This window comes from Lederbergia sp. B243.17 (genome assembly GCF_057657925.1).
Map to the genome: position 1 here is coordinate 1 of NZ_JBWBKF010000091.1, position 47,930 is coordinate 47,930.

At 47.2% G+C, this 47,930-nt stretch carries 52 protein-coding genes, 1 pseudogene and 1 riboswitch; of the genes and pseudogenes, 44 read left to right on the plus strand and 9 right to left on the minus strand.

The window, feature by feature from the left end:
- A pseudogene (locus AC0TWI_RS18975) lies at nt 1–303 on the minus strand (hypothetical protein); the annotation flags it as partial.
- 22 nt (nt 304–325) lie between these two features.
- Nucleotides 326–778 (minus strand): MarR family winged helix-turn-helix transcriptional regulator, encoded by a 453-nt coding sequence (locus tag AC0TWI_RS18980; protein ID WP_488127909.1) that lies wholly within the window; start codon nt 776–778, stop codon nt 326–328.
- Between the two features lie 146 nt (nt 779–924).
- Here AC0TWI_RS18980 and spoIIM point away from each other — a divergent pair, with 146 nt between their 5' ends.
- From spoIIM to AC0TWI_RS19060, 16 genes are all read left to right on the plus strand, one after another.
- Nucleotides 925–1,572 carry a stage II sporulation protein M gene (gene spoIIM / locus AC0TWI_RS18985; RefSeq protein ID WP_488127910.1) on the plus strand — a complete coding sequence of 216 codons (648 nt, stop codon included), beginning with the start codon at nt 925–927 and terminating at the stop codon, nt 1,570–1,572.
- Nucleotides 1,573–1,678: 106 nt separating this feature from the next.
- Nucleotides 1,679–2,155 carry a ferric iron uptake transcriptional regulator gene (gene fur / locus AC0TWI_RS18990; RefSeq protein ID WP_488127911.1) on the plus strand — a complete coding sequence of 159 codons (477 nt, stop codon included), beginning with the start codon at nt 1,679–1,681 and terminating at the stop codon, nt 2,153–2,155.
- Nucleotides 2,156–2,284: 129 nt separating this feature from the next.
- A complete protein-coding gene (locus tag AC0TWI_RS18995) occupies nt 2,285–2,521 on the plus strand; it encodes a YqzK family protein (RefSeq protein WP_488127912.1) in 237 nt (78 codons plus the stop codon).
- Nucleotides 2,522–2,527: 6 nt separating this feature from the next.
- Nucleotides 2,528–3,421, plus strand: a complete 894-nt coding sequence (gene xerD / locus AC0TWI_RS19000; protein WP_488127913.1) for a site-specific tyrosine recombinase XerD — start codon at nt 2,528–2,530, stop codon at nt 3,419–3,421.
- A gap of 95 nt (nt 3,422–3,516) precedes the next feature.
- Nucleotides 3,517–4,710 carry a phosphopentomutase gene (deoB, locus tag AC0TWI_RS19005; protein WP_488127914.1) on the plus strand — a complete coding sequence of 398 codons (1,194 nt, stop codon included), beginning with the start codon at nt 3,517–3,519 and terminating at the stop codon, nt 4,708–4,710.
- 6 nt (nt 4,711–4,716) lie between these two features.
- A complete protein-coding gene (locus tag AC0TWI_RS19010; RefSeq protein WP_488127915.1) occupies nt 4,717–5,529 on the plus strand; it encodes a purine-nucleoside phosphorylase in 813 nt (270 codons plus the stop codon).
- Nucleotides 5,530–5,655: 126 nt separating this feature from the next.
- Nucleotides 5,656–6,819 (plus strand): D-alanyl-D-alanine carboxypeptidase family protein, encoded by a 1,164-nt coding sequence (locus AC0TWI_RS19015; protein ID WP_488127916.1) that lies wholly within the window; start codon nt 5,656–5,658, stop codon nt 6,817–6,819.
- 131 nt (nt 6,820–6,950) lie between these two features.
- Nucleotides 6,951–7,301 carry an anti-sigma F factor antagonist gene (gene spoIIAA / locus AC0TWI_RS19020; protein ID WP_488127917.1) on the plus strand — a complete coding sequence of 117 codons (351 nt, stop codon included), beginning with the start codon at nt 6,951–6,953 and terminating at the stop codon, nt 7,299–7,301.
- A 1-nt stretch (nt 7,302) separates the two neighbouring features.
- Complete coding sequence (gene spoIIAB, locus AC0TWI_RS19025) at nt 7,303–7,743, plus strand: anti-sigma F factor (RefSeq protein WP_488127918.1); 441 nt, start codon at nt 7,303–7,305, stop codon at nt 7,741–7,743.
- Between the two features lie 12 nt (nt 7,744–7,755).
- On the plus strand, nt 7,756–8,514 hold the full coding sequence (sigF, locus tag AC0TWI_RS19030; RefSeq protein WP_488127919.1) for an RNA polymerase sporulation sigma factor SigF: 759 nt from the start codon (nt 7,756–7,758) through the stop codon (nt 8,512–8,514).
- Between the two features lie 1,725 nt (nt 8,515–10,239).
- On the plus strand, nt 10,240–10,818 hold the full coding sequence (locus tag AC0TWI_RS19035; RefSeq protein ID WP_488127920.1) for a histidine phosphatase family protein: 579 nt from the start codon (nt 10,240–10,242) through the stop codon (nt 10,816–10,818).
- Between the two features lie 118 nt (nt 10,819–10,936).
- Entirely contained in the window at nt 10,937–11,551 is a 615-nt protein-coding gene (locus tag AC0TWI_RS19040; protein WP_488127921.1) for a stage V sporulation protein AA, read from the plus strand.
- Complete coding sequence (locus AC0TWI_RS19045; protein ID WP_488127922.1) at nt 11,544–11,969, plus strand: stage V sporulation protein AB; 426 nt, start codon at nt 11,544–11,546, stop codon at nt 11,967–11,969. Before AC0TWI_RS19040 ends, AC0TWI_RS19045 begins: the two co-directional genes overlap by 8 nt.
- A gap of 15 nt (nt 11,970–11,984) precedes the next feature.
- Complete coding sequence (locus AC0TWI_RS19050) at nt 11,985–13,466, plus strand: spore germination protein (RefSeq protein WP_488127923.1); 1,482 nt, start codon at nt 11,985–11,987, stop codon at nt 13,464–13,466.
- Between the two features lie 132 nt (nt 13,467–13,598).
- Nucleotides 13,599–14,927, plus strand: coding sequence for a diaminopimelate decarboxylase (gene lysA, locus AC0TWI_RS19055; protein WP_488127924.1), 1,329 nt, complete (start codon nt 13,599–13,601; stop codon nt 14,925–14,927).
- 287 nt (nt 14,928–15,214) lie between these two features.
- A complete protein-coding gene (locus tag AC0TWI_RS19060; RefSeq protein ID WP_488127925.1) occupies nt 15,215–15,568 on the plus strand; it encodes a GNAT family N-acetyltransferase in 354 nt (117 codons plus the stop codon).
- Nucleotides 15,569–15,722: 154 nt separating this feature from the next.
- On the opposite strand, the gene AC0TWI_RS19065 is transcribed toward AC0TWI_RS19060, so the two are convergent.
- Nucleotides 15,723–17,077, minus strand: a protein-coding gene (locus AC0TWI_RS19065) for an IS3 family transposase (protein WP_488127926.1) whose coding sequence is annotated in 2 segments (ribosomal slippage) — nt 15,723–16,624 and nt 16,624–17,077 — 1,356 coding nt in all. Because the reading frame shifts where the segments join, the coding sequence is not laid out codon by codon here.
- Nucleotides 17,078–17,162: 85 nt separating this feature from the next.
- Nucleotides 17,163–17,714 (minus strand): DUF309 domain-containing protein, encoded by a 552-nt coding sequence (locus AC0TWI_RS19070; RefSeq protein ID WP_488127927.1) that lies wholly within the window; start codon nt 17,712–17,714, stop codon nt 17,163–17,165.
- 163 nt (nt 17,715–17,877) lie between these two features.
- On the opposite strand from AC0TWI_RS19070, the gene AC0TWI_RS19075 reads away from it, so the two are divergent.
- The 4 genes from AC0TWI_RS19075 (at nt 17,878) to AC0TWI_RS19090 (ending at nt 21,424) form a co-directional block, all read left to right on the plus strand.
- Nucleotides 17,878–18,636 (plus strand): segregation/condensation protein A, encoded by a 759-nt coding sequence (locus tag AC0TWI_RS19075; protein ID WP_488127928.1) that lies wholly within the window; start codon nt 17,878–17,880, stop codon nt 18,634–18,636.
- Entirely contained in the window at nt 18,620–19,201 is a 582-nt protein-coding gene (gene scpB, locus AC0TWI_RS19080) for an SMC-Scp complex subunit ScpB (protein WP_488127929.1), read from the plus strand. Before AC0TWI_RS19075 ends, scpB begins: the two co-directional genes overlap by 17 nt.
- Before the next feature lie 174 nt (nt 19,202–19,375).
- Nucleotides 19,376–20,746: a HAMP domain-containing sensor histidine kinase gene (locus AC0TWI_RS19085; RefSeq protein ID WP_488127930.1), complete on the plus strand. Its 1,371-nt coding sequence runs from the start codon at nt 19,376–19,378 to the stop codon at nt 20,744–20,746.
- On the plus strand, nt 20,747–21,424 hold the full coding sequence (locus AC0TWI_RS19090; RefSeq protein ID WP_488127931.1) for a response regulator transcription factor: 678 nt from the start codon (nt 20,747–20,749) through the stop codon (nt 21,422–21,424).
- Nucleotides 21,425–21,474: 50 nt separating this feature from the next.
- On the opposite strand, the gene AC0TWI_RS19095 is transcribed toward AC0TWI_RS19090, so the two are convergent.
- On the minus strand, nt 21,475–22,068 hold the full coding sequence (locus AC0TWI_RS19095) for a YdhK family protein (RefSeq protein ID WP_488127932.1): 594 nt from the start codon (nt 22,066–22,068) through the stop codon (nt 21,475–21,477).
- A gap of 236 nt (nt 22,069–22,304) precedes the next feature.
- On the opposite strand from AC0TWI_RS19095, the gene AC0TWI_RS19100 reads away from it, so the two are divergent.
- Nucleotides 22,305–22,634 carry a four-helix bundle copper-binding protein gene (locus tag AC0TWI_RS19100; protein ID WP_488127933.1) on the plus strand — a complete coding sequence of 110 codons (330 nt, stop codon included), beginning with the start codon at nt 22,305–22,307 and terminating at the stop codon, nt 22,632–22,634.
- A gap of 46 nt (nt 22,635–22,680) precedes the next feature.
- On the opposite strand, the gene AC0TWI_RS19105 is transcribed toward AC0TWI_RS19100, so the two are convergent.
- Nucleotides 22,681–23,361, minus strand: a complete 681-nt coding sequence (locus tag AC0TWI_RS19105) for a cytochrome c biogenesis CcdA family protein (RefSeq protein ID WP_488127934.1) — start codon at nt 23,359–23,361, stop codon at nt 22,681–22,683.
- A 229-nt stretch (nt 23,362–23,590) separates the two neighbouring features.
- On the opposite strand from AC0TWI_RS19105, the gene AC0TWI_RS19110 reads away from it, so the two are divergent.
- The 13 genes from AC0TWI_RS19110 to AC0TWI_RS19170 all read left to right on the plus strand — a co-directional run bounded on the left by AC0TWI_RS19110 (nt 23,591) and on the right by AC0TWI_RS19170 (nt 37,375).
- The gene (locus tag AC0TWI_RS19110; RefSeq protein ID WP_488127935.1) at nt 23,591–24,709 is read left to right on the plus strand and encodes a D-alanyl-D-alanine carboxypeptidase family protein; all 1,119 of its coding nucleotides are present in this window, start codon (nt 23,591–23,593) and stop codon (nt 24,707–24,709) included.
- Nucleotides 24,706–25,299 carry a nucleoside recognition domain-containing protein gene (locus AC0TWI_RS19115; protein WP_488127936.1) on the plus strand — a complete coding sequence of 198 codons (594 nt, stop codon included), beginning with the start codon at nt 24,706–24,708 and terminating at the stop codon, nt 25,297–25,299. Before AC0TWI_RS19110 ends, AC0TWI_RS19115 begins: the two co-directional genes overlap by 4 nt.
- A 2-nt stretch (nt 25,300–25,301) precedes the next feature.
- A complete protein-coding gene (locus AC0TWI_RS19120; protein WP_488127937.1) occupies nt 25,302–25,835 on the plus strand; it encodes a spore maturation protein in 534 nt (177 codons plus the stop codon).
- Nucleotides 25,836–25,931: 96 nt separating this feature from the next.
- On the plus strand, nt 25,932–26,663 hold the full coding sequence (locus AC0TWI_RS19125; protein WP_488127938.1) for a pseudouridine synthase: 732 nt from the start codon (nt 25,932–25,934) through the stop codon (nt 26,661–26,663).
- A gap of 117 nt (nt 26,664–26,780) precedes the next feature.
- On the plus strand, nt 26,781–27,317 hold the full coding sequence (resA, locus tag AC0TWI_RS19130; protein ID WP_488127939.1) for a thiol-disulfide oxidoreductase ResA: 537 nt from the start codon (nt 26,781–26,783) through the stop codon (nt 27,315–27,317).
- 12 nt (nt 27,318–27,329) lie between these two features.
- Nucleotides 27,330–29,003, plus strand: a complete 1,674-nt coding sequence (resB, locus tag AC0TWI_RS19135) for a cytochrome c biogenesis protein ResB (protein WP_488127940.1) — start codon at nt 27,330–27,332, stop codon at nt 29,001–29,003.
- Nucleotides 28,987–30,177: a c-type cytochrome biogenesis protein CcsB gene (gene ccsB / locus AC0TWI_RS19140; RefSeq protein ID WP_488127941.1), complete on the plus strand. Its 1,191-nt coding sequence runs from the start codon at nt 28,987–28,989 to the stop codon at nt 30,175–30,177. The genes resB and ccsB overlap by 17 nt, the downstream gene beginning before the upstream one ends.
- A gap of 112 nt (nt 30,178–30,289) precedes the next feature.
- Nucleotides 30,290–31,006: a response regulator gene (locus AC0TWI_RS19145; protein WP_488127942.1), complete on the plus strand. Its 717-nt coding sequence runs from the start codon at nt 30,290–30,292 to the stop codon at nt 31,004–31,006.
- The gene (locus AC0TWI_RS19150; RefSeq protein WP_488127943.1) at nt 31,003–32,775 is read left to right on the plus strand and encodes an ATP-binding protein; all 1,773 of its coding nucleotides are present in this window, start codon (nt 31,003–31,005) and stop codon (nt 32,773–32,775) included. The genes AC0TWI_RS19145 and AC0TWI_RS19150 overlap by 4 nt, the downstream gene beginning before the upstream one ends.
- A gap of 976 nt (nt 32,776–33,751) precedes the next feature.
- The gene (gene sigX / locus AC0TWI_RS19155; RefSeq protein ID WP_488127944.1) at nt 33,752–34,291 is read left to right on the plus strand and encodes an RNA polymerase sigma factor SigX; all 540 of its coding nucleotides are present in this window, start codon (nt 33,752–33,754) and stop codon (nt 34,289–34,291) included.
- Complete coding sequence (locus tag AC0TWI_RS19160; protein ID WP_488127945.1) at nt 34,269–35,459, plus strand: hypothetical protein; 1,191 nt, start codon at nt 34,269–34,271, stop codon at nt 35,457–35,459. The genes sigX and AC0TWI_RS19160 overlap by 23 nt, the downstream gene beginning before the upstream one ends.
- Nucleotides 35,460–35,627: 168 nt before the next feature.
- The gene (locus tag AC0TWI_RS19165) at nt 35,628–36,446 is read left to right on the plus strand and encodes a peptidoglycan DD-metalloendopeptidase family protein (RefSeq protein ID WP_488127946.1); all 819 of its coding nucleotides are present in this window, start codon (nt 35,628–35,630) and stop codon (nt 36,444–36,446) included.
- Nucleotides 36,447–36,500: 54 nt separating this feature from the next.
- A riboswitch (FMN riboswitch) is annotated at nt 36,501–36,637 on the plus strand.
- Nucleotides 36,638–36,793: 156 nt separating this feature from the next.
- Nucleotides 36,794–37,375, plus strand: coding sequence for an ECF transporter S component (locus tag AC0TWI_RS19170; protein WP_488127947.1), 582 nt, complete (start codon nt 36,794–36,796; stop codon nt 37,373–37,375).
- A 135-nt stretch (nt 37,376–37,510) separates the two neighbouring features.
- On the opposite strand, the gene AC0TWI_RS19175 is transcribed toward AC0TWI_RS19170, so the two are convergent.
- Complete coding sequence (locus AC0TWI_RS19175) at nt 37,511–37,759, minus strand: ferredoxin (RefSeq protein WP_488127948.1); 249 nt, start codon at nt 37,757–37,759, stop codon at nt 37,511–37,513.
- A 253-nt stretch (nt 37,760–38,012) separates the two neighbouring features.
- Here AC0TWI_RS19175 and AC0TWI_RS19180 point away from each other — a divergent pair, with 253 nt between their 5' ends.
- From AC0TWI_RS19180 to AC0TWI_RS19215, 8 genes are all read left to right on the plus strand, one after another.
- Complete coding sequence (locus AC0TWI_RS19180) at nt 38,013–39,092, plus strand: YpbB family protein (RefSeq protein ID WP_488127949.1); 1,080 nt, start codon at nt 38,013–38,015, stop codon at nt 39,090–39,092.
- Nucleotides 39,089–40,552 carry a RecQ family ATP-dependent DNA helicase gene (locus AC0TWI_RS19185; RefSeq protein ID WP_488127950.1) on the plus strand — a complete coding sequence of 488 codons (1,464 nt, stop codon included), beginning with the start codon at nt 39,089–39,091 and terminating at the stop codon, nt 40,550–40,552. Before AC0TWI_RS19180 ends, AC0TWI_RS19185 begins: the two co-directional genes overlap by 4 nt.
- Nucleotides 40,549–41,169 (plus strand): CPBP family intramembrane glutamic endopeptidase, encoded by a 621-nt coding sequence (locus tag AC0TWI_RS19190; protein WP_488127951.1) that lies wholly within the window; start codon nt 40,549–40,551, stop codon nt 41,167–41,169. Before AC0TWI_RS19185 ends, AC0TWI_RS19190 begins: the two co-directional genes overlap by 4 nt.
- On the plus strand, nt 41,145–41,813 hold the full coding sequence (locus tag AC0TWI_RS19195; RefSeq protein ID WP_488127952.1) for a LysM peptidoglycan-binding domain-containing protein: 669 nt from the start codon (nt 41,145–41,147) through the stop codon (nt 41,811–41,813). The genes AC0TWI_RS19190 and AC0TWI_RS19195 overlap by 25 nt, the downstream gene beginning before the upstream one ends.
- A 62-nt stretch (nt 41,814–41,875) precedes the next feature.
- Complete coding sequence (locus AC0TWI_RS19200; RefSeq protein ID WP_488127953.1) at nt 41,876–42,331, plus strand: DUF2663 family protein; 456 nt, start codon at nt 41,876–41,878, stop codon at nt 42,329–42,331.
- A gap of 153 nt (nt 42,332–42,484) precedes the next feature.
- Nucleotides 42,485–43,255 (plus strand): metallophosphoesterase, encoded by a 771-nt coding sequence (locus AC0TWI_RS19205; RefSeq protein ID WP_488127954.1) that lies wholly within the window; start codon nt 42,485–42,487, stop codon nt 43,253–43,255.
- A gap of 58 nt (nt 43,256–43,313) precedes the next feature.
- A complete protein-coding gene (locus tag AC0TWI_RS19210) occupies nt 43,314–43,877 on the plus strand; it encodes an adaptor protein MecA (RefSeq protein ID WP_488127955.1) in 564 nt (187 codons plus the stop codon).
- Nucleotides 43,878–43,962: 85 nt separating this feature from the next.
- The gene (locus tag AC0TWI_RS19215; RefSeq protein WP_488127956.1) at nt 43,963–44,934 is read left to right on the plus strand and encodes a YpdA family putative bacillithiol disulfide reductase; all 972 of its coding nucleotides are present in this window, start codon (nt 43,963–43,965) and stop codon (nt 44,932–44,934) included.
- Between the two features lie 93 nt (nt 44,935–45,027).
- Here the strand turns inward: AC0TWI_RS19215 and AC0TWI_RS19220 are convergent, their stop codons facing one another.
- Nucleotides 45,028–45,999 carry an asparaginase gene (locus tag AC0TWI_RS19220; protein WP_488127957.1) on the minus strand — a complete coding sequence of 324 codons (972 nt, stop codon included), beginning with the start codon at nt 45,997–45,999 and terminating at the stop codon, nt 45,028–45,030.
- Nucleotides 46,000–46,108: 109 nt separating this feature from the next.
- On the opposite strand from AC0TWI_RS19220, the gene prsW reads away from it, so the two are divergent.
- Both prsW and AC0TWI_RS19230 read left to right on the plus strand, forming a co-directional pair.
- Nucleotides 46,109–46,807, plus strand: a complete 699-nt coding sequence (gene prsW, locus AC0TWI_RS19225) for a glutamic-type intramembrane protease PrsW (RefSeq protein ID WP_488127958.1) — start codon at nt 46,109–46,111, stop codon at nt 46,805–46,807.
- A 358-nt stretch (nt 46,808–47,165) separates the two neighbouring features.
- Complete coding sequence (locus AC0TWI_RS19230) at nt 47,166–47,723, plus strand: DUF1697 domain-containing protein (protein ID WP_488127959.1); 558 nt, start codon at nt 47,166–47,168, stop codon at nt 47,721–47,723.
- A gap of 108 nt (nt 47,724–47,831) precedes the next feature.
- On the opposite strand, the gene AC0TWI_RS19235 is transcribed toward AC0TWI_RS19230, so the two are convergent.
- On the minus strand, nt 47,832–47,930 hold a 99-nt coding region (locus AC0TWI_RS19235; protein ID WP_488124311.1), incomplete at its 5' end, for an IS3 family transposase.

Sequence of the window (47,930 nt, forward strand, 5' to 3'; positions counted from 1 at the left end):
TGCACTTACCTGTTCGGACGAAAAAGTTACTTTGCTCATGTTATCCCCTAATCCCATATTCTTAATTTCAAGTATATAAAAAGCACCTGCAGGTTGAACACTCTTTTTTTCGAGTGTCCTACCTACAGGTACCACTTTAGACAATTCCTTTTCTAATTTTTTCACGTCATAGGCGGTCTTTAAATGGGCATCCATGTTTTTGGGAGAGTTTTGTTCATGGAACGTCTCGTAGAATGTTTCCTGGCTAATTTTTTGAAGTTCAAGCACGTATTCGTTTGTACACTTTTTGATTTCTTTCAACATTGGGCGACCGCTCCTGTTCAGATTAATAGTTTCGTTTGTTGCCTTTTTTTACAAATTCCCAGTCTTTCTCCACATTCTTTCTGATTCTCTGGACAAACTCAAAAGCAAGTGCTGCTTCTTTTTCGGAAAAGCCCTCTAAAGCGGTAAGGTTGGAATGATCATGCTCCCTTTGTACAAAAGGGTAAACCTGTCTCCCTTTTTCCGTCGGATAGAGCCTTTTGATTTTTTTGTTCTGTTCATCATTCTTTTTCTCGATAAAGCCATTGATTTCGAGCTGCTTGATCGCACGCGCTGCCGTGGTCCGGTCCACTTTTATCATTTCGGCTGCCTTTTCCTGGATGATACCCGGGTGTTCAACGATCCGGACCAAATATAAATACTGGCCTTTTGTCAGCCCGTGCTCTTTGAATTCAATATTGCTGATCGAGTCCAAAGCCCTGGCAATCATTCCAATTTCACGCAGAATTTCCTTCATTGTTTGTCTCCTTAGAAATGATACTGTAAGTTTACGTGGATTTTGTTGCATTTGCAACATATTTTAAAATCGATTTTCTCCGGGAAGGACATACTTCCGGCTTGTCCCTCATAGACTGTATCAATTGCAGGACAGGAGGGCCAAGTATGCGGAACCGATTTTCGACCGGCGTCGTTTCACGTCATTTGCAGCAATATTCACCAATTTATTCTTTTATCATGGTCCTGTTCATCATGGGTATCGTGTTCGGGGCCATTCTCGTCAACAGCCTCGGAGTCTCGCAGAAAGAGGATCTCTTCTATTACTTGACCCAATTTTTTCAACAGGCGGGGCAGGGGAAGATGAGCCCAGCGGAAGATTTATTGAAGATCAGTTTTTGGCATAACGTCAAATTCATCGCCTTTATGTGGATTTTGGGGATTTCAATTATCGGCTTCCCGCTCGTGTTTGTCCTCGTATTTTTGAAGGGGGTCGCAATCGGGTTTTCCGTCGGTTTTCTCGTTAATCAGATGGGCTGGAATGGACTGCTGCTCTCTTTCCTTTCCTTGCTTCCGCAAAATCTGTTTTTTATTCCGGTATATATTTTTATCGCAGCAAGCTCGATTGGCTTGTCCATCAAGCTGATCCGGAAAATACTGATGCGCCAAGGCGTGCCGTTTCAATTTGTCCCGAACTTTGCTGCTTATTCGCTGGGGCTGGTGGCGGCGATTGCGGTCATTACGGTCGGCTCAAGTGTAGAGGCGTATATCTCGCCGGCACTCATGAAATCAATCCTTGCCTCGATCGGCAAGTGATGGAGGATTCTGGATGATTCGAGTACCAAATTATAATCATTTTAGTTTGATTATCTTCCGCCGTCTGCTATAATAAAATGGATAGTGGCGAGGGAGGATACATAGTATGGAGAGTCGCATCGATCGAATCAAGAAACAACTGCATTCCGCAAGCTATAAGCTCACTCCCCAGCGTGAGGCCACAGTTAGGGTGCTGCTCGAGCATGAGGAAGATCATCTGAGTGCAGAGGATGTCTACTTGCTCGTGAAGGAAAAAGCACCTGAAATCGGACTTGCGACCGTGTATCGCACATTAGAGCTTTTGACCGAACTGAAGGTCGTCGACAAGATTAACTTCGGCGATGGAGTTTCCCGATATGATCTGAGACGAGAAGGGGCAGCGCATTTTCATCATCATTTGGTTTGCCTCGAATGCGGAGCTGTGGATGAGATACAAGAGGATCTGCTTGAAGATGTCGAGAAGATCGTTGAGCGTGACTGGAATTTTCAAATAAAAGATCATCGCCTGACCTTTCATGGGATTTGCTGGCGGTGCAAAGATAAAAAAGACGAGAATGATGAAGAAGAAAACGAAAAGGAGTAAACCCGTCCGGTGCAGGGCGGGTTTTCCGCATATTCAGGGCAGATTTTAGGCAAATGGTGAATAATCAAGGACGAGCTGGGCATATGATGGTAGTAAAAAGGCGACGGCCTCAGCCGTGTGCCCAGAAGGATGATCGAAGTGAAAGGTTCTTTCCGCTTGTTATTGAAAATGTTCCGAGTGTTTCTCCTGTTCCTGGGATGCACAATTCTTTTCTATTATGGTATCATGTGGGTAAATCAGGAATACGAAGATTACCGGCGCTACAAAGAGCCGGAAGGGACGGCGATCAAGGCTTTCCGGCCGATTGAGCCGAACGGCGATGGCTGGTTTGACCGTCTGTTGCTTTTTTACCGGAATGGAGAGTAAATATACATGGAAGACAGGCTTGAAGATTTTATCCGCTTTATGACAGCTGAGAAAGGCCTGGCGCGGAATACGGTCATTTCGTACCGGAGGGATCTGCAGCATTATATCCGCTACTTGCGGGAAGTGGAGATGCTTCAGTCGTTCGGACAGGTCGGCCGCATACAGATCATCCAGTTTCTGGGCTATTTGAAGGCGCAGGGGAAATCGGCGAAAACGCTTGCCCGCCATATCGCGTCGATCCGTTCCTTCCATCAGTTTCTGCTGCGGGAACGGGCGGTTGAGCATGACCCAACGGTACATATAGAATCACCAAAGATGGAGAAGACGCTTCCGAAGGTGCTCAGTATGAAAGAAGTGGAATTGCTGCTGGAAGCGCCGGACACCACAACGCCGATCGGGATGCGTGACCGTGCCATGCTCGAGCTTTTGTATGCGACGGGAATGCGTGTGAGTGAAATGACCGCGCTCGATCTCGACCAGGTGCATTTGACGATGGGATTTGTCCGCTGCACAGGAAAAGGGAATAAGGAGCGGATCATCCCGCTTGGCAAATTCGCTGAACAGAGAATCGAAGAGTATTTGCGGGAAGCAAGGCCAAAGCTGAGGAACAGCAAAAGCCGGACAGATGCGCTGTTTGTCAATCATCATGGCAACCGGCTGACAAGGCAGGGGTTCTGGAAGATTCTAAAACGGCTTGCAGCCGAGGCGAAGATTGAAAAGGAACTGACGCCGCATACGCTGCGCCATTCATTCGCGACTCATCTCTTGGAAAACGGTGCTGATCTCCGCGCTGTGCAGGAGCTGCTCGGCCATTCGGACATTTCTACTACCCAGATTTATACGCATGTGACAAAGACGAGATTGAAGGAAGTCTACAGCAAATATCACCCCCGTGCCTAGTTTGCCGCGCATAGCGGTTTTTTTGCTTGGTCGAAATGGGTATGATAAGGTAGGATAGCAATTTTTAATACTCATTGATAAGGGGAGGAAGCGACATGGAGGAAACACAATACAACCGCGTACATCTGATCGTGATGGATTCTGTCGGAATCGGCGAGGCGCCGGATGCAGAAAGATTCGGCGATAAAGGAGCCGATACGCTTGGCCATATTGCGGTGTCGATTGGCGGTTTAAACATGCCGAACCTCGGCAGAATGGGCCTTTCCAACATTAAAGAAATCAAAGGAATTGAAAAAACGGAAACACCAGATGCTTATTACACGAAGATGCAGGAAGCATCGAACGGCAAGGATACGATGACCGGCCACTGGGAACTGATGGGCCTTGTCACAAGCCATCCGTTCCGTGTCTTCCCGAACGGCTTCCCGGAACTGCTCATCACGCAGCTGGAACGGGCCTCAGGCCGCAGTATCATCGGCAATGTGCCGGCAAGCGGAACCGAAATCATTGAAAGGCTCGGCGAGGAGCATATGAAAACGGGTGCTTTGATCGTTTACACGTCTGCGGATTCCGTTCTTCAAATTGCCGCCCATGAAGAGGTCGTCCCGCTTGAGGAATTGTATGAAATCTGTGAAAAGGCGAGAGAATTGACGCTTGCCGAAGAATTCAAAGTCGGTCGCGTAATTGCACGCCCATTCGTCGGTGAGCCGGGCAGTTTCAAGCGGACGCCGAACCGCCACGACTATGCTTTAAAGCCGTTTGACCGGACGATCATGAATGAAATGAAGGATAGCGGTCTTGATGTTATTGCCATTGGCAAGATCAATGATATTTACGACGGTGAGGGGATCACAAGAGCGGAACGTACCGTTTCCAATATGGATGGCGTGGACAAGCTCGTCAAGGTGATTGGTGAAGATTTCCGCGGCTTGAGCTTTGTCAATCTCGTCGATTTTGATGCGGTATACGGGCATCGGCGCGACCCTGAAGGATACGGCAAGGCGCTTGAAGAATTCGATGCGCGCATACCGGAGATCGTAGGGGCGATGAGAGAGGATGACCTGCTGATCATCACGGCGGACCATGGAAATGACCCGACATTCACCGGGACGGACCATACGAGAGAGTTTGTGCCGCTGCTCGTTTTCTCCAAGCGGTTCAACGGCGGCGGAGAGCTGCCGGTCAGACGGACATTCGCTGATCTCGGCGCGACCGTTGCAGATATTTTCAAAGTAAAATGGACAGGCCAGGGCGACAGTTTTTTGGAACAGCTGGCTGTAAAGGAGTAAAGGGGCATGTTTGAGAAAATACAGGGCGCTGCTGCCTTGATCAAAGAGAAATATTCCGGAAATCCGGAAATTGGGCTGATTCTTGGCTCAGGGCTTGGCGTATTGGCCGATGAAATAGAAAATCCGGTGAAAATCCCCTACAGCGAGATTCCGGGCTTCCCGGTATCAACTGTCGAAGGACACGCCGGCCAGCTCGTTATCGGTAAATTGAACGGGCGGGAAGTGATCGCCATGCAGGGGCGCTTCCATTTTTATGAAGGCTATGATTTCAGTCAGGTCGTTTTTCCAGTCCGGACGATGAAATTGCTCGGCGTGAAGACACTGATTGTTACAAATGCTGCAGGCGGCGTCAATGAAGGGTTTGAGCCGGGCAACTTGATGCTCATCACTGACCATATTAACGGGATGGGCAGCAATCCGCTGATCGGGCCGAATGAATCAAACCTCGGTACACGGTTCCCGGACATGTCCGAAGCATACAGCAAGGAACTTCTAGACCTGTCCCGGAAGATTGCCGGGGAGCTTGCTGTCCAGGTCCAAGAAGGCGTATACTACGGAACGACCGGGCCTTCATATGAAACACCTGCTGAAGTCCGGATGATCCGCATGCTCGGCGGCGACGCGGTCGGCATGTCGACAGTGCCGGAGGTTATTGCCGCCAACCATGCTGGAATGGACGTGCTCGGCATCTCCTGCATCACGAATATGGCGGCAGGAATGCTCGATCAGCCGCTCAACCATGATGAAGTCGTCGAAACAGCGGAAAAAGTGAAAGCCGATTTCTTGAAATTCGTAAAAGAGATTGTAAAAAAACGATAGGAATTTTTATTGAAACCAGGAATGGAATATTCCTGGTTTTTTTTGTATAAAAAAATCTCTTCGGGGGACAATGGGGCTATGGAAAACTTTCCCGGTCTAATGACAGAACACGATGGAGGGGTTTGTGTGAGAAAAGTAAGTGTATTATTCCTTTGCCTGCTTCTGGCAACGCCGCTGTTGGCACCCGCAGCAAACGCGGAAGAAAAAAAGGCAGAGCTTGCGGCTGATTCAATGTCGGCCATCCTGATTGAGCGGGATACAGGCAAACTGCTTTACGAAAAAAACTCCGATGAGAAGCTTCCGCCGGCATCGATGACAAAAATCATGACGATGCTTCTCATCATGGAAGCACTTGATGACGGCCGAATCCACATGGATGAAAAAGTCACAACAAGCGAGAAAGCCGCCTCGATGGGAGGATCACAGATTTTCCTGGAGGCCGGCGAAGCGATGACGGTCAAAGAAATGCTTCTTGGCATCGCCATTGCATCCGCAAATGATGCTTCTGTGGCAATGGCTGAGAAAATTGCGGGGAGCGAGGACTCATTCGTTGACATGATGAACAAGCGGGCCGGAGAGCTCGGATTGAAAAACACCAAGTTCCAAAACCCGACAGGCTTAAGCGCAAAAGATCATTACAGTACGGCCCGCGATATGGCGACAATGGCCAAGGAACTACTGAAGCATGAAGAAATCACCGATTTCACCAAGCTATACGAGTCCTATTTGCGGGAGAATACGGAAAAGAAATTCTGGCTCGTCAATACGAACAAACTCGTCCGTTTTTATCCGGGAGTGGATGGCTTGAAAACAGGCTTCACAAGCGAAGCGAAATACTGCCTGACCGCCACTGCGAAGAAAGACGGAATGAGGGTGATCGCCGTTGTCTTCGGCGCGCCGACTTCGAAAAGCCGAAATGCACAGATTACACAAATGCTCGACTACGCATTCTCCAACTACGCTGCCCATCCGATTTATAAAAAAGGTGAAGTGCTAGGTGAAGCGGAGGTTAGCAAAGGGAAAACCAAGAAAGTGAAAGCGGTGACAGGAGAATCGGTTTCCGTTGTTACGAAAAAAGGAGAAAAGCCTGAAAAGTTGAAGAAGGAAATCAAACTGCAGAAAACATTGAAGGCGCCGATTAAAAAAGGCGATGTTGTCGGCACGCTCACTGTGAAAAAAGATAATGAAATCCTTGTCAAATCGAAAATTGTTGCTCAGGCAAATGTGGACAAGGCATCTTGGTGGGATTTATATAAGCGCGCATTCGGCATGTTTACACAGTCGAATTAAAGCGGACTCCATTTAAATTTTAGCGAATTTCTTCTAGTTTTGTCATCAGGGAGGAAAAGGCTGCTGGAAAAGAGAATGACTCACTGTAAGCCGAATGAACTCTATCAATGTCAATGAGGAGGAAGCAAACAGTGAGTCTATCAATGGAAATGGAAGTCAGGCAGGACGTGCTATGTCTCCGGCTTGTCGGAGAACTGGATCACCATACAGCAGAAGAAGTAAGGTCGCAGGTTACGGCCGCAATGGAAAAACACGATATTCATCATCTTGTCATGAACCTGGAAAAGCTGGCGTTTATGGACAGTTCAGGTCTCGGGGTCATTCTGGGCCGCTATAAGCAGGTCAAGCAAAGCGGCGGGGAGATGGTTGTCTGTGCGATATCTCCGCAGGTACAGCGCCTCTTTGAAATGTCCGGCCTGTTCAAAATCATTCGTTTTGAGACATCCGAGCAATTTGCACTTGAAAGATTGGGGGTTGCCTAAGATGAGAAACGAAATGCAAATTCAATTCAGCGCCCTCAGTCAGAATGAATCGTTTGCACGGGTGACGGTCGCAGCCTTTGTTGCGCAGCTTGACCCTACACTTGATGAGCTGACGGAAATCAAAACAGTCGTCTCCGAAGGGGTCACAAACGCCATCATCCACGGCTATGAAGGGAATCCGGCTGGCATCGTCCACATTTCCGCCGTTATTGAAGACGGCAAGCTCGACTTGTTGATACGCGATGATGGGATTGGCATCCAAGACATAGAAGAAGCGAAGCAGCCTCTGTTTACGACGAAACCCGAGTTGGAAAGATCCGGAATGGGCTTCACCATTATGGAAAATTTCATGGATCAATTGGAAGTAGACTCACAACCAGGTGTCGGCACAACGATCAGATTAATCAAGTACTTATCGAAAAATAAAGCGCTGTGTAATTAAGGAGCCGCTGATATGGAAGTCGAGCTGAAAAAAGAACCGAATCAGGGATTTTTAAAAGACGCAGAAGTCAAGGAATATATCAAAAGAAGCCAGGCGGGAGACCAGGCAGCAAGAGACTTGCTAGTCGAGAAAAACATCCGCCTCGTCTGGTCGGTCGTGCAGCGTTTTCTCAACAGAGGCTATGAGCCGGACGATCTTTTCCAGATCGGCAGCATCGGCCTGCTGAAGTCAGTGGATAAATTTGACTTGTCCTTCGATGTGAAGTTTTCCACCTATGCGGTGCCGATGATCATCGGTGAAATCCAGCGCTTCATCCGCGATGACGGCACTGTGAAAGTAAGCCGGTCGCTGAAGGAGCTTGGCGGCAAAATCCGCCGGGCGAAGGATGAGCTGTCGAAGAGGCATGGCCGGGTTCCGACACTAAATGAACTCGCCGATCATCTCGGTGTATCCAGGGATGACATCATCCTCGCCCAAGATGCAGGCCGGTCGCCCGCATCAATCCATGAAACGGTCTTTGAGAACGACGGGGACCCGATCACACTCATCGACCAGATCAGCGACCAAACCGACATCAGATGGTTCGACAAAATCGCTCTTGAAGAAGAGATCCGCCACCTTAACGAGCGGGAGCGGCTGATCGTCTTCCTCCGGTATTACAAAGACCAGACCCAATCGGAAGTAGCCGAGCGACTCGGCATCTCCCAAGTCCAAGTCTCCAGACTGGAAAAGAAAATACTCGAAAGAATGAAAGAGCGCATGGACGCCTGAAAAGGGTCATGCGTCTTTTTTAAGGGCATTGGACGTGCAAGCATTGCTTGTAGTTTTAGTTAACCTACCGGAATTGAATAACGGTAGTGCCCGAAGAGGGGGGATGGTCGATGCGATAGTCAGATAGGGGGTACTCAATGTTCCCGACAAGTCGGGTGTCTGTGTGCGAGGGTCACATAGAAGTGTTTAATGAACCCGACAGGGTGTCTGCGTGCGAGGGTCACATAGGAGTGTTCAATGATCCCGACAAGCCGGTCGTCTGCATGCGAGACTTTATGGTCGAACCGTGACATTAACTTTTTATTTTCCTAGATAATCCGCAATTGCTGTTGCCGCATTATCCGAAGTATAATAATATAACTAGCCGATTGGAGGTGAAAAAATGGATCTCATTTTATGGATGACTGTTTTGTCGGGTACATTTATCGCAATATTCGCAAATAATAAAAAATGCACCAAGAAAAAATGTTAAACTTTTTCAAATAAGAAGTACATCTTGTTTCCCCCTACATCCTTAATTAGGGGGCTTTTTTATGCGCAGAATGATCGTAATATGAACTACTTTGAAATTCAACTACCTCAAAAATTTGCAATCTGCTAAATTAGGATAATCAGATTTAAATCTGTAGCTTCTTTCACCCTATTTGCGGTAACAAAAGCTGTAAGTATCATTTTTGGGTGACTTGGAAAGTGGAAATTGGATTTCCATCCCTTTAAACAACCTCCTTCACATAATAAGTCAAAAAAATATCGCTAAGTATATTTTTACTTTGGCGGCCTCAATGATATTTTCACCTTCAGGTAAATATTTTTCAATAGCGCCTCCTATTCCTTCTTTGGTTTCTGCGTTCAACCGAACGTCTAAGATGTAGCTGGAAGTGAATAATAAAATGGCTCTGCTGAAAGAGAGACTAACGCAAATCCAATAATAGAACAGTATTGCATATCACCTCCAATTATTGGACAATGGCTCTTTTAAGAGATTTCAAGAGGGGAAAGAAGCCGACGGGGTCCACTCGATTTTAGGTTTGCCGGATGCTCGTTACAATTTCTCCATCGTTTTCTTGGACAAGCTATATAGCGTACCGGATGAGGGAGCATTTGAAGCGGGGGCGTTTTGACTAAAACAGTAGGTATATAACTGTGTAGGGAAGTATGCTTTTGGTAAAGCAACTTAACTAATCAAGAACGGTCAACGAGGAGTTAGAGGTTTAAATACGTCTTTCCCCGGCATTCCTTGACGATGTTCTTATTTATAATGTACAATAATTTTAATAAGGAAAAAAGTGACAAAATTGTTTGCGGATGTTATGGGTGTTTCTTTTTAAGTTTCCGATACCCACTTACTGAAAGGAGGACAAGAAGTGTCTCCCGAAGCTAAGAAAATTTTCAATTTAGGATATTTGGTATATGTGATTGCTTTAGTAATTTCGTTTTTTGTTTTTGAACCGCAAAATATTTTCACAACCATACTGACACTGACATTGCTTTTTGGCGTTTTTAATATCGTCTTGTATTTTACCAAGGAAAAGAAGTTTAATTCGTAAAGCAGAAGGTGGCGAATGCCGCCTTTTTTTTACTTTTGACTATGTAAATGGTAAATATTGTGCCTGTATCACATCCAGCTTGTATTTTTAATGACAAACACATATGAAAGACTGGGAATGTTAACGTTCAGCATATAGTATTTACTCAACTGGATTTAGGGGAACGGGGGTATCAGTTATGACGGAAATAGGATTTATCAGACACGGGATTACAGAGTGGAATAATCTTGGCAAGGCACAAGGTATATCTGATGTTCCTTTAAATGATGAAGGCATAAGGCAAGCAATTAGACTTGGCGATAGACTTTCAAATGAAAAAGACTGGGATATGATTATAACAAGTGATTTATCAAGAGCCTTCGAAACAGCCAAGATTGTTGGCAGTAAACTTAACGTTTCCATTATGAGTGTAGATAAAAGAATTAGGGAAATAAACTGTGGAAAAATTGAGGGGACAACTGAAGAGGAAAGAATGCAAATGTGGGGGGATAACTGGCGGAATGTAAATCTTGGAATGGAAAAGTTTGAAGATGTGGCCATGAGAGAAATTCAATTTTTAGAAGAAATAAATCGTGAATACAAAGGGAAAAGGATTTTAGTAGTGAGCCACGGTGCTTTAATAGGTCTTACCTTACAGCATTTGCTACCTGAAAAATTCCCAACAACTAATATTGCTAATACTTCTCTTACAATTCTCCGGAATATTGAAGGCCATTGGAATTGTAATCTTTATAATTGTATAGAACATCTCAATTAATTTCATTGCTTCTCTATTCCCCACCGCCGCTCTCAGCCAGCTGGCCGTGGGCTTTTTTGTATTTTTTTCTCCTTTATCCGCATACTACATCATACAAATTGTTCAGGAAGTGGCGGATATGAGTGTTGTGTATATACGGATGCGCCATAAAATTTTGGCGGAATCGGGCAAGGTCATTCGATTGGGGGATGCGGCGCAGATTGTGGCTGAGCCGGATACGGTGGCAGTACTGCAGCGTTTGCCTGTATATCAGACCGACGAGGCAGACCTGAATTTTGCCGTCCTCGATCTGATGGCAATCGTCCCGCTCATCCAGCGGGAGGCAGGGCCAATAGACATTGAGACACTAGGACCAACGCAGACGATCATCGTCGTGAAGGAGAAGAAAAAGAGGCTGACGCTTCCACTTTTTCTTGCTGTCTGGATTTTGCTTTTCCTCGGTTCGGCCCTGGCGATCATCAATTTCCAACAAGAAGTCGGGATGCAAAAGATGCACCAGAAACTGTACTGGATGATTACTGGGGAGCGGAAAGCTTCCCCTCTGCTACTCCAGGTGCCTTATGCATTAGGGATCGGTCTAGGAATGGTTTTGTTTTTCAATCATATTTTCAAAAAGAAAATCAATGAGGAGCCGAGCCCTCTTGAGATCGAGCTGTTCAATTATCAGCAAGATCTAGACCGGTATGTGCTTCTCCATGAAAACAAAGAAAGCCAGAAGAACCTGGATGATTGAAGCTGTCATCCTTGTCATCGTCGGCCTTGCAGGGGGGCTTGCAGTCGGTACCGGTTTCATAGCGTTTCTGGCCGTTCTTGGCATCATCCCGCGCTTGACGCAATTGAGCAAAACGCACCAGTATATCATCTTCTACGAGCAGGCGATTATTACTGGAGCTGTGTCGGCATGCTGGATTGAGCTCCGCAATCTCCATGCGGAATGGAGTGAGTGGCTTCTTGTGCCGCTCGGCCTGTTCAGCGGAGTGTTCATTGGAATGCTCGCCGCGGCATTGACCGAAGTGCTGAATGTTCCGCCGATCCTGGCAAAAAGGCTGGGAATTGACAATAAATTGATCATTTTGCTGATGGGCATTGTCTTGGGAAAAGTGTGCGGCGCCCTATTCCACTGGCTTTATATGGTGAAAATTAACATGTGAAAAGAGGCGGGACGGATGGAGACGAACAAAAAGCCCGAATTGCCGATTCCCGGCGACTTGGAAAAAGTAAACAAATATTTTACAGAACATGTTGGACTTGGGACAAGCTTTGATATTGGTGTTCGAAAGCTGTATATCCAAAGTGGCAGGGTTGATATTTATTTTGTCAACGGCCTATGTGATGCTCTTCTGATCTCAAATATTATCAGGGAACTTGTTGAGCTGAACGACAGGGAAAAACAGTCCGCTGATTTATTTAAGTTGGTAGAAAACCGTTTTGTTGACTCCTCGGTGGAGAAAACAAAAACGATGGGCGATGCAGTTGATCAAGTGCTGTCCGGATTGATCGCCGTCTTTGTGTCGGGATCAGAGGAAGCTTTCATTATCGATGTCCGCAACTACCCGGGCCGTCAGCCGGAGGAACCCGATACTGAAAAGGTTGTCCGCGGCTCCCGTGATGGGTATGTGGAAAACATCGTCATCAATACAGCATTGACGAGACGGCGGATCCGGGATGGTAATCTCCGTTTTGAAATGATCAAGGTGGGGGAGCGGTCGAAGACGGATGTGGCAATTGGGTACATAAAGGACGTGGCGAATCCGCAGCTCGTTGAGATTATCAAAAAGGAATTGCAGCAGATTGATATCGATGGCATTGCAATGGCAGACAAAACGATAGAGGAATTCATCATGAAGCAAGGGTACAATCCGTATCCGCTCGTCCGCTATACGGAACGGGCGGATGTCGGGGCTGTTCATCTGATGGAAGGACATGTCCTCATTTTTATCGATACGTCGCCGAGTGTAATGATCACCCCGACAACCTATTTCCATCACGTTCAACATGCGGAAGAATATAGGCAATCACCGGCAGTCGGAACATTCGTCCGCTGGACAAGATTCCTTGGTATTCTTGCTTCCATCTTTCTGCTGCCCCTATGGTATCTTTTCGTAAATGAGCCGCATTTGCTGCCTCATGATATTACGTATATCGGTCCAAATAAACACTCGGAAGTTCCCATGATCCTTCAGTTAATCCTCGCCGATCTTGGCATTGAATTTCTCAGGATCGCCGCGATCCATACGCCGACCCCGCTGTCGACGGCGATGGGCTTAATCGCGGCTGTGCTGATCGGCCAGATCGCCGTAGATGTCGGGCTGTTCAATGCCGAAGTCATACTCTATATATCGATCGCCGCAATCGGCACATTCTCTACGCCGAGCTATGAATTGAGCGTGGCCAATAAGATTGTGAGGATGGTGCTCCTGATTGTCGTCGCCATTTTCAAATTGCCCGGATTTATCATTGCCAGTACGATCTACGTTATTTTTCTGGCCCAGCTGCGGCCGCTTAATGCCCCTTATTTGTGGCCGCTGCTCCCGTTCAATCCAAGCGGGTTTTTTCAAATCATGCTGAGAAGAACAGTGCCGGGATCCAAGCTTCGCCCGAGCATCGTTCATCCGCGTGATAAATACAGACAGCCGCCAAGCCGCTGATCCAGCGTTGCAGGAACAAGCGAAATATGATAAAGTTTATTCACATAAATCTGTAAAATGAAGGCTGTTTAACAAAGCAATCGGGATAAGCCGGTTGCTTTGTTATTCATATGGATACTGGAGGGGAAGGCATTGCATTTATACGGCACAGCGAAAGTGAATGAAAAAGGCCGCTTGGAAATAGGCGGGAAAGATACAGTAGAACTGGCAGAAACATACGGCACACCATTGTATGTATACGATATTGCGCTCGTCAGGGAGCGTGCTCAGGCGTTCAAGGAAACGTTCGAACGGCTTGGAGTGGAAGCGCAGGTCGCCTATGCAAGCAAGGCATTCTCCTCGATTGCGATTTTGCAGGTGATTAAGGAAGAGGGATTGTCGCTCGATGTCGTGTCTGGGGGCGAATTGTATACGGCGGTGGCAGCAGAATTTCCTGCCGATAAAATCCACTTTCACGGAAACAACAAAAGCGAGCAGGAGCTGAGAATGGCACTTGATCATGGGGTCGGCTGCATCGTCGTTGATAACTTCCATGAATTGCATTTGCTGAATCAGCTTTGCGAAGAGAGAAAGCAGCATATCAAAGTGCTGCTGCGCGTTACACCGGGTATCGAAGCCCATACGCATGATTACATCCTGACAGGGCAAGAGGATTCCAAATTTGGTTTTGACCTGCAAAACGGACAGGCAGAGCAGGCGCTGATCATGGCGATGGAGAACAAGTTTCTCGACCTGCTGGGGCTGCACTGCCATATCGGTTCGCAGATTTTTGAAACGACTGGCTTTGTTTTGGCAGCGAAAAAAATTATGGAAAAAATGGCGGAATGGAAGGATACACATGGATTCAGCCCGCAAGTGCTGAATCTGGGCGGGGGCTTCGGCATCCGTTATACGGATGAGGACACGCCGCTTGCTCCAGGGCAGTATGTGGAAGAAATGATCAAGACGGTCAAGGCTGAAGCAGAACGCCTGTCCCTGCCTTTGCCGGAAATCTGGATTGAGCCGGGCCGGTCCCTCGTCGGCGATGCCGGAACGACGCTTTATACAGTCGGCTCCAGCAAGGATGTGCCAAACATCCGCAAATACCTTGCCGTTGACGGCGGGATGACCGATAACATAAGACCAGCTTTATATGATGCAAAATATGAGGCGGCCCTCGCCAACAGAATGAACGAGGAAAGGGATGACGTCGTCAGCATCGCCGGTAAATGCTGTGAGTCCGGAGACATGCTCATCTGGGACATTGCCTTGCCGGAAACGAGTTCTGGCGATATTCTCGCCGTTTTCTGCACAGGAGCCTACGGCTACTCGATGGCGAATAATTACAACCGAATCCCTCGTCCGCCCGTCGTTTTTGTTGAGAATGGACAGGCTGAGCTCGTCGTAAAGCGGGAAACATATGAGGACATCATCCAACTTGACCGCCCCTATTTGCAAAAAAGCTCAGCATTCAGATCCTGATCCTGCGTAAAGTTGCAGAAATGATGAATAATCGATACAATAATTGTGAATGAATGGAAGTACATCCAAGCCGGTGATTGCTTGGCAAATAGCTGGGGAGTGTTTTTTCTTTGCGAAAAAGAAATATCATATTGTTTATACTGATTGCGGTCGCTGCGATCGGCTGGGGAACTATATACGCGATCTTCATCGCTCCAAACCAATAAGATTGATTGAGATTCAACCGACTTCTTTAGGCGGCGGTCTCGGGCCGGCCTTGGAGAAAAAACAATAACGAGGGATCTGACATGTTAATCCGCTATAAAAAGGCTTATGAAAAAATCGCGATGGGCCTTCTCTCTTTCATGCCCAATGAAAAAGACTTGAAAAAACTCCAACAGACAATCAAGAAATATGAGAGTGAGGAAGGCTGGCAGCTTTTTCTCTGGAAAGCCGAAGATATTATCGGCCTGATCGGGTTTGTTATTGAAGGGGATAAAGTAAAGGTTCAGCATATTTCTGTGAACCCTTCCCACCGCCATGAGGGAGTAGGCAAAAGCATGATGATGGCAGTAAAAGAGATGTATGAGGACAAGAAAATCTATCCGGATGAATACACAGCTGCTTTTTTCGAAAAATGCTTTTCGGATGGGGATTGCTGATCATTCCCGGAACCAAAAAAGTGCAGGGGGCCGCTCCTGTGCTTTTTTTGTCCTTTTTTCGAGAGTCGAAGGCAGCACATGAAGCGACATCTACAAACGAAAAAAGATCCCAGAGTCGTGAAGTGACCCCTAAAAGTTAGACACGGTTATTACATCAGGCAGCTTGGGTAAAATGAGTTCGGTATTGCACCGGACTCATTTTTAATTTTGCCTTCATCCGTTTTGTATTATAGTAATTTATATATTTTTCGAGTTCCGATTTGAAATGTTCTACGCTTTCGAATCCCTTTAAATAGAGTAACTCCGACTTCATAATGCCAAAGAAATTTTCCATCATTGAATTATCGTAACAGTTTCCCTTGCGGGACATACTCTGCACAATCCCCGTAGTTTCAAGCGCGTGTCGATATTGCTTCATTTGATAATGCCAGCCTTGATCAGAGTGCAATAGTAGCTGGTGTTCCTCTGGTAAGCGTTCTATTGCCTTCTCCAACATGTCTGAGACAAGTGAATACGTCGGTCTTGATCCAATTGTATAGGTAATGATTTCACCGTTAAACAAATCTAACACAGGTGATAAATAAAGTTTTTCACCAAACAACTTAAATTCCGTAATGTCCGTGACCCATTTTTCATTTGGGGCATCTGCAGTAAAGTTGCGATCTAAAATATTGGACGCGATTTTACCAACTGTACCTTTGTAAGATTTATATTTTTTCATACGTACCAAGCACTTTAAACCTAACTCTTTCATGATGCGTTGAACCTTCTTATGATTCACCTTTCGCCCACGGTTGGCTAGCTCATCACGAATACGACGATAGCCATACCGTCCCTCGTGCTCTTCATAAATCGATTTAATTTCCGCTTTTACATCTGCGTCTAGATCTGGACGATTCATACGTGCCACCAAATGATAATATGTACTTCGTGGAATACCAGCGAGCTTCACGAGTGATTTCACTGGATATTTATGCCTTAGTTCAAAGACTACTTGTGCTTTGTCTTTTTTGGTGATTTTTCCTTGTTTTGAACTAAGGCATTCAACTTTTTTAAATACTCGTTTTCCATTTCTAGTTGTTTAATACGTGCTTCAAGTACCTCAGTAGAATCTTTAACAGTCGCTGATTTTGATGGTTGATTGGATTCCTTTTTCACGGATGGACGCCCCTTTTTCTTTGATTGAAGGGCCTCTGCTCCTTGTTCTTCAAACAGCCTTCTCCAAACATGAATGGTTGAAGGGGAAGAAATCTTAAAAATCGCCGCCGTTTCATTAAAGGACGTGCCCTGTTCAATCATGTAATTTAGTACGTCTAGTTTAAACTGTTGCGTGTAATTTGTATATGACCTACTAAACGCCTCGACGCCATGGTATTCATGTTGTTTGACCCATTTAAGTATTGCTTTGTGATTGGTCCCCAAGGACTTAGCTATTTCATATGAACTTTCCCTGCCATTTATATAACGATCAACGGCTTGTATTTTATCTTCTGTAGTAAATTTAGCCATAGAAAAACTGCACCTCCAATTGATAGATGGTGTCTAACAATTGGGGTGCAGTTCATCGCCTCTTTGGGATCTTTTCTATTTGTTGTCATCCAATGCTGCCAGAAAGCGCAAGGCTTTGGTTCCGTTCCAGCCCTTTAAGAGCACGCATCCGCTCTCTTTCGGCGATAATCGGTTCCCTGTTCCTTGTTATATGACGGTGGATCAGATCATCTGGAGGAACAGAGGCGCCACACCACTCGATTCCTTGCTCGCGGCAGCGGATTTTGCAGCTTTTTAGTAAGTATGGATGGACAATCGGTATATTTATCGGTTCATATGGCATCCCAGCCATGATTTTCTTTTGACAGTTGTGGAGCATTTCAAGAAAGGCGGACGAATCGATTCCAAGCTGCTCCAGAGCATCGCAGTTTGATTCCAAAAGGATCAGCGATTTTCGCATCAATTTCTCCGCACCCTTCACATTGCCCCGGCGGTAATGGTACATTCCGACCGCAACCTGAATCAGGCCGGACCAGACCGAATGTCTTCCCATTCCATTCTCTTTCCAGTGGTCTTCCAACACTTCATGGCATTCAAAATAATCACGGTCACCATGGAAGTGAACAAGATAGTCTACGTACTTTTGCGGAAAAGACACGATGATGCTCCTTTCTGTTTTCTGCATGCTGCTTCATTGTAGCATAAATAAAAGGTTGAAAACATGGGCGCATGCCATGTACGCAGCAATTTTCTCTTCAATTTTCCGCCGGTCTATACTATGATTAAGTGTGGACCGATTTTATGATGAAAATGGTGAGACGATGGCGTACGAAGTGAAAATCGATGCTTATGAAGGTCCGCTTGATCTCCTTTTGCACTTGATTAACCGGCTTGAAATCGATATTTATGATATTCCGATGGCGACGATTTCTGAGCAGTATCTCCTCTACATCCACGCAATGCAGGATTTGGAGCTGGATGGGGCGAGTGAATACCTTGTGATGGCGGCGACACTGCTTGCAATCAAAAGCAAGATGCTGCTGCCGAAATATGAACCGGAATTTGAAGAGGACATGTCCTATTATGAAGAAGATCCGCGGGATGAATTGGTCGAGCAGCTGATCGAATACAAAAAATACAAAGAAGCTGCGGTCACGCTGAAAGAAAAAGAGGAAGAGCGGAGCAAAATCTATTCGAAGCCGCCGAGCGACCTGTCAAAATTCGCCGAAGCCCCTGTGAATGACCCGCAGGATATCGGTGCAACGATATTTGATATGCTCGGCGCTTATCATAAGTTGATGAGACGGAAAAAACTCCAAAAACCCGTTACGAAAGTGATTGCAAAGCAAGAGGTTTCCATCGAGGAAAGGATGGAGGACCTGGTGCTCGAATTGGGCGAAGGGAGAAGAAGCTTTGACAGTTTCTTTCCGGGGCATGAAAAGTCCTATATTGTCATCACTTTTCTTGCCATGCTGGAACTGATGAAGCGTAATCTCATCGTTGTGGAGCAGGAAGGAAACTTCGGAGATATTATTTTAATGGCGAGAAAGGAAGGGGTTTCCCATGTCCAGCCTCAGTAAATATGCTGTCCTTGAAGGCTTGCTTTTCGCGGCAGGGGACGAAGGGCTGTCCCTCCAGCAGCTATGTTCAGTAATGGAAATTGAAGAATCAGAGGCTCGCAGTTTGATTGAGGGGCTTGAGGCTGCTTATGCCGACATGGACAGAGGCATCCAGATTGTCGCGTTGGCAGGGACGTATCAATTGGCGACAAAAAGCGAATTGGCGGACTATCTGAAGAAATTGACAGACCAAGCTGTATCCTCGTCTCTGTCACAGGCAGGGCTCGAGACGTTGGCGATCATCGCTTACCGGCAGCCGATCACCCGGGTTGAAGTCGAAGAAATCCGCGGTGTGAAAACAGAGCGGGCAATCCAGACGCTACTTGCAAAAGGGCTGATCCAGGAAGCCGGAAGGGCGGAAGGGACAGGCCGGGCCAAACTGTATGCCACGACCAATGAATTCCTCGATTACTTCGGTCTCAATACCATTGAGGATCTGCCGGAATTGCCGGACGGCGAAGAAGAAGGCGATGGGGCGTTGAACGCAGATCTCTTCTTTGCGAATATACAGGAAGCGTCAAAATAAAAAGACGTCTGTCTACTGGCAAGAGTGAAAATCTGAAAGAGCAGTACAAAGAAGGCGGTTTATCATTCGTTCTAGAATGATAACCGCTTTTTTTGTCAGCTAAGTGATTTCTCATCCCTTCTGCATAGATTCTCGATATTCTAACTGTAAAATAGTCATGAGGTGGTGTGCCGGGTGAAGAAAATCTCGATAAAAATCGGCCTTCTCTTTTTTTGCTTAATCTTTGCGATGGAAGTCTGTTTGTTTTATTTGCTGTACCAAAAAATCGCTCAAACACGGATTGATGAACAGCTGTCTGCCTTGGTGACGAGAGGGAATAACCATCGAGATGTGCTAGAGACCTATTATAATCAGGAAACGATTGAGCATATTGCTTTAATGGAAGCAAAATCTGATACGGAGGTTGTGATCACGGACAGAAAAGGTGAGGTTGTTATTTCTTCGATCAGGATTGATGGTCAGATTCAGCACCTTTTAAGGAAAGCCGAAAAGTCCATCCCTGAAAAAGGGAAGGTGATCGAAGCCGATTGGCAGTCCGGATCGTATATCGCCACCATTTCTCCTTACAAAGCAGGGGTACATAAAGGATATGTTTATATGTTCCAGCATACGGGTCAATTGCAAAGGCTGATCCAGCAGCTCAACAGGCACTTTATGATTGCGGGCATCTCCACGGTTTTAATTACCGCAATTATCATTCTCATCCTCTCAAAAATTATCGCTGCCCCCCTCGTTAAAATGAAGGAAGCAACGAAAGAGCTGGGCTCAGGAAACTTTTCCATTCAATTCAAAACAAAAAGCAAGGATGAGCTGGGAGAGCTGGCGCAGTCGATCCAGCTTCTATCTGACGAATTGAATCATTTGAAGACGGAACGGAATGAATTTTTGGCAAGTATTGCCCATGAGCTGAGGACCCCTTTGACGTATATTAAGGGGTACGCCGAGGTTGCCAAAAGAGACAATCTCCAAGCGGAGGAACGTTTGAGTTATTTGAACATCATTACAGAGGAAACAACGAAATTGACGAACCTTGTCGGCAATTTGATGGAGCTGGCCAGACTGGACAACAACGCTTTTACGATCCAAACAGAGTCCTTTTCAGTTTGTGATAGATTGGAGGCTATCTCCAAGAAACTATTGCCAGCTTTCAAGCAAGAGAGGAAAAACCTCGTGATTCACTGTCCAGGTACTGTTCAAATTAAGGCGGATCCTGTTCGGTTTGAGCAAATCATTTTCAATTTGACAGAGAACGCAAGGAAATATTCTTCTGAAGGGGCAACAACGACGATAGAGGTAACGAAAATAGAATCGGAGATTGAAATATCGATCCGCGATGAGGGAAAGGGGATTCCGGAAAAGGAGATTCCATTTCTTTTTGAAAGGTTTTACCGAGTGGACAAATCGCGCTCCAGAGAACTGGGCGGCACAGGACTTGGGCTTTCCATCGTCAAGGAATTGGTTGATGCCCATCGTTGGAAAATGACAGTCTCCAGTCAAATCGGCAAAGGAACGACGTTTACTATTCTAGTAAGAGGGGACATGTAATTGCGTAAAATACTTGTTGTAGACGATGAAGAACGGATGCGGAGCCTGCTGTCACTGTATTTGGAGCCGTCGCAATATACATGTGTGCCTGCAGCTTCAGGAACGGAGGCAATGGCTATACTGTCACAGGAATCTGTTGACCTTGTTATCTTGGATGTGATGATGCCTGACATGGACGGCTGGGAAACTTGCACGAAAATCAGGGGTATATCGGACATTCCGATCATCATGCTGACGGCAAGGGCAGACAAAGCCGAGATTGTGAAAGGCTTGAAATTGGGGGCGGATGATTATATTACAAAACCCTTTGATTCGGCTGAGTTATTGGCCCGGATTGAGGCGGTTTTTAGACGGGCGCAGCAACCGGAGGATGACCGGAAAATCAACTGCAGTAGACTGACATTGCTCCTTGATTCCTACACGCTCACCTTCCAGGACAAACCGATCCAATTGACCCCTAAAGAATTTTCGCTGATTGCGCTGCTTATGGGAAAACCGGGGCGGGTGTATACAAGGGGGCAGCTTCTCAGCAATGTTTGGGGATTTGAGGCAGAGACGGAGGATCGCACGATTGACTCCCATATCCGCAACATCCGAGACAAATTGAGAAACGCCGGATACCCGGTCGATGACCATCTGGCAACCGTTTGGGGAGTCGGCTATAAGTGGGATAAATAGGAATGAGAAAAGAAGCTGTACGGAAGAAATTGATTCCGTACAGCTTTTTTTTATTCAGCCGATAATTCATCCTCTGTGACCCATTTATGGTTTTTCACTTCCTCGCCGCCGTCTTCTGGCGTAAAATCGACCATATACACAGTCGTCTGTTCGGCAGAGTCAATCGTTGCTTCCGCTCCGTCCATGCCCTCCATGTGATCAGCCTTCAGCTTTACTTTTGTTCCTGGTTGAAGGGGGACGCTGCCTGGATCGACAAGCTCCTCATGAATAACCCATTTATGATTTTTCACTTGCTCGCCGCCAGTCGTTGGGGTATATGTGACGGCGTAGGCCGTCGTAGCAAACGCTCCGCTTATGGTCGCCTCCACTCCATTCATTCCTGGCATATGATCTGCATGCATCACCGCTTTACTGCCGACAGGGAATTTTGGATCCTTCGCTTCCTGCAAACCTGCTGGAATTTCTCCTGAGCCCCCATGCATCATATCCATATTGTGTTCATTCCCGTCAGTATTTTTCGCAGTCTCCTCAGCAGGCGCATCCGCTTTATCTTGATCCTTTGCTTCATTTCCGCTTTGGCAGCCTGTCAAGAGAAGGGCAAGCAGCCCCGAAGCAAGCACCAACTTATTTTTGTAAAATACCATGTCCATCCTCCTTTATTTCGGCTTCCAGAAGGAGTATACCCATCAATTGTGCAATTAACGTGCAGAAGGATAAAAAATCGGGCTGCAAAGGCGGAACCAGAAATGATTGTCATAAAACATATGAAATTCGTTTTTGCATCCTGCCTCGAGTGAAATGTGCATTTTTTATGCAGTTTATCCGCAAGCTACATGGGAAAAGTTACAGTGGACAATAAATAAATAGAAAGGATGATTCGATGAATAGCCAAATGTATGAAGCGTGCATAAAAGCATGCCAGGAGTGTATGGAGGCTTGCAATGCTTGCTATGATGCCTGCTTGAAAGAAGAACATGTAGCCATGATGGCAGATTGTATCCGAATGGACCGGGAATGCGCCGATATTTGCGCATTTGCCGTCAAATCGATGCAGTCAGGCAGTCCCTTTGCGAAGCAGATCTGTCAATTATGCGCTGAGATTTGCGAAGCTTGCGGGAATGAATGCAAGAGTCATGATCATGAGCATTGTCAAAAATGTGCAGAGGCTTGTTTTAAGTGCGCAGAACAATGCAGAAAAATGGCTGCATAAAAAGAGCTCCCTTGCCGGTTTGTCGGCAGGGGAGCTTTTCTGTTATCTACAGCCAATAGGTCAGCGTGTCCAAAATTCCTATAAGAACAAGGGCTGCTCCGGCGATCCGCTGAACTGTCCATCCTGCTTTTCTGCTCTTGTTCATAAGTGTGCCGCTGAAGCCTAAAAACGAAATGATCCCGATTACTGCCAGGAGAGGAATGGTAGTCCCGATCCCAAACACAGTGGGAAGGATCATCCCGTAGGAAGAGTTTAATACGATCGGCATAAACAATACGAAAAAGATTACAAACATTGTAGGACAAAAGGCGATGGAGAAGCAGACGCCCATCAAAAAAGCTCCAGCTCTCCCGCTTCGGAGCCTCAATGGTATTTTAGCCGTATAACGATTGATGAACGCCAGCCGGATCCACCCGAGCAAAAAAATCCCCGTGAACATAAGGAGCGGCCCCATTGCCTTGCGGAATACGGGGAACAGGAAAATGATGTTCTCTTCAAAACGTTGGCCCGACAGCCAGACGAAAAGTCCGAACCCGCTAAAGACTGCGATTTTCCCCATTACAAAAAATGCCACATCGGCCCAATGTTTGGCTGTCTGCAAACTCTTATTGCCGTAAAGCGTCATCGCGCTGATATTTCCGGTCAACTGGCAAGGGGCCAAAGCGCCTATAATGCCAAGCACAATCGCCGCAACAAAAGGCATTTCCGTACCCGTATACAATTGCATGAACGGCTCGCTTAAAAACTTGCTGATCCTGCTGATCTCCTGTTACATCTCCTCAACCCCATATTCCGAAATTCCTTCGCTCCCTCATTACAAGCCTTTCCCTATGATACTGCATCAATATGAAGATACAGTGCAGAGGCGATGGCTTTCATTTAGCCATGCTATATTTTCATTCATAACACAAGCTCTCCCGCATAGACTTGTACAAACAAAGCCGAGGAGTAACTATATGAAGGCACTGAAAAAATGGGGAGTTTTGGGACTGGCAGTTATTCTGCTGATGTCCACTTTTGTCTTTTTTCCAAAGAAAACAAGTGCAGTGAGCGCCACGTCTGCGATTTTAATGGAATTGCACTCCGGAAGGGTCTTATATGAAAAAGATGCGCATGAACCTCGACGGATCGCTTCCATCACGAAGGTCATGACTGCGATTTTAGCGATTGAATCGGGGAAAATGGACGAAGAGGTGAAGGTAAGCAAGAGGGCCGTCTTCACGGAAGGGTCATCCATTTATTTGCAGCCCGGTGAAAAAATCAAGCTCCGGGACCTTGTCTACGGCCTGATGCTTCGGTCGGGAAATGATGCAGCATCCGCGATAGCTGAACATGTCGGGGGGAGTGTGGAAGGCTTCGTAGTCCTGATGAATCAGAGAGCGGAAGAGATCGGAATGCAAAATACGTCTTTTTCCAATCCGTCCGGCCTGGATACCGATGATCAGCATTACTCAACGCCGTATGATATGGCTCTTTTGACAAGGTATGCGATGAAAAACGGGGAGTATGCCAAAATTGCCGGCACGAAGGTTCATCAGTTCAATCGGGGGGAGGCCATACAGCGCTGGACGAATAAACACCGTCTTCTTACGGAGAAGTATAAACATACGACCGGCGGCAAGACCGGCTTCACGAAAAAAGCCGGAAGAACACTTATTTCAACCGCGTCAAAAAATGGGCTTGACCTGATTGTGGTTACGCTGAACGGGCCTAATGATTGGGACGATCATATGAATCTGTTTGAAGAGGGATTTAAGCAGTACACCATGACAGAAATCATCGGAACCGGCCCGATAAGAGGCTTGAAAAAGGGTGGGAAAATAGAGATGCGCCACTCCTTCTCCTATCCGCTTGCAGAAGGGGAGAGGGAAAAAATCCGTTTGTCGTACAAGCTGACTGACGCCAAACAACGGAGTGAGGGCGAGGTTGCCGGGAAGGTGACGGTGATGTTAGACGATGAGCCGGTGAAACGGCTCCCGGTATACTCCTCTGTAGAGGCCCCCGCGGAAAAGAAAGGCCCCGTCCGGAGATTTTTTGAGCGGATATTTTTCATCAAGGGGAGCGATGGCGGATGATCAACTATATTTGGGTGGCCATGACAGCGATCGGCCTGATATTTGCGGGGATTAATGGGAAGATGAAAGAAGTGAATGAAGCGATTTTCCAATCGGCGAATGAGGCGGTCACGCTTTGTATCGGCTTGATCAGTGTGCTTGTATTCTGGCTCGGGATGATGCGGATCGCACAGGAGGCCGGCCTGCTCGATAAGCTGGCGAAACTGTTCAAGCCTGTCATTGTCCGGCTGTTTCCGGATATACCCGACGATCACCCGGCTGTCGGGTATATTCTTTCAAACATCATTGCCAACATGTTTGGGCTTGGCAACGCCGCTACCCCACTAGGAATCAAAGCGATGGAGCAGCTGCATGAATTGAACGGAAAAGGGCCTGCCGCAAGCCGTTCGATGGTGACCTTTCTCGCGTTGAACACATCGGGACTCACCTTGATACCGACAATGGTGATCGGCATCCGAATGAATTACGGGTCTGCTAATCCGACGGAGATTGTCGGTCCCACGCTGATGGCGACCATCCTCTCCACTGCCGGGGCAATCCTGATTGACCGTTATTTCTGGCATAGAAGACAGAGAAAGGGTGTGAAGTAGGCATGGCTGCAATTTCTGCCATTTCCATGTGGATCATTCCCGTCTTGATTGGAACGATTCTGCTCTATAGTGTGTGGAAGAGGATACCTGCCTATGAGCATTTTGTCGAGGGAGGAAAGGAAGCGATCAAAATTGCCGTCTCGATCATCCCTTTCCTCGTCGGTATGCTTGTCGCCATCACAGTTTTCCGGGCATCGGGCGCACTTGATTTTTTTATCGGGCTGATTCGCCCGCTTCTAGATTTTGCCGGTGTACCGGCCGATATCGTACCTCTCGCTTTCATCCGGCCGATTTCCGGCACTGCCGCCTTAGGCCTGGTGAGCGATTTGATATCAGTCCATGGGCCGGATTCTTTTATCGGCAGGATGGCTTCCATTATCCAGGGCAGCACCGATACGACCTTTTATGTACTTACGGTCTATTTTGGAGCAATAGGAATCCGGAAAATGGGAGATGCTTTAAAGGTGGGCCTGCTCGCCGATTTGATCGGAATTTCAGCAGCGATTATCATAGCTACCTTAATGTTCAGTTCATAATCTGGACATTTTTTTGTTTTTATCCCTGTTCGCCGGGAAAGTTTCTTTGAATTTTAGAAGACATATGTAATAATTCAAAGCGATGAGGTGAGGAAAATGGAACGATTACAAAAAGTGATTGCACATGCAGGGGTTGCTTCGCGTAGAAAAGCGGAGGAACTGATTCAGGAAGGGAAAGTAACCGTAAACGGAAGCGTTGTTCGTGAATTAGGGATAAAAGTTTCGGATACAGACAGGATTGAAGTGAACGGCGTTCCACTGGGCAAAGAAGAAAAAAGATACTTTTTGCTTTATAAGCCGCGCGGAGTCATTTCGGCTGTTAACGATGATAAAGGGAGAAAGGTAGTCACTGACTTCTTTCCATTTGTCAACGAGCGGATTTATCCGATCGGGCGTCTGGACTACGATACATCGGGACTGCTTCTTCTGACAAATGACGGAGAATTCGCCAATCTGCTCGCACACCCGCGTTTCGGCGTAAACAAAACCTATATTGCCAAGGTTGAGGGTCTGCCGCTGCGGGAAACATTGAAGAAGCTGGAACGCGGCATCAAGCTGGAAGATGGCATGACAGCGCCCGCACGGGTGAAATTCATGTCCCACGATAAGCGGAAGGGAAATTCACTTGTGGAGATTACCATTCATGAAGGCAGAAACCGCCAAGTCCGCAGAATGTTCGAAGCGGTCGGCCATCCGGTCGCGAAGCTGCGCCGGGAAAAGTACGGCATGCTTGATCTCCGGGGCTTGAATTCAGGTGATAGCAGAGAACTTACGCCCCATGAAGTGAAACAGCTTCGGGTATTGGCGGAAACAGGAAGAGAACGCTGATCCCGCTACAGTGCAGGGAAGTTTCACATAACCTTCAAAACAGCATCCCCGGCGGCCAATCTGAAAGTGGTATAATGATAAGCGCATAGTGGCCAAATTGGAAGAGGGGGTAGGAGTGTGTCATCGAAGAAAAAACGCCGCCTGATCATGAGAACAGCCATTTTGGCAGTCATGACAATCGCGGTCGTCTATACATTATATGCAAGCTTCACGAAAGAAAAGCACGGCAAAATTGCTGTTGGCGACCAGGCTCCGAATTTTGTCCTGACAGATATGGATGGCAATAAGCACAAGCTGTCCGATTACCGCGGAAAAGGTGTCTTCCTGAACTTCTGGGGCACATGGTGCAAGCCGTGCGAACGGGAAATGCCCTACATAGACAGCCAGTACAAAGCTTTTCAAAGTCAAGGTGTAGAGGTACTCGCGATCAACGTAGGCGAACCCGAATTTCTTATCAGCAAGTTTGTCCAAAAGTACGGAATGAGCTTCCCGGTTTTAAAGGACAAGAGTAAGGATGTCATGGGCGCTTACAACATCTATAACTTGCCGGCAACCATACTCGTAGATCCTGAAGGCAAAATCGTCAGTATAGATGAAGGCGAGCTGACGGAGGCGAAGATTGCAGGCATGATGGAAAGCATCAAACCTGAATAAAGGAGTATCGTTATGAAAGAAGTGAAATGTGAATGCGGGCATGTGAATCCGACAGGAACGATTCTCTGCGAAGCATGCGGCAGGGCGCTTACCGAGGAAGCGAAGAAAGAGAAACTGCATGACATGCGGTATGAGGGCAGTGCCCGCAGATCACAGACCTATAATAAAACAATCATCGATAAGATCTGGAATTTCTTTTCATCTGTGAAAGTCGGAATCTGGCTGATTGTGATTACGCTGATCGCCTCGGCACTCGGCACTGTTTTTCCACAACAGACTTTCATTCCGCAGAACGTCGATCCGGCAGATTTTTATGGAGATAAATACGGCACCTTGGGAAAAATCTATTATTTGCTCGGCTTTGAGAACTTATACAGTTCCTGGTGGTATTTATTGATGATCGCCTCGATCGGTGTTTCACTTGTTATCTGCAGTTTGGACAGAGTCGTGCCGTTGTACCGCGCATTGAAGAACCAGCGCATTACCCGCGTCGAAGGCTTCCTGAAGCGCCAGCGTGTGTTTAACCGTGCGCCGGCCGGCGGTGACGATAAACAGGATTTTGCAACCATTAAGGAGCGGCTTGCCGCAAGACGGTACAAAATCCGCGAGGAAAATGGCAATATCCTTGCTGAGAAAGGCCGATTTTCCCGATGGGGCCCGTATGTCAATCATATCGGCCTGATCATTTTCCTGATCGGCGGCATGCTCCGCTTCGTACCAGGAATGTATGTCGATGATGTCATCTTCCTCCGTGAAGGAGAAACGAAGATCATTCCGGGCACTCATAAAGAATATGCGCTCGAAAACAAAAAATTCACGATGGAACTATACGATAAGGAAAAGGATAAGGAAGTGTATAACGAAGCGCTTGAAAGAGTCGGGAACGTTGTGAAGAACTTCCAGTCCGATGTAGTCCTTTATCGCCGTGAGAAGGGCGAAGCCATCGGGGACGATGACAAGCTTGTCAAAGAAAAAGAAGCGGAAATCCGAGTGAATGAGCCGCTGAAATTCGATTCATTCGCCTTGTATCAGACTGATTACCGGCTGAATGAGCTGAAATCGATGACGTTTGATTTAATGCGGAAAAAAGATGGAACATCCGCCGGCCAAATCACAATCGACCTATACGATCCAAAGGACGAGTATAAGCTCGACAACGGTTACAAGGTCCAGCTGCTCGGCTACTACCCTGACTTTGACGGCTTTGCCGATAATGGGGAGCCGCAGACGAAAACGACGCAGCCGAAAAATCCGGCCTTCGTGTTCAACATGATTTCACCTGAGCATCCGGACGGCGAGAGAAGTTTTACTGCAATCCAGCAGACCGTCGAACCGCTCGGCGAGACCGAATATAAAATGACCTTTGCCGGAGTCGACACCATGAATACAACGATCCTGACCGTAAGAAAAGACCTGACACTCTGGGTTCTGGCACTCGGAGGGGCGATTTTCATGATCGGGGTCATTCAGGGCTCTTACTGGAACCACCGGAGAATCTGGCTGCAGAAAGTGAACGGCGAACTTCTCATCGCCGGCCATACGAATAAAAACTGGCATGGCCTTAAAAATGAGATTGCCCATATCGTGAAAGATACAGCCATTCCTCTGCCGATCGACCAGCAAGACAAAAAAGACAATAAGGACAAAGGCGAAGAAAGTGGGAATACAGATGACGGAGTTAGTTAAACTTAGCGGTAATTTATTGTTCGTTACTTTTATCCTGTATTTGATCGCAACGCTGTTTTTCGGCGGAGGGATCCGTGATAAAAGAGGCCGCGAAAAAAATTCGAAAGTCAATTCTTGGTCGAAAATCGCCATTACTCTGACGATTGCCGGCTTCATCTCACAGCTTGGCTACTTCGTGCTTCGCTGGATCGCTGCCGGGCATGCCCCTGTCAGCAATATGTTTGAATTTACAACGTTTTTCGGCATGATGCTCGTTGGAGCGTTCATACTAATCTTCTTTATCTATAAATTGAACGTGCTCGGATTATTCGCATTGCCATTCGCGCTGCTGATGATCGCCTATGCGAGCATGTTCCCTAAGGACGTCAACCCGCTCATTCCATCGCTGAAGAGCTATTGGCTGCACATCCACGTAACAACCGTTGCAGCGGGACAAGCGATCCTCGCGATCAGTTTCGTTGCAGGGCTTATCTACTTGCTGAAAGTCGTCGATACGAGAGCAAGCGACAAACGAGCCATCTGGCTTGAAGTCATTATGTACAGCTTAGTTGTGACGCTCGGGTTCATCCTGTTCACCTCCGCATTTTCGGCTGCAGGTTATAAAGCCGAATTCAACTGGGTTGATGACGAAGGTGCTCAGAAAGTGGCGAATTATGCGATGCCTGCATTGGTCGGCCCTCATGAAGGGGAGCTGCTGACATCCGGCAAGATGGAGCCGCTCATCAATATGCCGGGATTGATCAACGCACAGAGACTGAATACGGTCATCTGGTCACTGATCACTGGCTCCGTTCTTTACTTGCTAATCAGGCTGGTTACCCGCAGGCGCATCAGCACGCTGCTGCAGCCGCTAGTGAAAAGGGTCAACCTGGATATGGTCGATGAAATCGGCTACCGCTCTGTTCTGATCGGTTTCCCGGTCTTCACACTGGGAGGCCTGATCTTCGCGATGATCTGGGCGCAGATCGCTTGGACAAGATTCTGGGGCTGGGATCCGAAAGAGGTATGGGCGCTCATTACATTCCTGTTCTATGCCGCGTTCCTGCATTTGCGGCTTTCACAGGGCTGGCATGGCGAGAAATCAGCCTGGCTTGCTGTGATCGGTGTCGCCATCATCGTCTTTAACCTAGTAGGCGTCAACCTGGTCATTGCCGGACTGCACTCATACGCATGATCCAGAAGAATCGATAATGGAAAAACGGAAGAAGAGCCCTCACTTTGTAGTGCGGGCCTTTTTCCTATAAAATAAGGATAAGTAAGTTCGATGTGAAGAAGGGGGAAGTTGAATGGATAAAGATGTGAAGATTTTAGTTGTGGATGACGAGGACCGGATTCGCCGGCTGCTAAAAATGTATATGGAAAGAGAGAATTATTTCATAGAGGAAGCTGAAGATGGGGAAGAGGCGCTTCGTCTTGCCTTGCAAAATGATTACGATTGCATCTTGCTTGACTTAATGATGCCAGGGAAAGATGGAATCGAGGTATGCAAGGAGCTGCGCGAAGAAAAGGCGACGCCTGTCATCATGCTGACAGCGAAAGGCGAAGAGGCAAACAGGGTGCAAGGATTTGAAGTCGGAGCCGATGACTATATCGTTAAGCCGTTCAGCCCGCGCGAAGTGGTCCTGCGGGTAAAGGCGCTTCTGCGGAGAACATCCCAGTCCACCTATTTGCAAAACGATACGACTGCCCGTGACATCATCGTCTATCCGCATCTATCAATTGATAATGATGCCCACCGGGTAACGGCTGATGGCAAAGAAGTCAATTTGACGCCGAAGGAATATGAATTGCTCCATTTCCTCGCAAAATCGCCTGATAAAGTGTTCGACCGCGAACATTTGCTGAAGGAGGTCTGGCATTACGAGTTTTTCGGCGATCTCCGCACAGTTGATACACATGTAAAGAGATTGCGTGAGAAATTGAACAGAGTATCCGAAGAAGCTGCCGGGATGATTGTGACCGTATGGGGTGTCGGGTACAAGTTTGAAGCTGGTAATGAATGAGGCTTTGGCGCAGTGTTGTAGGCAAACTATGGATGACGATCCTTGCGCTCGTTTCCTTCGTGCTGATCATCTTGACGATTCTCCTGCTCGAGTTCTTCGAGAACTACAATGTCGGCCAAATTGAACTGGGATTGACCGAGCAAGCGAAGAAAATATCAAGCATCATTGAAGCACATCCTCATGATGATATGGGTGAAAAGCTCGTCTTTGAAATGATCGAGGCACCGGTCGAATTGGCAGTTGCCTATGATAAAGATCACTTCGTCTTTTCAGCAGATGACACTGAGGGTTCCGTCCCGCGTGAGTTTTTTCTGAATGATCATGACCTCTCATCTGTTTTTACGAAAAGGGAAACGGTGAAAAAGGAATTGTCCATCTCGGAGCTGCCGAGAGAGACGACTCGATTTGACAACTTCATCATCGCGGGCGTGCCTTTAACCCTTGACGACGGGAGAGAAGGGGCTGTCTATGTTTATCAGTCACTGGATGTGCTGAAGCATACGTCACAGAAGACGACGAAGCTCATATTGCTGGCGGCAGGGATTGCAATTGTACTGACAACGGTATTTGCTTTCTTCCTATCGACGCGGATTACCGCCCCGCTCCGAAAGATGAAAGAGGCCGCATTTGAAATGTCAAAGGGGAAATTCGATACGCGCATCCCGTCCCTCAGCCATGATGAGATCGGGGAGCTGGCGATCGCCTTCAATCAGATGGGCAAGCGGCTGAAATTCAATATGAATGTGCTGAGCCAGGAAAAGGAACAGCTCTCCAGCATTTTAAGCAGCATGGCTGACGGCGTAATGACATTCAGCAGTGACGGCTCGATCCTGATTACGAATCCGCCGGCAGAGTGGTTTTTGCAGCAGTGGCACTATGAGGCGGGCGATAATCAAGGGTCGATCCCGCCAGAGCTTGCAGAACTCTTAAAGCAGGCAGTTTCGACTGAACAGGAACAGACGGGGGAATTGACGCTTCAAGGCCGGTATTACGTGATGATCGTCAGCCCGCTTTACACGCTTAACCAGCAAAGCGTCCGCGGCGCGGTGACCGTTTTGAGGGACATGACGGAGGAGCGAAGACTTGATAAGCTGCGCGTCGACTTCGTTTCCAATGTTTCCCATGAACTAAGAACACCGATCGCCATGCTGCAAGGATACAGTGAAGCGATCATCGACGACATCGCTGGAACCGAGGAAGAGAAAAAGGAAATCGCAAAAATTATATATGACGAATCGCTTAGAATTGGCAGGCTTGTCAATGAACTGCTTGACCTCGCCAGGATGGAAGCCGGTCATATCTCACTTCACAGCGAAGAGATCCAGATGGAGCCTTTCGTCCAGCGGATCATCAACAAATTCCAGGGACTAGCCCGGGACAGTGAAGTGACACTGCAAGGCAATTTCACAGGTGAAGGGATAATTCTGTCGATTGACCCGGACAAGATCGAACAGGTACTGACCAATTTGATCGACAACGCCATCCGCCATACCGATAAAAATGGCGAAATCATCGTCGGGATGAACAAGCAAGAAAGCGGAGTAGCGATTTATGTTGAGGACGACGGATCAGGCATTCCGGAAGATGACCTTCCATTTGTCTTTGAACGTTTTTACAAAGCGGACAAAGCCAGAACACGCGGAAGATCCGGCACTGGCTTGGGACTCGCGATTGCCAAAAACATCGTCGATGCTCACAACGGCCACATATCCGTCAAAAGCAAACTCGGCCAAGGCACCACCTTCACCATCCTCCTCCCCCGACTTTGAATAATATGTTGAACAATGACGCTAAATCTTGTTCCATGAGGAACATAGAAAAGCGGAGGGGGCTTGCCCAGCTGCGACAAGCACAAGACGGGCAGGAAAGAAGGCGCTTTTTGCCTTCATTCCTGCTTGGCTTGTGACCTCGAGCAGCTAGCCCCCGAAGCTGGCCAAGGAAAAGCGGAGGGCGGCCGATTAGGGGCGACAAGCATAAGACGAGAAAGGAAAAGGTGCTTTCCAACCTTTCTCCTTTCTTGGCTTATGACCTCGAGCCCCTGCCGCCCGCAGCTGGCCAAGGAAAAGCGGAGGGCGGCTGGCCTTAGGAAAGATGGCACGTCCGGAGTCATTCGATTCTGTGCAAAGAAATTATTTTTAAAAAAAGGGAGCTGTCACGGAAAATCAGTTTAGTACTGACTTTCTGGACAGCTTTTTCCTTTTTCTTGCTGTTTTGCTGTGGATACGGCTGAAGAGCTGCCACTTTCAAATATAGATACGTGAAGAAACCCGTTTGCTATTTTTTTGGTATCAAAGAGTCGGATAGGCACGTGAAAATCTCCGTTAGCCAATTTTTCCAGTGTCAAAGAGTCGGATAGGCACCTGAAGAAACCCGTATGCCAATTTTTCCGGTGTCAAAGATCCGGATAGACACGTGAAAAAACCCGTATGCCAATTTTTTAGGTTCCAAAGTGCGGACAGGGATGTTCGAACGGGAAGAACCAGAACTGGGTAACGGTTTTGCATTATTAGAAAGGAGCGATCAGGAAAATTCGTTTTAGTGTATTTCTGGGCATCCCTTATATAACCTGTTCTTTCCCATTACATAAAATGACTCATTGCCTGTTAGGAGGCTTTATGGGAAAATCAGTGTAAACCAAGATAGCGTGAGAGTTTTTTTAGTTTTTCGATTAACGAATCATTTTTTCGTTTATTTGTAACTTTTTTGCCGCAAAACCGACTAATATGTAGACGGGGAGGGGAATGGATGGACTCCGTTTTTCGTGATTTATACATGAAATACCACCAGGACTTGTACCAATTCCTATTTTATATGGTAAAGAACAAAGAGGAGACCGAGGATTTGGTCCAGGATGTGTACGTTCGGGTAATGAAATCTTACAGCCGATTCGAAGGGAAGAGTACCGAAAAGACATGGCTGTTTTCGATTGCGAAAAACGTCGCAATCGATCATTTCCGCAAGCAAAGAAGCTGGAAGGAAAAGCTTTATGATAAATTCGACTGGGACCGCCAGGAGATCAGAGACCACTCACCGCTGCCGGATGAGGAAGCGATGCAGAACGAGGAAGTCCGCCAGTTGTATGAATGTCTGGAGCTGTGCAATACAAATCAGAAGCTCGTGCTCGTCATGAGATATTTGAATGGGTTTTCGATTTCTGAAACATCCGAAGCACTAGGCTGGAGTGAAAGCAAAGTGAAGACGACCCAGCATCGCGCATTAAAGGCACTGAAAGAAAAGATGGATGCACAGAGGGAGAAAGAGGGTGAGAAGCGTGCCTCAGTATGATGAAGAGCAAGAGTTGATAAAGTTGCTGAAGAAACTGCCGAGGATAGAAGACAGCCGAAGCATCGAGGAGGTATACCGGGGGATCCGGCCGGAGAGGAAGAGGAGGAATGGGTGGCATATTGCTGTCCCTGCGTTCACTCTTCTCGCTGCTGCCTCTTTATTTCTCATCATGTTCTTTTCCCAGCCGCCTGATGCAGAACAGGATGTGGCCACCCTTCACCACGCAGCGAAGAGAGAGATGCCGAAAGAAGAAGCGAAAAGCATGGCAGATGCAGCACCGGACAATTCTGTTGCCGTTAAAAATAAAGAGGAAAAGCCAGAGGATACAAAAGAGCCAGCCGGCATGCTGGGCGTCGCACAAAAGCCGGAAACAACCGCTATTTACCGGGCCGGTATGTCCTCTGGACAGCTTGTCACACTAGGGGTCATAACTGGGGATGCGATTGTACTGCCAGTTTCGATGGTCGTGCCTGATGAAAAAATGGGATGGATTGATGCCTATAAAGAAGCGGCTGTGAATGTCGTCCGCAATCATCCGGAATTTTCCGATCCTACTCCTCTTCTCGAATCATTGAAGGAAGAAGAGGGCAAACTCGATGTAGTGATTGACCCAGAGCACCAGGAATATTTCTCCCGGAACCAAAAGCTCATTTTGCCGATGCTCGGCTATATGCTGAAAGGCAAGGGCATCGGAATGGTCGAATTCAAGGATGAGGAAGGAAATCCAGTCGAGCTTGGCGATTATGGGATCAAGCCCGATCCCATCCAGGATGAGCTCCGTAAGGCATACTACAGCTATACACCTCCTGGCAGCGAAGTGGCATACCTGATTCCTGCAGACCTGCCATCTGAAAGCCTGAAGGAGGCTGTAGCCTCAATGAAAGTGCCGCCGAATGATTTTTACAAATCCGTTATCTCGGATGAGATCGGTGTGGAAGTCGAAGAGAGGGAGAATGAAGCAATTCTCCAGTTCAATGAGGAATTGAACTTAGCCGAGACAGATGAGATAAACAGCATGCGGTTGATTGAAGGACTTCTCTTGACTGCACGCGAATTCGGTTACAGGCAAGTAAAATTCGATAATATTAAACCAGAAAATTGGGGCCCTTTTAATTTTGAAAAACCGGTTGATGTACCGGAAGCTCCGAACGAAATTGCTTTCAAATGAAACAAGAAAAAAACCGTCTCGGCCCGTTATGGGTCAGACGGTTTTTTTATGACATGCATATATAAACGGAAAATGCCAAACATAAAGAGTGGCAGCAAAAAAAGCGGTTCTTCCTTGGGACATCCTGTCATAGGATGGAAACATCCACAACGAACGGGAGGATTGAACATGAAAACGATCGAAAAAACAGTTTTACTTCTTCTGTTTCTATTACTATGCAGCGCTTTTAGCCGATTCCCGGTTGTTCTGGCGGAGGAACCAATGGTTGAAGAAACAGGGGACTGGACGTTTCCTGCGGATGGCATCATCTCGGATGTATTTTCGTCTAGGAATGGCACCCATAAAGGGCTTGATATTGCCGGAGATCATGATGCACCGGTTCTTGCCGTCGCATCTGGTATCGTCACAAAGGCGTATACCTCACCTACATATGGAAATGTCGTTATGATCCGCCATGCGAATGATTATGAGACCGTGTACGCTCACTTACATACATTGGAGCTGCAAGAGGGTATGGATGTTGCTAAAGGCGAGAAAGTTGGCACGATGGGAAGCACCGGACAATCTACCGGTACCCATCTTCATTTTGAAATTCACCAGGGTGGATGGACAATCGAAAAAGACAATGCCATTGATCCGTTCCTTGTGTTTGGGACAAGGGAGATCGGCTATGGAGTCGCCTCCATGGAGCCGGCAATCGGCGGAGCGATCGAAACAGCGGGTGCCGTACTTTCCGATCCGCTTCAAGCTGACGCCTATGAGGAGAGCACATTGTATAAGGCATCTTCGATTTACGGTTATCTGGAGACGGAAAAGAGGCAGCCTATGCAAAAAGAATTGACGTATATCGTGCAAAATGGGGACACACTTTGGTCCATCGCCCGCCATTATCAGATAAGCCTAGAGACACTCCAATCGGTGAATAATCTCGAATCCGACCTGATTCTCGTGTCTCAGGAACTGAGCATTCCGGCATCGCCAAATTAATTTCTTTTCATATGAGCGCAAATATAGTATAATGACGTTGAAAATAAAATAACGATTCATCTTCGGGGCGGGGTGAAATTCCCCACCGGCGGTAATGCGGCATATTCATGCTGTTAGCCCGCGAGCCTTCAGGGGCAGGATTTGGTGCGATTCCAAAGCCGACAGTACAGTCTGGATGGGAGAAGATGAAGGTCGCCCGCATTTCAAATGGCAGGATTTGAATTGCTTGTTTAGGTTGCCTGGATATTCTCCCTCAAAGATTCTGATCTTTGGGGGTTTTTGATGTCTGGGACCAGCAAGTGGGTGCCTTTCTTCAACATGGGGTGAATCTCTAAGGAGAGAGGAAAATGAAAAAGTTAAATGTAAGAGCGTATGTTGTAATCGGGATGCTGAGCAGTCTGGCTTTCATATTGATGCTCATCAAGTTCCCGCTGCCAATGATTCCGCCATTTCTAAAGGTGGACTTCAGCGACATTCCTGCACTGATTGCTGCCTTCTTATTCGGTCCGGTCGCTGCTATTCTCGTTGAATTGTTCAAAAATGTGCTCGACTACTTGGCAAGCGGCAGTGAGACAGGAATTCCAATTGGGCATTTCTCCAACTTTGTTGCCGGACTCTTGTTCGTTTTGCCTGCCTATTTTGTGTTCAAGCGTCTGGATACTAGAAAGGGATTGGTTTTTTCCCTGATTTCCGGCACGATAATCATGGCTGTATTCATGAGCATTTTAAATTACTTTGTCATCTTCCCGGCTTATACGAGATTTGTTGGATGGGATCCGATGACGTCAGCGGACCTGAGACAATTTGTCGTCGCTGCCATCCTGCCGTTCAATTTGGCGAAAGGAATCATCGTCACGGTCATCTACATGCTGATCCACAGCAAGATGCATGTATGGTTAGCTAAGCAATCCTCAATCCGGAACGTATAAATCAAAGGAGCTGCCGCAGAAAATCTGCCGCAGCTCCTTTTTATGTAGGTAGAAAACGGGAAAAACACAGAATGACCTCGCGCCAAAACGATAAAAATGCCGGAACCACCAAGGTTCCGGCATGTTCACTTCTCTTTATTCATGCTTTAACGGGTCACCGTCAAACGATTCATCCGCCACTTTGATAGAATCGGTCGGACACCCCTCAAACGCATCCATCATATCATCCTCGAGAATTTCAGGGACTTCCTCTGTCCCCTGGTTGTCATCGAGGATCACATAGGCGATTCCTTCGTCGTCGTAGTCGTAAATATCAGGTGCGGCTGCTCCGCAAGCCCCGCAGGCAATGCATGTATCTTTATCTACTATCGTGAATTTCGGCATGATCCATCCTCCCGATCCCCTCCCCATTATTGCTGGGGCAGTGAACTTTTTCAACACAATACTGTTTGCATCCAACATTATTGTAATCCTGTTTATCAAACATTTCAACGCTTTTCCCCTGTCACTCAATTGTATGCGGTGTCATAAAAAATGGCTCGATCCGGAATTAGGTTTCTTAAAACCGCTTTGCAAAATTTGACGGCAATAGTCGAAAGGGCAGATTCATGATAAAATTGAATGAAGAGCTTTAGCAATGAAAAGTTCGGAAGCGCGGCATCTAACAGGAAAGGAAGGGATGTATATGACCTATCTGCAGTCCGTTCTTATGCAATGTCTTGAGCAAACTGCCGGCGAACGGACGGTTTATTCAACATTCCATCTGCTGACAGGGAAAAAGTCATCCCAAACAATCCAGGACGCGCATTTATTTGAGTTGACGACTTATTTCAAAACGATGCCAAGACTAAAACGATATGAATTTGACAATCTTTTAAAAGAGATGGGAACAGCGGGATACATAACTCTGGACGGGGATTATGCCTATCCTCAAAGGCATCAGCAGCCAAACCGTCCGGAGAGACTTCCCTATCTTGACGGATGGGCATTTCAGGATACCGCACTCGTTTTCTGGAAAAGACTGACGCTCCTTATCCAGGCTGTCTCCCATATTGCTTACGGGCAGAATCGGTATTATCCGATCCAGAGAGACCAGGAAGTGGTCCGGTGGGTAAAACAATTCCTGACTTCCTTGAAAGGCGGGAAAACGTCCCTAGCACCGGGACTGCTAGAAGAATTGGAAAAAATCTTCAAAAGCGGATTCCCGGAGGACCCTGGCCTCATCACAGCCCGGCTCAGCGGCTATGAGGTGATCGGGCTTACGGAAAAACAGGCTGCTCTCCGGCTTGGCTATGAAGAAACAGAATACCATTTCCGATTTCTACATGGACTTCATTATACAATTGGCCGCATCACAAGCAGCCCGGATGAGTTTCCGCTTCTGCACCAGCTTCTTTTGGGAATTCATCAGCACTTTCCGTTTACCCAATCAACACTGAGGACTTACGAGTTGTTGAAAAGGAACCGGTCCGTCGAGGAAATCGCCAAAATGAGAAGGTTGAAAAAAAGTACGATTGAAGACCATATTATCGAGATCGCTTTAATTGATCCGGAATTCTCTGCGGAGCCGTTTGTTGATCCGGCGCTCAGTGCAGCGATCCGGAAAGCGGCAACCGAATTGGGGCAGAAGAAGCTGAAGCCGATCAAGGATTTTGTTGGACAGGCTTCGTATTTTCAAATCCGCCTCGTTCTGGCAAAGATGGGTGAGTGGCAATGAACATAATGCAATCATTAAAAACATATTTTGGCTATGACCGATTCCGGCCTGGGCAGGAGGAGATCATCCGGTCCGTGCTGGACAAAAAGGACACAATCGCCTTGCTTCCGACCGGGACAGGGAAGTCCCTCTGTTATCAGCTGCCGGCGTATGTACAGGAAGGGACGGTTCTCGTTATTTCGCCGCTCATCTCTTTGATGCAGGATCAGATTGAAGGGTTGCGGATGAACGGAGAAAAAAGGGCTGTGGCTCTGAACTCTTTCCTCGATCCGCAAACACGGAGATCGATCCTTGAATCATTGCCGAGCTACCGGTTTATTTACGTATCGCCGGAAATACTCGGCTGGGATTATCTAGTAGAGCAGTTGAAAAAAGTACACATCTCCCTATTTGTGATTGACGAGGCTCATTGTATTTCCCAGTGGGGCCATGATTTCCGTCCTGACTATTTGAACCTCGGAAAGATCCGGCGGGAGCTTGGAAATCCGACGGCACTTGCGCTGACCGCGACAGCAAGCGCGGATGTAAGGAAGGACATTGCGAGCCAGCTGCTGCTTGAGGAACCGGCTGAGTTCATCTTTTCCGTTGATCGGCCAAACATCTCCCTCATCGTCGAAGAGGTTACTCATCAACAAGAGAAAAAACAAAGGCTGGCTGAGCTTGTCAACTACTTGCAGAAACCGGGGATCGTTTATTTTTCCAGCAAAAAAATGGCCGAGGAGATGGCGGAGTTTCTCCAGCAAAATGGCGTCGAAGGCGTCTCGGCGTATCATGGAGGAATGGACCAGGAACAGCGGATTTTGATCCAGCAGCAATATTTATACGGACAATTGCAAGTGATTTGTGCTACAAGTGCTTTTGGAATGGGTATTAATAAAAATGACATCCGCTTTGTTATCCATTTCCATCTGCCGGCGCAGGCCGAATCGTATATCCAGGAAATCGGCAGGGCAGGAAGGGATCAAAAACCAAGCACGGCTATCCTTCTCTATTGCCGGGGAGATGAACAGCTGCCTGCCCAGTTTCTCGAGTATGAGCTGCCGGATAATCGGCAGATCCTGAACTATTTTGAGCAAAGGGAAAAACTGGCGAAGAGCGATTTGATGGAGGCTCTCGGGCTTACGGATGTCCAGTTTCGTTTTCTCGAACATTACGGAGCAAATAGCGAAGGTCATGAGGATCCTGTTCAGTATGCAATTGACGTAAAAGACAGGCGGATGCGGCATAAATGGCTAAAGCTGAACGAGATGAAACAATGGATTTTGGCGCAAGGGTGCAGAAGAGAAGGGATGCTTGCCCTATTTGGTGAACAGCCTGCCGGAAATAACGGGAAGTGCTGTGACCGATGCGGCATATCGTTGGACGCCTACCGGCAAGAGAACAGCCAAGCCGTTGCGCAAGCAGGCTGTTCCTGGGAAAAGACTTTGGAGAAGCTCCTGCTACCGGGAGGACGCCTATGAGCCGGATGAAACAGGCGGATCTGGCCAAGATGATGTCGGGTCCGGAGCTGACAAAGCAATTATATCTATCTCAATTGATTTTGGCTTTTCTCGCGCTGCTGCTTGGCTTTTTCTTCTTTGACAGCTTTGGTTCGTTTGCCGCCCTATGGAAATTTCAGGCCGGCCCTGTTCTTCTAGGGCTGTTGTTTGGAGCGGCGGTTGCCGGCATCGACATAATCCTGATGAACAGGCTGCCGAAACGATTTTATGATGACGGCGGCATCAACGAGAAAATTTTTCGAGGGATGCCCGTCTGGAAAATTGCCCTGACCGCCATTTTGGTCGCCGCAGCTGAAGAAATCCTGTTCCGCGGCGTCATACAGACGAAATTTGGACTGTTCTGGGCTTGTATCATTTTTGCAGCGGTACATGTCCGGTATTGGAGTCATTGGTATCTGGCGGTAAATGTGACCATTCTCAGTTTTTTCATTGGCTGGGTTTATGAATGGTCCGGGGAGCTGCTGCTGCCGGTGATCGCCATGCATTTTGCCATCGATTTTTTGCTTGGTGTCTATTTGCGTTTGGATAACAGGGACAAGGAAGGGAAACGACAATGCGAACAGAAAAACAGCAATTGAAAAATAGGGATCCGCTGATGGAAGAATCAAAAGATGAGCAGCGGCCGATGACAAGGGTCGAACTGCACGGGAAAAAGTACAAGAAACGGAAGCAGGATAACAGCGAAGACGAAAAAGATAAGAAAAAGAAAAAGTCTCTATCGGTTCCGTTCGTTCTGCTCGTCATCATTCTGATACTGCCTATCACCGTTTCACTGGTAGCTAAAGGCGCCAAAACAAAGTCGGATCCCGACCATACTTCTGGAGAACGTGTATTGGTCGACTCGAACCATGGCTTGGCGGGAGTTGCCGCAACTGTTGAACAACCAAAGGATGACGAAGCAAAAGCAGAATCACCTAAAGATGAAAAAAACTCACCATCTGGCAAGACTGAGCAAGTAAAGGAAGAGCAACAAGCTGCTAAGCCGGTACAAACTGAACCGGAACAAACCAAACCGGAAAAGTCAGAGTCCGATGAGTCTCAGTCTCAGCAGGAGCAGGAAGCCGGGAACACGGTTTATCACACGGTTCAGCCGGGTGAAACGCTTTACCGGATTGCGATGAACTACTATCAGTCGAAGGATGGCGTGGAAACGATCCGAGCGGCCAATGGGCTGAACGGCAATGATATTCATGTCGGCCAAAAGCTCGTTATTCCAAAATGATTCTCCGTCATTTTCCTGTCTTCTAGGACATACAGTAGTACAGAAGACAGGAGGAAGGCTTGATGGGTAAACCGACCGTTCAGTTTGATGAGCATACGGATGAAGCGACGAAAACAATGGTCCTCGCTTTGGTCAAGAAAAAATCAAAGCTGACGAAGATGGAGAACATCCACTTTCTGATCACGGCCTCAGTCTGGATTTTCGCTTTTGTCTGCCTTTTTGGTGTAAGAAAAATGGCAGCGGTGGAGGAAGGTGCACCGTTTGCAGAGCTGCTAATGAAATCCGTTCAAGAGCCGCTCGTGCAGCTCGCTTTTCTCGTCGGGGCATTCCTCATCGGCGCGATGAAAATCACCTTCGAACGCAAGGAGAAAGCAGATACAGAATACCATGGCCTCCGTGCGGAAATCATTGACCGGAGCAAGGATCTATGGAAGGACAAGGCATGGGAGGACCGCCATCTTCTCTATGAAAAAATGAAAAAGGACTTTGACATCAATTTGTACCACGAAAGTAAGTAGCACTTAATAATATTATGTTAACAAAAGTCGGGCACTATCGGTACATGTGGCGGTCTTCCATCTTGGAACCGCCTTTTTTCGTTCCTCGTGAATTTTCTGACCGCGTCATGGAAAATATGGTATGATTTTCGTATTCTGAATAAGGGTGATATTGTGGCTATATTACTTACGATTGTATTTATTGCGGGTATTGGCCTGCTCATTTATATGCTTAGGGAGGCATTCTCAGACCGTGTCCTCCGGCAAACGATTTCTCTGCCGGAGCTGCCTGAGAGTTTTGGCGGGCTGACCGTGTTTTTCATTTCCGATATTCATCGCCGGGTGGTCAGCGGCCGAATTGTTGAAGATATCGCGGGCAAGGCCGATTTGATTATTATCGGCGGGGATTTAACAGAGAAGGGAGTGCCGCTTGAAAGGGTGAAGGAAAATTTGATCAAGTTGAGGGAGGCTGCGCCGGTTTATTTTATATGGGGAAATAACGATTATGAAATAGCAGAAGAAACGCTGTCTAGCCTGTTGAAAGAGTGCGGAGCCGTCGAATTGAAAAATACCCATGTTTCCTTTATAAAAGGGGACGAAGTGTTCGCATTGATCGGACTCGATGACTTGGCCTACCGCAGGCCGGCGTTATCGAGCATTCTCTCCGGCATCTCTCCGAACGCACACCGGATCCTTCTCTGCCATAACCCGTCAATCATCCGCGAGGTGAAGGAGGATCACCGTATCGCCCTTACGCTGAGCGGCCATACGCACGGGGGGCAGATTCGCATTTTCGGCATCGGCCCTTATGAACTTGGTTCTCTGCGCCAGCTTCCCCAGACGATTCACCTGATCAGCAACGGCTATGGAACGACCTCGCTGCCGCTCCGCCTCGGCGCCAAAGCGGAAACCCATCTCCTGACTATCAAAGGCGTGGGTCGATGAACCATCTGCCGCTCCTTTCATAGTATGGGTTAAGAGCATGATTCAGGGGGCGGGTTTGATGAAGCTGGAGAGAATCGCGATGAATAAGATCAAATACTCCATTTCTTTTGATGAGTTGACCGATAAAGGTTTTGTTCAAGAAGAATTGCTGAAAAACTCCTTTATCTGGGATGACTTGTTTGAAGAGATGCTGGATGAAGCGAACAGACGATACGCGCTTGAAACGGATGGCGTTGTGTCGATTGAAATATTTTCCCTCACGGCAAAAGAGCTTGTCCTAATTCTTACACTCGATGAGCAGCAGGTGGAGGATGTAGAAGAGGAAGAGGAGCCGCCGAAACGGAACCAGGAGTTCGTGCTCCAGTTCGAGAGCATCGACCCGGTGATCATGATGGCGAAGGCTTTTCAGAATCTGCAGCTCAGCGCGGCCGGCAGTACGCTGATTTCGTTGAAGGAGCGCTATTACATGCTATTTCAGAAAGACGGAACTTCGGGGGACGGACTGGAAGGGCTCTGTGAAGAATACGGCGGATCCTCGGCTCACACTGCTGCCTATCTTTTGGAATACGGGAATGTGATCATCCGTCACAGGGCGATAGATATTCTCCAGCATCATTTTTGATTAAAACATATCTTTTGCGGTTCCCCATCAAATCTCCTATCATAAAATGAGGAGATTTTTTAGTTGCGGATAGGAGAGTTGCAGCATGCAAAAAGAGGATGTCATCATCGTAGGAGGCGGCCCATGCGGTTTGGCGGCCGCAATCGCTTTACAGGAAATTGGAAAAAAACCGCTTGTCATAGAAAAAGGGAATATTGTTAACGCCATTTACAATTATCCGACACATCAGACGTTTTTCAGCTCGAGTGAAAAGCTGGGGATCGGTGATGTGCCATTTATTACAGTTGAGAGAAAGCCGAAGCGGAACCATGCCTTGACGTACTACAGGGAAGTTGTGAAGCTGAAGGATTTGCGGATCAACCGGTTTGAGACCGTCCGTCATATTCGTCCGGATGGAACAGGTTTTATGGTGGAGACAAGCAAAGGCGAATATTCGGCAAAGTATGTTGTCATTGCCACCGGCTATTACGACAGCCCGAATTACATGAACATCCCGGGTGAAGACCTCCCCAAGGTATATCATTATTTCAAAGAAGGCCATCCGTTTTTCGAGACGAAGGTCGCTGTAATCGGCGGAAAGAACTCTGCGATCGATGCGGCACTCGAATTGCATAAAGCCGGTGCGGACGTGACATGCCTGTACCGGGGAAGCGAATATTCCCCAAGCATCAAGCCGTGGATCCTGCCGGAATTCGAAGCGCTGGCAAGGAACGGGGAAATCAAAATGATTTTTGACTCTCATCTTCTCGAAATCAAGGAAACAAGCCTCGTGTATCGTGATCCGGAAGGAGAGCATGAAATCGACAATGATTTCGTGTTTGCGATGACCGGCTATCACCCCGATCACGCCTTTTTGCGTGATATGGGCGTGAGGATCGATCCTGAAAGCGGAAGGCCGGAAGCCGACCCTGAGACGATGGAAACAAATGTCCCGGGTATCTTCATTGCAGGCGTCATCGCTGCCGGCAACAATGCCAATGAAATTTTCATTGAAAACGGCAAATTTCACGGTGGTTTCATCGCGAGCGCCATTCAGGCAAAAGAAAAAGCAGAATAAGTGCGAAAACACGAAAGGGGCTGTCCGGAAAGTCAGTGTAAACTGATCCCGGACAGCCCCTTTCGATTGTCCAAAGCTCCCAGTAGCCTCCAGTTATCTAGAAAATAGTTCGTTCAGTTCCTTGAGGTCTGCGGTTTTACTCATGGCAATCATCAATTTCATCCTTGCTTTTGGGCCGTTCAGCCCGTTGCAGAAGATGACTCCCATTTCTTTTAATGTTTTGCCGCCCCCTTCATAGCCATAGACGTCTTGAGCAATGCCGTTGAAACAGCGGGAGACGAGGACGACTGGGATGCCTGCCTCGAGCAGCCGGCGGACGCCCGGTACAGCTGCGGGCGGCAAATTGCCTTGGCCGAGCGCTTCGACGACGACACCATCAAATCCCATCGTAAGCACTGCATCAAAAAGGGAGGAGTCCATCCCGGCGTATGCTTTGAGCAGCGTTGTCCTTTTCATCGCTGTGCCAATCTCGTATTTTTCCGTTTCTGTTGGCTTGTGATGGAAAATGATCGCCCGTTTTGTGACAATCCCGATCGGCCCGTATTGCGGACTTTGGAAAGTGGAGACGTTGCTCGCATGGGTCTTTGTCACGTTCACCGCTGTATGGATTTCGTCATTCAAGACGACGAGGACGCCCTTGCCCTTTGCATCGTCGGCTGTTGCCACGCGGATGGCCGACAAGAGATTGTATGGGCCGTCCGAACCGATTTCATTGCTGGAACGCATGGCGCCGGTGACGATGATCGGGATGTCCGCCTGGACGGTCAAATCTAGAAAGTAGGCGGTCTCTTCCAATGTATCAGTACCGTGGGTGATGACAACGCCGTCAATTTTGCCGCTTTGGTAATGGCGATCGATCAATTTTTTTAACTCCAGCATGTCGAGGGCTGTAATATGAGGGGACGGCTTATGGAATGGCTCTTCAATGAGCAAGTCCGCCTCTTGCCCGAAAGAAGACGTCAGGTCAAGCAGCGGATTCCGGCCAGCTGGCTGGACAGAGCCGGTAGAAGCATCTTCTTGCATGGAAATGGTGCCGCCTGTATGGATAAGAAGAATTTTTTTCACTGTGTTTTCCTCCTGATGGTTATTTCATAGGTCTTTTTCCGGATTGGTCATTCTCAATCGCTCTATTCCATGATACGATGAAGGAAATCGAAAGAAAAGAGGGCTGCCTATGCTAGTGCTCTTATCCGCTGGCATCGCACCCGGACTTGCGCTGCTCAGTTATTTTTATTTACGTGATCAATATAATCAGGAACCGATACGGACCGTATTCAAAGTCTTCCTTTTCGGTGCATTGATGACATTCCCAATTATGTTCATCCAATATGTGATTGGGGAAGAAGCAATCTTTAAAAGCGGATTCCTTTCCGCGTTTTTTTCTGTTGCCTTGCTTGAAGAGTTTTTTAAATGGTTCATCCTTATGCTTGCCATTTACCAGCATGGCGATTTTGATGAGCCCTATGATGGAATTGTCTACGGTACGAGTATATCCTTAGGGTTTGCGACCGTGGAGAATATACTCTATCTGGTTGTCAACGGAGTGGAGTTTGCGATCGGGAGGGCGTTGTTCCCGGTTTCCTCTCACGCACTATTCGGTGTCATCATGGGTTACTATATGGGGAAAGCAAAATTCGGTAACGGCAAGATAAGGAAGAGAACGCTTTTCGCCTCTTTTTTCGCCCCCTTTCTGCTTCATGGCCTCTATGACTATATCCTCGTCAGCCAAAAGTATTGGTTATATTATACGCTGCCATTCATGCTGTTTTTATGGTGGCTCGGCCTCCGGAAAACGAAGCAGGCCCATCTGTTAACTAAAAAGCATCATCAGAAACAAATATTCGAAGAAGAAGCGACCTTCCATGCGAAGTGAAGCTTCTTCTTTTGTTTTCTTGCATTGAATGACGTCACTCGTATGGCGGGGAACATAAATGTTATATACAATTACGGCTAAATCAAACGTTTATTAGAAGAATCGCTTTGGAAAAAGTGTGGGCTATTGAAGGAAATGAGATGGTTTAGAAAAAATAATACTAGAGGCATCGAAATTGGTGATTGTGAATTGTGTTCTGATTCGATTATTGTCTAGGAGGACTGGGTTACGAAAGTGCCCATGAGGCTTCTTTGTCGATGGAGAGCAGAAGATAAATACATTATTGCCTGTAGCGGAAAAGGTATTTCTACTGTTACAAGAAAAGAGATGGATTCTGGATAAGGAAAGAGGAGAAATGATGATTTATATCGCACTGTTGCAGGGTGTTAACGTTGGTGGAAAAAATATAATCAAGATGGCCGAATTAAGACGAATTCTAGAATCTTTGGGGCTAAATCGGGTACAAACTTATATTCAAAGCGGTAATATCGTCTTCGAATCAAATGACAGTAAAGAAGCATTACAAATGCAAATAGAAAAGAAAATTGAAGAAGAATTTCATTTTAGGGTTAACGTTGTTTTGAGAACGGCCTTAGAATTGGAAATGATTGTTGGAAACTGTCCATTTTCTCAGGAGGAAGTTTCTGATGCAGAAGCTACAGCAGTGGGAGAAAGCCTATACGTGGCTTTTTTGCGTGAATCTCCGCCGCAGGGAAGCTTAGAAAGCTTAAACAAATATAAAAACGAATATGAAACGTACAAGGCCAAAAATCGTGAGATGTACCTTTTGTTTTCTAACAGTATTCGAAATTCCAAGCTGGCAAATCAACTTCAGAAATTGGGTACACCTGTGACAATTCGCAACTGGAGAACGTTAAACAAGCTTCATACGATGGCATCCACTATGAATACTTAGCCATCACTTACGTGTACGTACATTCAAATAACAACCGGGTGCATTTTTTTAGTAAAAGAGGCGGTGAATAAAGTGGTACCTATGTCAAGGACACAATAAAAAAAGAGATTAAGCAGTTTGAAGATGATTCCTATATTGAATAGGGGTCATCTTTTTTAAATTCCACTGATAACGATAATTATTATAATAGACCATATAATGGTTAAT

Excerpts from the sequence above, each read along its gene's own strand:
- AC0TWI_RS18980 (WP_488127909.1), bottom strand. The coding sequence starts at position 778 with ATGAAGGAAATTCTGCGTGAAATTGGAATGATTGCCAGGGCTTTGGAC.
- spoIIM (WP_488127910.1), top strand. The coding sequence starts at position 925 with ATGCGGAACCGATTTTCGACCGGCGTCGTTTCACGTCATTTGCAGCAA.
- fur (WP_488127911.1), top strand. The coding sequence starts at position 1,679 with ATGGAGAGTCGCATCGATCGAATCAAGAAACAACTGCATTCCGCAAGC.
- AC0TWI_RS18995 (WP_488127912.1), top strand. The coding sequence starts at position 2,285 with ATGATCGAAGTGAAAGGTTCTTTCCGCTTGTTATTGAAAATGTTCCGA.
- xerD (WP_488127913.1), top strand. The coding sequence starts at position 2,528 with ATGGAAGACAGGCTTGAAGATTTTATCCGCTTTATGACAGCTGAGAAA.
- deoB (WP_488127914.1), top strand. The coding sequence starts at position 3,517 with ATGGAGGAAACACAATACAACCGCGTACATCTGATCGTGATGGATTCT.
- AC0TWI_RS19010 (WP_488127915.1), top strand. The coding sequence starts at position 4,717 with ATGTTTGAGAAAATACAGGGCGCTGCTGCCTTGATCAAAGAGAAATAT.
- spoIIAB (WP_488127918.1), top strand. The coding sequence starts at position 7,303 with ATGAGAAACGAAATGCAAATTCAATTCAGCGCCCTCAGTCAGAATGAA.
- sigF (WP_488127919.1), top strand. The coding sequence starts at position 7,756 with ATGGAAGTCGAGCTGAAAAAAGAACCGAATCAGGGATTTTTAAAAGAC.
- AC0TWI_RS19035 (WP_488127920.1), top strand. The coding sequence starts at position 10,240 with ATGACGGAAATAGGATTTATCAGACACGGGATTACAGAGTGGAATAAT.
- AC0TWI_RS19040 (WP_488127921.1), top strand. The coding sequence starts at position 10,937 with ATGAGTGTTGTGTATATACGGATGCGCCATAAAATTTTGGCGGAATCG.
- AC0TWI_RS19045 (WP_488127922.1), top strand. The coding sequence starts at position 11,544 with ATGATTGAAGCTGTCATCCTTGTCATCGTCGGCCTTGCAGGGGGGCTT.
- AC0TWI_RS19050 (WP_488127923.1), top strand. The coding sequence starts at position 11,985 with ATGGAGACGAACAAAAAGCCCGAATTGCCGATTCCCGGCGACTTGGAA.
- AC0TWI_RS19060 (WP_488127925.1), top strand. The coding sequence starts at position 15,215 with ATGTTAATCCGCTATAAAAAGGCTTATGAAAAAATCGCGATGGGCCTT.
- AC0TWI_RS19075 (WP_488127928.1), top strand. The coding sequence starts at position 17,878 with ATGGCGTACGAAGTGAAAATCGATGCTTATGAAGGTCCGCTTGATCTC.
- scpB (WP_488127929.1), top strand. The coding sequence starts at position 18,620 with ATGTCCAGCCTCAGTAAATATGCTGTCCTTGAAGGCTTGCTTTTCGCG.
- AC0TWI_RS19095 (WP_488127932.1), bottom strand. The coding sequence starts at position 22,068 with ATGGTATTTTACAAAAATAAGTTGGTGCTTGCTTCGGGGCTGCTTGCC.
- AC0TWI_RS19100 (WP_488127933.1), top strand. The coding sequence starts at position 22,305 with ATGAATAGCCAAATGTATGAAGCGTGCATAAAAGCATGCCAGGAGTGT.
- AC0TWI_RS19105 (WP_488127934.1), bottom strand. The coding sequence starts at position 23,361 with ATGCAATTGTATACGGGTACGGAAATGCCTTTTGTTGCGGCGATTGTG.
- AC0TWI_RS19110 (WP_488127935.1), top strand. The coding sequence starts at position 23,591 with ATGAAGGCACTGAAAAAATGGGGAGTTTTGGGACTGGCAGTTATTCTG.
- AC0TWI_RS19115 (WP_488127936.1), top strand. The coding sequence starts at position 24,706 with ATGATCAACTATATTTGGGTGGCCATGACAGCGATCGGCCTGATATTT.
- AC0TWI_RS19120 (WP_488127937.1), top strand. The coding sequence starts at position 25,302 with ATGGCTGCAATTTCTGCCATTTCCATGTGGATCATTCCCGTCTTGATT.
- AC0TWI_RS19125 (WP_488127938.1), top strand. The coding sequence starts at position 25,932 with ATGGAACGATTACAAAAAGTGATTGCACATGCAGGGGTTGCTTCGCGT.
- resB (WP_488127940.1), top strand. The coding sequence starts at position 27,330 with ATGAAAGAAGTGAAATGTGAATGCGGGCATGTGAATCCGACAGGAACG.
- ccsB (WP_488127941.1), top strand. The coding sequence starts at position 28,987 with ATGACGGAGTTAGTTAAACTTAGCGGTAATTTATTGTTCGTTACTTTT.
- AC0TWI_RS19145 (WP_488127942.1), top strand. The coding sequence starts at position 30,290 with ATGGATAAAGATGTGAAGATTTTAGTTGTGGATGACGAGGACCGGATT.
- AC0TWI_RS19150 (WP_488127943.1), top strand. The coding sequence starts at position 31,003 with ATGAGGCTTTGGCGCAGTGTTGTAGGCAAACTATGGATGACGATCCTT.
- sigX (WP_488127944.1), top strand. The coding sequence starts at position 33,752 with ATGGACTCCGTTTTTCGTGATTTATACATGAAATACCACCAGGACTTG.
- AC0TWI_RS19165 (WP_488127946.1), top strand. The coding sequence starts at position 35,628 with ATGAAAACGATCGAAAAAACAGTTTTACTTCTTCTGTTTCTATTACTA.
- AC0TWI_RS19170 (WP_488127947.1), top strand. The coding sequence starts at position 36,794 with ATGAAAAAGTTAAATGTAAGAGCGTATGTTGTAATCGGGATGCTGAGC.
- AC0TWI_RS19175 (WP_488127948.1), bottom strand. The coding sequence starts at position 37,759 with ATGCCGAAATTCACGATAGTAGATAAAGATACATGCATTGCCTGCGGG.
- AC0TWI_RS19180 (WP_488127949.1), top strand. The coding sequence starts at position 38,013 with ATGAAAAGTTCGGAAGCGCGGCATCTAACAGGAAAGGAAGGGATGTAT.
- AC0TWI_RS19185 (WP_488127950.1), top strand. The coding sequence starts at position 39,089 with ATGAACATAATGCAATCATTAAAAACATATTTTGGCTATGACCGATTC.
- AC0TWI_RS19190 (WP_488127951.1), top strand. The coding sequence starts at position 40,549 with ATGAGCCGGATGAAACAGGCGGATCTGGCCAAGATGATGTCGGGTCCG.
- AC0TWI_RS19195 (WP_488127952.1), top strand. The coding sequence starts at position 41,145 with ATGCGAACAGAAAAACAGCAATTGAAAAATAGGGATCCGCTGATGGAA.
- AC0TWI_RS19200 (WP_488127953.1), top strand. The coding sequence starts at position 41,876 with ATGGGTAAACCGACCGTTCAGTTTGATGAGCATACGGATGAAGCGACG.
- AC0TWI_RS19210 (WP_488127955.1), top strand. The coding sequence starts at position 43,314 with ATGAAGCTGGAGAGAATCGCGATGAATAAGATCAAATACTCCATTTCT.
- AC0TWI_RS19215 (WP_488127956.1), top strand. The coding sequence starts at position 43,963 with ATGCAAAAAGAGGATGTCATCATCGTAGGAGGCGGCCCATGCGGTTTG.
- prsW (WP_488127958.1), top strand. The coding sequence starts at position 46,109 with ATGCTAGTGCTCTTATCCGCTGGCATCGCACCCGGACTTGCGCTGCTC.
- AC0TWI_RS19230 (WP_488127959.1), top strand. The coding sequence starts at position 47,166 with ATGATTTATATCGCACTGTTGCAGGGTGTTAACGTTGGTGGAAAAAAT.